Source organism: Streptomyces sp. NPDC041135 (genome assembly GCF_055592085.1).
The window spans coordinates 1-55,995 of sequence record NZ_JBVIYZ010000015.1 but is presented as its reverse complement, the minus strand read 5'-3'; the positions used below and the strand labels follow the sequence as shown (position 1 = coordinate 55,995).

Here is a 55,995-nt window from a genome sequence, read left to right as displayed (position 1 = left end):
GCGCAGGTCAAGTCCGCGGTGCGCACCGTGGAACTGCTGGAGTACTTCGCCGGGCGCCCCGGGATGCACTCCCTCGCGGCGGTGCAGGAGGCCGTCGGGTATCCCAAGTCGAGCCTCTACATGCTGCTGCGCACCCTGGTGGAGCTGGGCTGGGTGGAGACGGACGCCACGGGCACGCGGTACGGGATCGGGGTGCGGGCCCTGCTGGTGGGCACCTCCTACATCGACGGCGACGAGGTCGTGGCCGCGGCCCGGCCGACGCTGGACCGGCTCTCCGACGACACCACCGAGACCATCCACATGGCGCGTCTGGACGGCACCAACGTGGTGTACCTGGCCACCCGGCAGTCCCAGCACTACCTGCGCCCCTTCACCCGCGTCGGCCGCCGGCTGCCCGCCCACTCGACGTCCCTGGGCAAGGCGCTGCTGGCCACCCACACCGACGAGCAGGTGCGCAAGCTGCTGCCGGAGACGCTGCCCGCCCTCACCGAGCACACCCTCACCGACCGGGAGCGGCTCATCGAGGAGCTGCACCAGATCCGCGAGCAGGGCTTCGCCGTCGACCGCGAGGAGAACACCCTGGGGCTGCGCTGCTTCGGGGTGGCGATCCCCTACCGGACGCCCGCCCGCGACGCGATCAGCTGCTCGGTGCCGGTGGCCCGGCTGACCCCCGCGCACGAGCAGATGATCAAGGACGCCCTCTTCGACGCCCGGGACCGGCTGACCCTCGCCACGCGGAGGCTGTGAGCCCGGCGCCGCGTGACAGCGCCGGGCGGCCCGCGGCGCCCTACCGCACGCCCAGGACCTGCTCCACCGGGCCGATCGCGAAGTAGACCAGGAACAGCGCGGACACCGCCCACAGCAGCCAGTTGACCTCCCTCGCCCGGCCCACGACCGTCTTGACGGTGACGTAGGCGAGGAAGCCGGCGCCGATGCCGTCGGTGATGGAGTACGTGAACGGCATCACGGCGATGGTGAGGAAGGCCGGGACGGCGATCTCGTGGTCATCCCAGTCGATGTGCTTGACGTGCGTCATCATCAGGAAGCCGACCGCGATCAGCGCGGGCGCCGCCGCCTGGAGCGGCACGATGGTCAGCAGCGGGGTGAGGAACAGCGCGAGGCCGAACAGGCCGCCGGTGACCAGGTTGGCGAAGCCGGTGCGGGCACCCTCGCCGACGCCGGCCGCCGACTCCACGAAGGCGGTGTTGGAGGAGGCGGAGCCCGCGCCGCCGGCGACCGCCGCGGCGCCGTCGATGAACAGCACCCGGCCGATGCCCGGCACCCGCCCCCGCTCGTCCAGCAGTCCGGCCTCGGAGCTGATGCCCACGATGGTGCCCATGGCGTCGAAGAAGTCCGACAGCACGAGGGTGAAGACCAGCAGCACGGCGGTCAGCACCCCGGCCTCGGCGAAGCCGCCGAACAGGCTGAAGTGGCCGACGAGCCCGAAGTCCGGGGCGGCGGCGATGTCGTCGGGCACCCTGGGGGTGGTCAGGCCCCAGCTCTTGACGTCGGCGACGGCGTCGATGACGACGGCGAGGGCCGTCATGACGACGATGCTGATGAGGATGGCGCCCTTCACCTTGCGCACCAGCAGCGCGACGGTGAGCAGCACGCCGAGGCAGAACACCAGCACGGGCCAGCCGGTCAGCCGGCCGGTGGCGCCGAGCTGCACCGGCACGGTGGTTCCCGCCACGTCCGGGACGCGGCTGACGAAGCCGGAGTCGACGAAGCCGATGAAGGCGACGAACAGGCCGATGCCGACGCCGATGGCCTGCTTCAGCTGCTGCGGGATGGCGTTCATGATCGCCTCGCGCAGTCCGGTGACCACCAGGACGCAGATCAGGATGCCTTCGAGGACGACCAGGCCCATCGCGTCGGCCCAGCTCATCAGCGGCGCCAGCTGGAAGGCGACGACGGCGTTCAGGCCGAGCCCGGCGGCGACGGCGAGCGGGAGGTTGCCGCCGACCCCCATGACGACCGTCATCACACAGGCCACCAGGGCGGTGGCGGTGACCAGTTGGCCGGTGTCCAGGGTGTGACCGAACTTGTCCTTGGCGCTGCCCAGGATGATCGGGTTCAGCACGAGGATGTAGGCCATGGTGAAGAACGTCGCGAAACCGCCGCGTATCTCCCGGCCGAACGTCGAGCCCCGTGCGGAGATCCGGAAGAACCGGTCGACGCCGTTCCCGGCCGGTGGGGCGGTGCCCGGCCGGTCGTCCGCCTTCAGTGTCTCGGCCATGGTGGTTCTCCTCGTCGCCTGCTGATCGGTGTGCGGATGCTGGCTGGATTGTTCCTGCGCCGGACCCCGTTCAGGTTTTCCCCGTGTTACGGAAACCGGGTTCGGCGCCTCATACGGCGTTCGGCTCCCCGCACGGCCGGGCAGCCTCCACTGCTACGCTTCCGGGTCTCGCCGGGCCACGCCGGACGATCACATGTCATTTACATGACACACACAGAGAGGGTTCCCCGTGGGCACAGTCGTCGACGACGCCGCCTCCGTGGAGTTCCATGCCTTCTTCGAACGGCACTACGCCGAACTGGCCCGCCTGGCCCACCTGCTGACCGGTGAGGCGGACGCCGCCGACGACCTCGCCGCGGACGCCCTGCTGGCGCTGTGGCACCGCTGGGACCGCGTCCGGGCGGCCGACCGTCCCGTGGCGTACGCCCGGGGCGTCGTCGCCAACCTCGCCCGCACCCGCATCCGCAGCGCGGTGCGGGAGCGCCGCCGGATCGCGCTGTTCTGGCCGCACCGCGAGGACGGGACCGAGGGCCCGGACGTCGCGGGCGTGGTGGACGTGCAGGAGGCGCTGCGCAGGCTGCCGTTCCGCAAGCGGGCCTGTGTGGTGCTGCGGCACGCCTTCGACCTGTCGGAGAAGGACACCGCGCTGGCCCTGGGGGTGTCGGTGGGTACGGTGAAGAGCCAGACGTCCAAGGGCCTGGCCGAACTGCAGCGGCTGCTCGGCACCGAGGAGGTCCCGCGGCGGGTGCGGGCGGCGATGGCCCGCGGCGCGAGCGGAGGAAGGGACCGATGAGGCGGCAGGACGGGCACGACGAGCTGCGCGCCCGGCTGCGGGAGGCGGCCGCGGCCCACGAACCCGACCGGGCGCGCATCCTGGCCCGCCTGGAGCGGGGCATGGCCGGAGCCGGAAGCCCGGGCCGAGGGGCCGGTCATCAGCCGGAGCGATCACCGGCGTTCGGCTGGCTGCGGGTGGCGGGCGCCACCGCCGCGGTGGCCGGGGTCCTCGCGGCCGGCGGGTACGCGGTGGCGTCCGCGGTGCGCGACGCGCCCCCGGCCCGGCGGACCGTCGCGCTCTCGCCGACCCCGGCGCCGCCGTCCCCGGACGCCACGGCCCGGCCGCCGGCGCCCTCCGCCGACCCGGCGGCCGGCGGTCCCCCCGCCACCCGCTCCGCCCCCGCGAGCCCGGACCCGTCGCGGCCGCCGCGTGCCTCCGCCTCCGCGCGGCCGCCGGCCGCGCCGGCCGAACAGGACGGCCCGCTCTGGTCGGACGGCTCGGTGGACCCGCACAGCAACGACTTCTGGGCGCAGAGCGACCTGACCCTGAAGACGTCCGCGCGGCTGACCGCGCTCACCGTCCGGGTGCGCGTCGCGCAGACCGGCGGGGTGACCTCGACGGGCGCCTGGCGGTCGCTGCCCGAACGGGACTTCAGCCAGACGGTGCGGGAGCAGGACGGTTTCCTCGTCTACACCTGGGTGCTCAAGGAGGGCCGTACGGTGGCGGCCGGCCAGTGGGTCTTCGCCGGGCAGTACGACCACGAGCGCGGCGGCCGGGACGCGAAGGACGACAGCTACACCGTCACCGCCGCCTCGGGCGGCCACCGGTACGCGGTCCGGGGCGACTTCGCCGTGCACACGGGCATTGCGGACGGCGGGTCGTAGAAAGATGTGTGGTGGCTCGACGTCGGCGAGGACGCCGCCACCTTCAAGGGCACCTCCGCCTCGGCCGTCTACACCGTGTACGGCGGCGGCGCGAAGAACGCCGACGACAAGGTGCTCCAGTTCAACGGCGCGGGCAAGCTCGTGGTCACCAGGTTCCAGGTGGAGAACTTCGGCAAGCTGGTGCGCTCCTGCGGCAACTGCACGAAGCAGTACCGGCGGACCGTCGTCGTCGACGACGTGGACGTCACCGCGCCGGGCAAGGCGATCGTCGGCGTCAACGCCAACTTCGGGGACACCGCCACCCTGCGCGACGTGCGCGTCCACGGCGACACCAAGAAGAAGATCAGGACCTGCGTCCGCTTCCAGGGCAACAGCAGCGGCAAGGAGCCCGCCGAGCTGGGCACCGGCCCCGACGGCACGACGTGCCGGTTCACCGCCTCCGACGTCAGCTACCAGTGACCCGCTGACCGTCCCCGCGAGGCCCGCCCCTGGACGCCGGCGCCCCCGCCCGGATGCTCCGGGCGGGGGCGCGGCGGCCGCGTGCTGCGGGATCAGCGGGGATTTCAGCTGACGAAGTACGTCGGGTTCGGCAGCTTGTAGGTGCGGTCGGCGTGGCCGCCGTCGAGGTCGGAGTACTGGTCGCCGAAGTTGGCGACGATCTCGTACCCGAGGTCGTCCTCGATGTGCGCACGCGTGCCGGCCTTGTACTGCACGGTGGTGCAGTTCCAGGTGCCCGCGGTGGCGCAGTCGCCGAGGTAGGCGGGCGGGTTCGCCTTGTCCTTGAGGAACATGTGGCCGGCGTCCAGGTTCACGTCGGCGCCGACCTTCTTCAGGTTCTCCACGGCCGCGGACCGCTGGGCCTCGCTCAGACCGGAGTTGTAGAAGACCTCGACGCCCTTGGACTCGGCGTACCGGACCAGCTCGGGGCTGCCGAAGACGGCCGGGCGGTCGGCCCGGTTCACGTAGTCGGCCCAGGTGGTGCCGTTGTACGTGTAGTTGTAGCGCTTCTCGTAGTCGAGGCTGAGCAGCAGCGTGTCGTCGATGTCGAAGACGACCGCGGGCTTCTCGTGCCGGTGGTGGGCCTTGCGGGCCGCCTGGTCGATGTACGTCCGCGCGGCGGCGTCGATGCGCGCCAGGTCCTTGGCGTAGGGGCTGTCCGGGGACGCCTGGTAGACGCCGTCGGCGTCCGCCGTGGTGCCGTAGTAGGTGTCGATGTCCTTCACCAGGAGCCCGATGTTGTAGGGCTCGTGGGTGGAGTTGGCCGTGGACTGTCCGGCCGTGGCCGCACCCGCGCCGTAGAGAGCGGCGCCGGTGACGGCACACGCTGCGGCGATCGCCGCGATACGCAATGGCTTATGCATGACAGGTTTCTACGCGCGTCACCCCCGGCGGCGCGAGGCCCGTTGCCCGATCGATACCTCTGTCGCGGGCAAAAAACGGGTCAAGCACCCCGGATGGAGCGGTTCCGTTTCCTCGTCAGCGGCCCGGCCGCTCCCAGGGCGCCCACGCCCCGAGCCAGGCCTCGCGGGTGGCGGACACGGCCTGCCCGGGCGTGAGCTGGGGCCTGTTGTCCGGGACGGTGACCGCGGCGCCCGGACCGGTGTCGCGGTACTCGGCGAAGCGCTGGCTCTGCCACGGGTGGGCGGCCGACATGTTGGCGTAGGGCGCCACCGCGTCGATGCCGGGCCCGAGCCAGGTGTCGCGCACGGTCAGCATCGGGCGGGCGGTGGTGTCGGAACCGGGCACCCAGGGGCGGGCCAGCTTGTAGTGGGCGTCCGGGGCCGCGCTCGTCACCCGGCTCCGGGTCACCAGGTAGCCGCGCGGGTTGGCGGCCGCGGTGGAGGGCGCGAAGACGAAGCCGTAGGGGGGCGCCGGCAGGTCGGTGCGGTCCAGGGTGCGGAAGTGGCAGTGCTCGTAGACGGCCGTCGCCCGGCCGAAGACGAAGTCGACGTCGCCCTCGACGGAGCAGTGCGCGTAGTACTGGCGGGCGAAGACGCCGAGCGCCATGGAGTCGGCGTACAGGGTGTCCTGGTGGCCGAGGAAGCGGCAGTGCGTGAACGCGCTGCGGTCGCCCTGCACCTTGACGGCCACCGCCTGGGTGCCGGTGATGTCCGGGTCGGCGGCGCGCAGCCAGTCGTTGGCGAAGGTGATCCAGCGGGCGGTGAACCCGTCGCCCTGCACGGTGGTGGTGGCCGAGCCCGTGGTGCCGTAGGTGCCGCCGCCGGGGCGGGCGGTTCCGGCCGCGTTGTCGTACACGATCACGACGTCCCGGGGGTCGCGCGAGGCGCCGATCCAGGTGGCGTCGGTGCGGGCGGCGTCGAGGACGACCGTCTCCCGGTAGGTGCCCGGTGCGATGACCAGGGTCCAGCCGCTGCCGGCCGCGGCGGTCACGGCGGCCTGCACGGTGGTGAAGTCGCCCCGGCCGCCCGCGTCGACGTACAGCGTCCGGTCGGTGAGGCGGCGGGCGGGCGAGCCGTACCGGCCGAACGGGCGGGCGCCGCCGGCGGCCGAGGCGGGGACGGCCGCGAGGCCGAGGGTGGCACCCGCGGCGGCGCTCGCGGCGAGGAAACCCCGTCGGGACAAGGGCGGTCGGGGGTGGGGCGAGGGCATGCGGACGCTCCTTCGCGGTACGGCTGGTCGAGGGAGGGGCGGGGCCGGGGCCGACGGGCCCCGGCCGCCGCGGGCGGTACGGGAGGTGACGTGCGGTACTGCGCCTGCGCCGCCGGTACGTCAGCGCAGGCGGCCGGCGCCCGCTCGGTGGTCGACGAGGGCGGGCACGGCCCCGGCCGGGTCGACCCTCGTGCGCAGCGTGGGCGTCCAGCCGGCGCCGCTTCGGAGGATCTCGGTGGGCACCTGGGCGTTGTGCACGGCGATCAGGTCGGTGGGACGGCCGTTGACGTAGTTGTCGTCGGCGGTCAGCGGGGCCTCCTTCCACTTCTTCAGCACCGAACCGGCCCGGACGCCGTCGGCCAGCGTGAACGCGTTGTGCTCGGCGACCAGTTGTGACTCCATGCCGATGCCGAAGCTGTAGGAGTAGTCCTCCCCGGCGACGAAGTGGTTGTTGTAGGAGTCGACCTGCCCGAAGCGGACGCGCGGGGCGCGCTCGACCAGGCCGGCGAACAGGTTGTGGTGGAAGGTGACCTTGAGGTGGCCGCGGTCGACGGCGGCCGTGGCGGCGCTGTCGCTGTTGCCGATCAGGATCGTCTTGTCGTGCTCGGTGAAGACGTTCCAGGAGGCGGTGACGTGGTCGGCGCCCTTGACGATGTCCAGTTCGCCGTCGTGCTGCTGGTAGATCCGCCCGAAGTAGGACGGCAGGGTGCTGTCCGGGTGCTCGCCGTCGGTGAAGGTGTCGTGGTCCATCCAGACGTGCGTCGCGCCGTAGACGACGGCGCTGTCGTACTCGGAGTTCCAGTTGCCGTCGGCGGTGTCCGTCGGGTCCCACTGCGGGAAGCAGTCCAGGGGGCTCTCGAAGGTGAGGTTGCGGACGATGACGTTGTCGACGCCCTTGATCTGGAGGCTGGCACCCTTGAAGCCGGCGTCGCGGCCGATGCCGATGATGGTGGTGTCGGCGGGGACGGCCGCCTTGATGTAGGCGTCCTGGCGGGCGGCGGAGGCGCGGCGCAGGCCTTCGGGGCTGTCGTCGGGCTCGGCGTCCAGGGTGGTGGTCCGGCCCCAGACCGCCGGGTCGTAGGTCTTCAGGTAGGTGCCGAGGTCGTAGCCGGGCGCCGCGAAGGAGGCGCAGTCCGGCCCGTCGGCGTCGATGGTGCCCTTGACTCTGATGATCCGGGGCGCGCTGCCGCCGTCGGTGAGCGCGGCCTTGAAGGCGTCCCAGGTGGACACGGTGTAGACGTGCGCGGAGTCGGCGGCCGAGCCGCCGGTCGTCCCGCTGCCCTCGGCCGCCCATCCGTCGTGCGCCGCGAGGACCTGGCGGGCCGGGTCGGGGTGCCCGTGCCGGGGGGAGGCGGTGGCGGTGCCGGTGACGGCGAGTACGAGGGCCGTGCAGCCCAGGAGCGATGCTATGGCACGTCCATGACACTTCGGTGTACGCACTGTACGGGTCTCCTCGTCACGAGTTCGGTACGGCGGTGGCGGTGGGGCCGGGGGTCGCGCTGCCGGTGGCGGCGGGGGCGTCGGAGGCGGGGGGCCAGGTGATCCGGGAGGCGGGGACGTCCCGGTGCAGCCGGACCACGTCGTGCGGCGCGAGCACCCGCGTGCGCAGCAGCTCCCGGGCCACCAGCCGGGCCACGGCGATCGCGCCGGGCGGGTTGAAGTGGGTGTTGTCCTGCTCGGTGGCGGTCCAGTTGAAGTACGTCTTCGTCGCCTCCGTCCCGAGGCGCTGCCAGAGCGCGAGCGACAGCGCCTCGATGTCCAGCAGCGCCACCTGCTCCCGGCGGGCGAGGTCGCGCATCGCCGCCGGATAGTCGCCGTGGGTCGGCACGGCGTCGCCGTCCGCGTCGAACCTGCGGCGCTCCACCGGTGTGGCCAGCACGGGCCGGGCACCGCGCGCGCGGGCACCCTCGACGTACAGCCGCAGGTAGTCCTGGTAGGTGGTCCAGGGGTCGGTCCCGCGGGCGGGGTCGGTGGTCTTCTCGTCGTTGTGCGCGAACTGGACGAGGAGCAGGTCGCCGGGGCGGATCACGCAGAGGACGGCGTCGAGGCGGCCCTCGTCGGCGAAGCTCTTCGAACTGCGCCCGTTGACGGCGTGGTTCGCGACGTCCAGGCCTTGGCGGAGGAAGAAGGGGAGCGCCATTCCCCAGCCGGTCTCGGGGGCGGCGTCGGCGTACTTCTGGGCGGCGGTGGAGTCACCGGCGACGTACAGCGTGCGGCGGTGGGGGGCGGCCCGGGCGGTGCCGGTGGCCGCGAGGGCGAGGGGGACGGCGGCGGCCGCCGCCAGGCCGAGCTGTCTGCGCGTGAGGGACACGGGAGGGTGCCTTTCGCCACGGGGTGGAAGCGCACGGGGGCGGGGGGAGTGCTCCGGCGGGGCGGCCGTGCCGGGTGGGCGCGGCCCGCCGCGGCCGCGCCCGCCCCGGCACCGGGTTCAGTGGTTCTTCCTCCAGTCGGCCTGCGCCTCGTTCAGCTGGTCGGCCAGCGTGTGCAGGAAGTCCTTCGCGCTCATCCTGCCGAGCAGCACCTTCTGGAAGTTGGGCTCGTTGTCGGCCTTGGAGATGGTGTTCCAGTCGGGCAGGTAGTACGGCAGCTGCACGACCTTCGTGGCGTCCCCGTTCAGCGCCTCGGCGGCGAGCTTCGTCGGCTCCGACGACTGCACCCACGCGTCCTGCGCCGCCTGGAGGTTGGCCGGCACCTGCCCCGCCGACTCGTTCCACCTGCTGTTGGACTCGTGGGAGGCGGCGAACTCGATGAACTTCCACGCCGCGGCCTTGTTCTCGCCGGACTTGAACAGGGCCAGCCCGTCGACCGGGTTGGAGACCTGCACGCGCGTGCCGTCGTCCAGCGTGGGGTTGGGGATGCCGCGGAACTTGCCCTTCAGCGCCTTCTCGTGGTCAGCGAAGGACCCCAGGTTGTGGCTGAGCATGCCGATGGTGCCGGAGTCCCACTGGGCGACCATCTTGGTGAAGTCGTTGTTGACGTCGGCGGACGGGGTGTCCTTCTTGTAGAGGCCGGCGTACTTCTCCAGCGCGGCGACGTTCTTCGGGTCGTCGACGGTGGTCTTGTCGCCGTTCCAGAAGTCGGTGATCCCGCTCTGCCCGTAGATCGCGTCCAGCGCCTGCGCGATGGAGCCCTCGCCGCCGCGGATGGTGTACCCGAACCGGTTCTTGCCGGCGGCGGTGAGCTTGTCGGCGGCCCGGTAGAACTTCGTCCAGGTGGCCGGGGCCTCCAGGCCCGCCGAGCGGAACAGGTCGGTCCGGTACCACAGGGTGCCGTTGTTGGCGGACGTCGGCACGGTGTACGTCCTGCCGTCACCGCCGGCGGCCTTGACGCTGTCCAGGAACGTGACGTTGAGCTTGCCGTCCAGCGCGCTCCCGGCCAGCCGGTCGTCCAGCGGCTCCAGGGCGCCCTGCGCGGCGATCTCGGCGAGCATCGCGGTGCCGACGCCGCCGACGTCCGGCAGGCCGCCGCCCTGGATGGCGGTGTCGTACTTGGACTGGACGCTCGCGGCGGGCACCCCGACGTACTTGACGTGGATGTCCGGGTACTTCTTCTCGAAGTCGGCGATGATCTGCTTCCACACGTCGGTGCGGACGCCGCCGTTGTTGTCCCAGAAGGTGATCGTGCCCTTCCCGGAGCCCTCGGTGCCCTTGTCCCCCGCGCCGCCGCTGCCGTCGTCACCGCAGGCGGTGGCGGTCAGCGCGAGCACGGAGCCCAGGGCGACGGCGATGGCGGCGCGCCTGCTTCTGCGGATGCTGCTTCTCATGGGTCGGCTCTCTTCTTCCGGTCTTCCGGTCGGTGGTGGTGCCGGTCTGCTGGATGGAGCGGAGGTGCGGCGGGGCGAGGCGTGGGGGGAGGCCCGGGGCGCCGCGGGTGCGCCGCCGGGAGGCGTGTCAGGCGGGTGTGACGCGGAACCGGTTGAAGACGGCCGTTCCGGCGTGCCCCGCTCCCCCGGGCGCTGCGGCGAACAGCCCGAGAAGGGCGCCGGTCCAGCCCCAGGGCGTGGCGGTGAAGACGGGTCCGGAGGGGCGCGGGCCGTCCCCGGTGTCACCGGAGAACCGGCACCTGGCGCCCGCGCCGATCTCGATGCGCAGCCGGGCCCGCCCGTCCGGCGCCGGGCGGGACGGCCCGGCGTCCCGCTCCCGTGGCCGGTCCTCCGGTGCGCCGGGGGCGCCGGGCGCCGCCGCGCGGACCGGCTCGGCGAACCGGTGCACGAGGCGGACCGTCCCGTCGGCCCCGCGTTCCAGGCCGATCCAGGCGTAGGCGTCGCCGAGGACGGCCAGCCCGGCCCGCGCACCCGGTTCGGTGCCGGCCAGCCGCAGCTCGACCTCGGCCGTGCACGGCACGCCGGGCAGCCGCTGGGTCAGGACGTGGGACAGCCCGCGCAGGTCGGCGGCGCCGGCGCCGCGCACACAGGTCAGCCGGAGGCCGTCGGCGGAGTGCTGGGTGGCCCAGCCGTCGCGCGGGTTGGCCGTCCACTGCCACTGGCGGCCGAACCGTCCGCCGGGGAAGTCGTCGTCGGTGGCGGGCGCGGCGGGCGGCTGGGCCGGGAGGGCGGGCCGGCGGTGGACGGTGACGGGGGCGCCGTCGTCGCCGAGCACCGGCCAGCCGTCCCCGGGGTCCCAGCGCATCGGCTGGAGGTGGACCACCCGGCCGTACGCGCCGCGCTGCTGGAAGTGCAGGAACCAGTCCTCGCCGGCCGGGGTGCGCACCCAGCCGCCCTGGTGGGGCCCGTTGACGGCGGTGTCCTTCTGCTCCAGCACGATCCGCTCCGTGTACGGGCCGAAGAAGCCGCGCGAACGGAACGCGCCCTGCCAGCCGTTCGCCACTCCCCCGGCGGGCGCGAGGATCCAGAACCAGCCGTCGTGCCGGTACAGCTTGGGTCCCTCCAGCGTGAACCAGCCGGGGATGCGGTCGGCGTCGACGATCACCGTGCCCTCGTCCAGCAGCGAGGTGCCGTCGGGGTGCATGCGGTGGCCGGTGAGCCGGTTGCCGATCCCGGAGCGGGACCTGGCCCAGGCGTGCACCAGGTAGGCCTCGCCGGTCTCCTCGTCCCACAGCGGGCACGGGTCGATCAGGCCCCGGCCCGCCTCGACCAGGTGCGGGCAGGTCCAGGGGCCGCGGATCGAGGGTGCGTTGACCTGCTGGATGCCGTGGTCGGGGTCGCCCCAGAAGATCCAGAAGCGGTCGTCGTGGTACCGGATCGACGGCGCCCAGACCCCGCCGCCGGGCCGTGGCACGGCGAACTCCTCCGCCGGCTCCAGGCGTTGGAGGGCGTGGCCGACGAGGGTCCAGCCGACGAGGTCGCGGGAGTGGAGCAGCGGCAGGCCGGGGGCGCGGCCGAAGCTGGAGGCGGTGAGGTAGTAGTCGTCGCCGACGCGGACGACGTCCGGGTCGGACCAGTCGGCGCCGAGGACCGGGTTGCGGTAGGTCGCGGTGGTCACCGGCCCACCGCCCTGGCGATCAGCGCGGCGGCCTCGGCGCGGCCGGCCCGGCCGTCGGCGACCACGGTGACGATCCGGCGTACGACGGTCTCGCCGGGCCCGATCGGCAGCCGCCGGTCGTGCGCCAGCGACGACCCGACGCCCGGGTACTCGGCCGTGCGCACGAACCACGGGTCGCGGCGGGTGTCCTCGGTGGCCCCGGCGAAGACCAGCGTCCAGCCCGCCCCGCCGCCGCCGTCCGGGCGGGAGGGGCCGTGGCCGGTCAGGGCCAGCCAGTCGGCGCGGGTGCCATGCACCTCGCTCTCGCCGCGGCGGTCGGCGGTGAAGACGTCCGGCGCGGACGCCTCCTTGCGGGCCCGCCAGAAGAAGCCCCCGTAGGCGGCGCCGGGGCGTCCGTTGGTGGCGGGGCTGCCGAGGGACAGCGGCCCGGACGTGATGTTGGTGAGGGAGAAGGTGAGGTCCAGCGCCCAGGCGGTGTCGGTGAGCCGGGTCGCGGCGACGGTGCGGCGCTCGCGCAGCAGGGCACCGGCGGACGCCGTCCAGCGCAGCTCCGCCACGAAGCCGTCGGGGTCGCGCAGCTGGAAGGCGGTGTGCCGCTGGGTGCCGTGGTTGTCCAGCTCGGTCGGGCCCCGGCCGGCGACGAAGGTGCGGCCGCCCCAGAAGTTGTGCCCCTCGACGTCGGGAACGGCGACACCGACGCCGAGGTGGTGGGTGTGGTCGGCGGGGCCGGCCTCGGTGACCGCGGTACCGGCGAGGGTGGTGACGGGGTGCAGGTAGGGGCGCGGGGAGAGCCGGGCGGGCAGGGCGGGACGGGTGACGTAGCGGCCGACCGGGCGGCCCGCGACGCGCAGGACCAAAGTGTCGTCGGTGGTCGTCATCAGGTGCTCACCTCTTTCGGTTGCGCCCAGGGGGCGCCCAGCTCGGAGTAGAGGGCGAGGGTGTCCGCGGCGGCCGCGACCAGCTCGTCGATCCCGGTCACGACCCGGCGGTGCTCGGCCCGCAGCGGCCGCCAGGCGCCGGCGGGCAGCGGCGCGGGGTCGGCGGCCAGCCGGACCGCTTCGACGAGCCGCATGAAGGCGCCGGTGCGCTCCGGGGGGACCAGCAGGTCCGCGCCGGTGGTGAGGTGGGCGACGAGGTTCTCCAGCAGGTCGGTGCGGCCGTACTCGCTCTCCTGCGGGCCGTGGCCCGCCCGCTGGAGCAGCACGCGGTCCTGCTTGTACCAGAAGGTGATCCGGCCGCGGGTGCCGTGCACCACGACGTACGGCTCCCCCGGTGTGCGCGCGCACAGCGTCGCGGCGACGGTGACCGGACCGCGGGCGGTGCTCAGCCGGACGCAGGAGGTGTCGTCGGCCTCGATGTCGTTGGCGCGCAGCAGCTCCGTCTCGATGCCGGTGACGTCGTCGGCGCCGGTGGTGCCGAGCAGCGCGAGCGCGGTGGCGGCGATGTGCGCGAGCGGGTTGGTGAGGACGCCGTCGACCACGTCGACGCCGTCCAGGCGCCGTCTGCCCGCCCAGGGCGCCCGCCGGTAGTAGGCCTCGTCGCGGGCCCACGCACCGGCGCCGCCGACCCCGGTGACCTCCCCGATCGCGCCCTCGCCGATCAGCCGCCGGATCGCGGGCAGGGCGTGCGAACCCAGCGACTGGAAGCCGATCTGGCAGGCCACCCGGGCGGCGGCGACCCCGTCGGCGATGCGGCGGAACTCCGCGTAGGAGGGTGCGGGCGGCTTCTCCAGCAGCAGGTGCGCCCCCCGCCCGGCGGCGGTGAGGGCCAGGTCGGCGTGGGTGGGGATCGGGGTGCAGATCACGCAGATCCGGGCGCCGGTGGCGTCCAGCAGGGCGCCGAGGTCGGCCGACTGGGCCGGTGCGCCGAGGCCGTCCAGTTCCCGGCCGGTCAGCGGGGTCAGCTCGCAGACGCCGGCCAGCCGGACCACGCCCCGCTCCCGCAGGCGGCGGAGGTTGCCGAGGTGCCAGCGGCCGTGGCCGCGCGCCCCGGCCAGGACGACCGGCACGGCCCCGCCGTCCTCCGTCACCGCCGCGCCGCCCTCGGGTGCGGCCGGGCCGCTCATCCCTTCACCGCCCCGGCGCTGAAGCCCGTGATCAGCCACTTCTGGATGAACGCGAAGACGACGACCACCGGGACGGCGGCGACGATGCCGCCCGCGGCGAGCGCGCCGAGGTCGACGCTGTCCGAACTCATCAGCGTGTTGAGGCCGACCGGGATGGTCTGCTTGCCCGGGTCGGAGAGGAACATCAGCGCGAACAGGAAGTGGTTCCAGGCGTGCACGAAGGCGAACGAGCCGACGGCGATCAGCCCCGGTCGCAGCAGCGGCAGCACCACGATCCGGAAGGCGGTGAGCCGGCCGCAGCCGTCCACCCAGGCGGCCTCCTCCAGGGAGTACGGCACGTTCCGGATGAAGCCGCTGATCAGGATCATCGACAGCGGCAGCTGGAAGACGGTCTCGGCGACGACGACGCTGCCGAGCGAGTTGATCAGCTGGAGCCTGGCGAAGATCTGGAACAACGGCACCAGCAGCAGCGCGCCCGGCACGAACTGCGAGCACAGCAGGGCCAGCATGAACGCGCGTTTGACGCGGAAGGTGAAGCGGGCGAGCGCGTAGCCGCCGGCCAGCGCGACGACGGTGGTCAGCACCAGGGTGGCGAGGCCGACGTAGACGCTGTTGGTGAAGTAGGTGCCGAAGCCGCGCTCGGTCCACACCTTCTCGAAGTGCTCGCCGGTGACCGGCCACGGCAGCAGCGAGGTGGAGCCGGCCGGGCGCACGGCGAACAGCAGGATCCAGTAGAAGGGGATCAGGGTGAACAGCAGGTAGATGCCCAGGGGGAGGTAGATCTGCCAGCGGGGGACCTCGTCCCAGGCGCGGCGCCCGGCACGCGGGCCGGCGGGTTCGGCGGCGACGCGCTCGGGTGCGGGCGCCATCTCGGTGATCACTTCTCCTCACCGCCGAACTTGCTCAGGCGCAGGTAGACGATCGAGCAGAAGAGCAGGATCACGAAGGCCACCGTGGTCAGGGCGGACGCGTAACCGAAGTTGTGGGCGTCGACGCTGGTGTTGGCGATGTAGAGCGGCAGGGTCGTGGTCTCCCCGGCCGGGCCGCCGCCGGTGAGGGTGTAGAGCAGGTCCACGTTGTTGAACTCCCACACCGCGCGCAGCAGCGTGGACAGCACGATCGCGTCCTTCAGGTGCGGCAGGGTGATGTGCCAGAACTGCTTGAGCCGGCTCGCCCCGTCGACCTCGGCGGCCTCGTACAGGTCCTTGGAGACCGACTGGAGGTCGGCGAGGATGAGGATCGCGAAGAACGGCACCCCCCGCCACAGGTCGGCGACCACCGTGGCCGGGAACACCGTGGCGGTGTCCGACAGCCAGCTGGTGCCGTAGGAGCCGACGCCCAGGTCGGCGAGGTAACGGGTGACGCCGGTCTGGGAGTTGTACAGCAGCACCCAGATCGCCGAGGTCAGGACGCCGGAGACGGCCCACGGCGAGAACACCAGGGCGCGGCCCACCGCCCGCCCGGCGAAGGTCTGGTTGACGATGAGGGCGAGGGCCAGGCCGAGCAGCAGCTGCAACGCCACCTCGGTCACCACCCACTTCGCGCTGAAGGTGAGCGTGTCCCAGAACTGCGGGTCGTCGGTGAAGGCGTGCACGAAGTTGCCGAAGCCCGCGTAGCCGTTCCGCCACGGCTTGGTGGGGTTGTAGTTCTGCAGGCTGTAGTAGAAGACGCTGATGACCGGGTAGGCGATGAAGCCCAGCATCAGCAGCGCCGCCGGGGCGATCAGCAGGTACGGCAGCCTGCGCGGCGTCGCGGAGGCACGGCGCCGCCGGGGTGGCGCGGGCGGTTTCGCCACGGCTGCGGCTTGGGCCATGACTGTTCTCCGTTCGCAGTGGGGCGGGTGCAGCGGGCAAAGAGGTTGAGAAAGCGCTTGCTACGTACACATGGGTGTGCCCGGCCCCCGGGAGCGCCCCGGGGGTTCGGTCAGCCCGCGTAGGGGTCCGGCACCTTCCCCGGCCGGGCCAGGAAGGCGAAGTCGCAGCCGGTGTCGGCCTGGGTGATCTGCTCGTTGTACAGCGCTCCGTAACCGCGCTCGTAACGGGCGGGCGGCGGCGTCCACCGCGCCCTGCGCCGCCGCAGCTCCTCGTCGGACACCTCCAGCCGCAGCGTGCGGGCCTCGACGTCCAGGGTGATCCGGTCCCCGGTGCGCACCAGCGCCAGCGGCCCGCCGACGTACGACTCCGGTGCCACGTGCAGCACGCAGGCGCCGTAACTGGTCCCGCTCATGCGGGCGTCGGAGATCCGCACCATGTCCCGCACGCCCTGCTTGAGCAGGTGGTCCGGGATGGGCAGCATGCCGTACTCGGGCATGCCGGGGCCGCCCTTGGGCCCGGCGTTGCGCAGCACCAGCACGCTGTCGGCGGTGATGCCGAGCGAGGGGTCGTTGATGGTGCGCTGCATCTCCTTGTAGTCGTCGAAGACGACGGCGGGACCGGTGTGCCGCAGCAGGTGGGGCTCGGCGGCGATGTGCTTGATGACCGCGCCGTCCGGGCAGAGGTTGCCGCGCAGCACCGCGACGCCGCCCTCGGCCGCGACCGGGTTGCCGCGGGGCCGGATGACGTCGTCGTCGTGCACCCGGGCGCCGGCGAGCTGTTCGCGCAGGGTGTCGTGGCTCACCGTCGGCCGGTCCAGGTGGAGGAGGTCCGTGATCCGGGAGAGGAAGCCGGGCAGGCCGCCCGCGAAGTGGAAGTCCTCCATCAGGTAACGCTGCCCGCCGGGGCGGACGTTGGCGAGCACCGGGACCGTGCGTGCGGTGCGGTCGAAGTCGTCCAGGGTCAGGGTGACCCCGGCCCGGCCGGCCATGGCGATCAGGTGGATCACGGCGTTGGTGGAGCCGCCGAGGCCCAGCACCGTCGTCACCGCGTCCGCGAAGGCGTCGGCGGTGAGGATGTCGCGCACCGTGCGGCCCCGGTGGACGAGGTCGACCACGGCCAGTCCCGCGCGGGCGGCCATCCGCTCGTGCCCGGAGTCGACGGCGGGGATGCTGGACGCGCCCGGCACGGTCACGCCGAGCGCCTCGGCGGCGGCGGTCAGCGTGGACGCCGTACCCATGGTCATGCAGTGGCCGGGCGAGCGGGCCAGGCCGCTCTCCAGCTCGGTCAGCTCGCAGTCGCCGATGAGCCCGGCGCGCTTGTCGTCCCAGTACTTCCACATGTCGGTGCCGGAGCCGAGGACCTCGCCCCGCCAGTGACCGGGCAGCATGGGCCCGGCGGGCACGAAGACGGCGGGCAGGCCGGCGGAGGCGGCGCCCATCAGGAGGGCGGGCGTGGTCTTGTCGCAGCCGCCCAGCAGCACCGCACCGTCCACCGGGTAGGACCGCAGCAGCTCCTCGGTCTCCATGGCGAGGAGGTTGCGGTAGAGCATCGGGGTCGGCTTCTGGAAGGTCTCGCTGAGCGTGGCGACCGGGAACTCCAGCGGGAACCCGCCCGCCTGCCACACGCCCCGCTTGACGGCCTGGGCGCGCTCGCGCAGGTGCACGTGGCAGGGGTTGATGTCCGACCAGGTGTTGAGGACGGCGACGACCGGCTTGCCGAGGTGCTCCTCGGGCAGGTAGCCGAGCTGGCGGGTGCGGGCGCGGTGGCTGAAGGAGCGCAGCCCGTCGGTGCCGTACCACTGGTGGCTGCGCAGCTCCTCCGGGCGCTTGCGCGGGGCGCTCATATCGGCCACCCCGCGGCGATGGCGGCGACCTCCGCGCGCCGGTCCCCGGGCAACTGCCTGCTGGGCGGGCGGACGTCGCGGCGGCACAGGCCCAGCGAGGCGAGGGCCTCCTTCACGACGCTGACGTTGTCGGCGGAGCCGTTGGCGGCCCGCAGCTCCTCGAAGCGGCGGATCCGCTCCCACACCTTCATGGCGGCCGGGTAGTCGCCGCCGCGCAGCGCCTCCAGCATGGCCAGCGACACGGCCGGGGCGACGTTCACCAGCCCCGAGGTGAAGCCGGTGGCCCCGGCGGAGAAGTAGGAGGGCGCGTACGGCTCGGCCAGTCCGGCGACCCACACGAAGCGGTCGACGCCCGCGTCCCGGGCGAAGGCGGCGAAGCGGGCCGCGTCCGGGACGGCGTACTTGACACCGATCACGTTCGGGCAGGCGTCGGCGAGTTCGGCGAGCCGGGCGCCGAGCAGCTGGCCGTTGCGGACGTAGGGCACCACGCCCAGCTCGGGGACGGCCTCGGCGATGGCCCGGTGGTAGTCGACCCAGCCGCGCTGCGAGACGTAGGGGTGGACGGGCTGGTGCACCATCACCATGCCGGCGCCCAGGTCGCGGGCGTGCCGGGCGGAGGCGACGGCGGTGGGCAGGTCGTGGCCGACGCCGGCCAGGAGCGCCGCGCGGCCACCGGCCTCCTCGGCGGTCAGCTCGCACACCAGGCGCCGCTCCTCGGGGGTGAGGGCGTAGAACTCGCCGGTGTTGCCGTTGGGGGTGAGGGTGCGGATGCCGCCGTCCAGCAGCCGTCGCACCAGGGCCCGGTAGGTGCCGGCGTCGACCGTGCCGTCCTCGGCGAAGGGGGTCACCGGGATCGCCACCACGTCGGCCAGCGCGGCCCGCTGGATCTCGAACGCCACGCCGCTCATGCCTGCCCTTCCGGTTCACGGGGGTCGCCGGGGACCTCGGCACGGATCCCGGCGGGGATGTCGGCGCCCGCGCCCGCGGAGGTCTCGGTGCCTGCCCCGGTGGCGATGCCGGGGGCGGTCCCGGGGAAGGCGCGGGCGACGAACAGCGCGATGTGCTCGTGCAGGGCGCGCGCCGCGCCGTCCGCGTCGCCCGTCAGCGCGAGCCGCAGGATCTCCCGGTGCTCGGTGGCCTCCCGCTCCCAGGAGGGGTCGGCGGCCCAGGCGACGGCGGAGACCAGGGCGGCCTGGTCGCGGACCTCGTCGAGCATCCGGCCGAGCAGCGGGTTGCCGCAGGGCAGGTACAGGGCGCGGTGGAACTCCCGGTTGGCCAGGGAGCGTTCGGCGGTGTCGGTGGCCGCGTCGGCCCGGGTGAGCGCGGACCGGGCGGCGTCGAGGGAGGCCCCCCGGCGCACCGCCCGCCGCAGCGCCTCCGGCTCCAGCAGCAGCCGCACGTCGTAGACCTCGCGCGCCATGTCCGCGTCCACCATGCGCACCGTGACGCCCTTGTACTGGCTCATCACCACCAGCCCGGTCCCGGCGAGGGTCTTGAGCGCCTCCCGCACCGGGGTCTTGGACACCCCGAACTGCGCCGCCAGCTCGGTCTCCACCAGGGCCTGGCCGGGGGTCAGCCGGCCGGTCAGGATGCGGTGTTTGATCGCGTCCAGCACGTACTGCGTGCGGGACGGGATCGGCATGGGCACAGAGGTCATGCGCGCCTCTCGGGGATGTCGCGAGCCAGGTGCATGCGTCATGTATCTGATCTCGCGTATCGCGTCTCATATATGACGTACGAAGTACGACGCGTTGACGGTAGGAGTGGCGCGGTGTTTCGTCAATGCTTCCGGCAGAGGAGGACGAGGTTGCCCGTCCGGGTGGGCCGGACGATTCCGGCAGAGTCCGGCGGATGCCGTCAGACGGTCCTGGTGGCGCCCTCTACGGCCGCGTGGGCGGGCCGCCCGAAGACCGCGCCGGCGCGGGCGGCCGCGGCCTGCGGGTCTTGCACGGGCCCGGTGTGGGTCACCAGCAGCTCCCGCGCCCGCGCCTCCCGGGCGATGCGGCCCGCGTCCTCGGGCGTGAGGTGCACCTGTTCGCCTTCGCGATGCTCCGCGAGGTCGGCCTCGCACAGGAACAGGTCGGCGCGGGCGGCGAGTTCCGTCAGCGCCGGGCACGGGCCGCTGTCTCCCGAGTACGCCAGGACGCTGCCCTGGCTCTCGGCGCGCAGCCCGTAGGCCTCGGTGCCGTGGGCGACGGCGCGGCTGGTCAGGCGGAGGTTCCAGTGCCGCACGTCATGGCCGTCGTACAGCGGCCGGAAGTCCAGGATGCCGCTGAGGAAGTCCACGTCCGGCTTGCCGAGGAACCCGGCGAGCCGCCGCGCGCAGTCTTGCGGGGCGTACACCGGTATCGGCGCGGGCGGCACGGCCCCGCCGAACGCGAACGCGTAGGCGGCGGCGAGCAGATCGGCGGCGTGGTCCGCGTGCAGGTGCGAGATCCAGATCGCGGTCAGCCGGGTCGGGTCCGTGTGCCGCTGCAACTCCGCGAACGTGCCGCTGCCCGCGTCCACCCACACCTCGGCGCCCCCGCCGCGCAGCAGGTACCCGGAGCAGGGCCGCCCGGGACGGGGGTGGGGGGAGGCGGTTCCGAGGACGGTGAGGCTGAGCGGCATACCGGGGAGCGTACGGGGCGGGCGGGCGGGCCGCGCGCGGTTCGGGTCGGCCCGCGCACCGGGCGCGCGGTGGCCGGGGGCGGTCAGGGGTCAGGGGTCAGGTCACGGTTTCCACTGCGGGTCGCGGCCGCTCAGGCCCACCGCGCGCTCCAGCAGGGGCGCCGTGCCCGGGACCGGGACGGCCGGGGCGAAGATGCCGCTGCCGCCGGAGTCCGCGGTGAGGGCCTGAAGGATGCCGTAGGAGGCCTGGAGGGCGGCCGGGTCGGGCTCGTAGGGCTGCCCGGTGGCGCGGGCCAGGTCCCAGCCGTGGATCACGAGTTCGTCGGCCGCGACGGCGCCCGCGGCCGCGCCGGGCAGGTCCACACCGCCGGCCCGGGTCATGCCGGTCCACGCCTCCGGGTCGCGCCAGGCCTCGGCGAGGTCGGCGAGCACCTCGGGCAGTTCCGCGCGCCAGCCGGGCGCGAGGTCGGGGACGGCGGCGTCCGGGCTGGTGTCGGTGGTGGCGCCCAGGTCCTTGCGGGCGGCGTCCCGGAAGGCGGCGGACAGCCCGATCAGATGGCCGAGCAGGGCGCCGACCGGGTAGTCCGGGCACGGGGTGGCGGCCGTGAGCTGCTCGTCGGTCACGGCCTCGGCGAGCCGCGCGATCACGCGGGTCTGCGGGCCGAGGTCGAGGAGGGTGTCGGTCATGCCGTGCTCCCTGGGGTCGAGATACCGGTTACGCCAGGGTGGACCGGCGCCGGCGCCCGGACTCATCGGCGCACGGCGCACTTTCCCACTGGATCAGCTTCCGGCGAGCGCCCGGCCGGCCGCCGCCAGGTCCGCGTCCGAGGCGAGTCCGGCGTGGTAGAGCCGCAGCTGCGTCGCGCCGAGGTCGCGCGCGCGTGCCGCGTCCGCCGCCAGGGTGGCGGGGCTGCCGCCCATGCCGGAGACGACGGTGAGGTTGGCGGCGAGGACGGAGCTGCGCCCGGCGTGTGCGGCGAAGGGCGCCAGCAGGGCCGGACCGCCCGCGCAGGGCACCACCACCCCGTCGGCGACGGAGAGGATGTGCGCGGGGTCCACGCCCGCGTTGGCGCCGCAGTGGTAGGAGACCGGGTCGGCGTGCAGCAGCACCTGGAAGCCCTCGGGCGCGGCGGCGCGGACCGCGGCGACGGCGTCCCGCTGGAGCGTGCGGGCGGTGGCGTCGCGCCACGCGCGCGTGGCCGCCGCCCGCTCCTGGCCGAGGAGCTTCTCCACCCCGGCCCATCCCCCGTCGTCCGGCGCGCCCCGCCACAGCGGCTCCAGGGCGGCCCGTACGGCGGCCGCCAGCGCGTCGGCGTCGAGGCCGTGCGCGCCGTACCCGGTGCGGCAGTCGGGGCAGAAGCACAGCGACATCAGGTACTGCCCCGCCTCGCCGAGGCCGACGCCGCCGGTCTTGTCGTGGGCGTGCAGGTGCGCGAGCCCGTACCAGCCCAGGGACTCCAGTTCGGTGCCGCTCGCGCCCGGGCGGACGGCGGCCTCGGCGGCCAGGGCGACCAGGTACGCGCGCATGGCGGGCTGGGCGATGCAGGGCGCCCACGGGTAGCGGTCGCCGTAGGCGTTGACGACGCAGGTGCCGGGGTGCTCGGCGCCGAGGCGGGAGTTGTGGGCGAGGACGACCCAGCTGTGCACCTCCAGGCCGGCCGCCGTGAGCGCCTCGGCGGCCTCGCCGAAGGAGTCGCCGGGCGACCAGTCCCCGGCCGGGTACGGACGCAGCGGCCGGTCCGTCCAGCGGCCGTCCGGCGGGTAGTACACGGCCGCGTGCCCGGCGGTGACGATGCGGTGGCGGGGGTGGCGGGGGGTGAGGGCGCGGGTGGAGTGGTAGGCGGAGGCGAGGGTCGCCCCGGCCACGCCGAGCGCGGCGATCCGCGCGGGGGCCCCGGGGTCGCCGTTGACGTCCCAGGGGTAGACGAACGCCGAGGCCCTCACGCGTCCTCCTCCAGCAGCGCGTACCCGTGCTCGATCAGCTGGGCGAGCTGCTTGACGTGGTCCTCGGACGGCTCGTGCAGGGGCGGGCGCACCTCCCCCACGTCCAGGCCGCGCAGCCGTACGCCCGCCTTGACCAGGGAGACGGCGTAGCCGCGGTCCTGGGCGCGCAGGTCGGCGAAGGGGCGGTAGAAGCCGTCGAGCAGGCGCCTGACCAGGTGCTCGTCGCCCTCCCGCAGCGCCCGGTGGAAGGCGAGGGCGATCTCCGGCGCGAAGCAGAACACCGCCGAGGAGTACAGGGTGATGCCGAGGGCGCGGTAGGCGAGCTGGGTCTGCTCGGCGGTCGGCAGGCCGTTGAAGTACAGGAAGTCGCCGGGGGCCTCGGTGCGTACGGCGCTGACGATCCGCTGCATGAGTTCCAGGTCGCCGAGGCCGTCCTTGAAGCCGATGATCCCCTCGGTGCGGGCCAGCGCGACGACCGTCTCCGGGGTGAACACGGCGTTGTCGCGCTGGTAGACGATCACCGGCAGGCCGCCGGCCGCCGCCAGCTCCCGGTAGTGGCGCAGCAGCCCGGCCTGCCCGGCCCGGACCAGGTACGGCGGCATGGCGAGCAGCCCGTCGGCTCCGGCGTCCCGGGCGAGGCGGGCGTAGCGGACGGCGAGCGCGGTGCCGTACCCGGCGCCCGCGACGACCGGGACGCGTCCCCCGGCGGCCGTCACGGCCGCGCGCACGCACGCCTCGAACTCCTCGGGCAGCAGCGCGTGGAACTCGCCGGTGCCGCAGCAGGCGAACACCGCGGCCGCGCCCGCCGCGACACCCCGGCGCACATGGGCGCCGCAGACCTCCGGGTCGACCGTGCCACCGGGGCCGTAGGGCGTCACGGGGAAGAACAGCGGCCCGCGCGGGTCGCTGAGCCGGGCGGCGAGCGGGGCTGGCGTCACGGGCGCTCTCCCTGAGTCCAGGCGGTGCATGAATCTGACCGGTGTCCATATGTCTGAACGACTGCACGCTACGGTCCCGACTCGCGGCCGGTCAAGCGGTCACCGGCGCAATACGGGAGCGGATTCCCCCACCCCACGCACACTTGACGAGCCGGACCACCCTCCCTAGCGTGTCCATGCATGTGAATGCCGTGCACGGATAAGGCCGACGCCAAGGAGACCGAGGATGCCCGCTCCCCGCACCGTTCTGCTCACCGGCGCCGCCGGCGGACTCGGCACCCTGATGCGTGACCTGCTCCCTGAGTACGGCTACACGCTGCGCCTGTTCGACGTGCGGCCGGTCGAGGGCGAGCCGGACGCGATCACCGCCGACCTGCGCGACCGGGACGCGCTGCGCGAGGCGGTCCGGGGCGTCGACGCGGTCCTGCACCTCGCGGGCATCTCCCTGGAGGCGCCCTTCGAGAAGATCCTGGCGTCGAACATCGAGGGCACCTACCACCTCTACGAGGCCGCCCGCCTCGAAGGCGTGCCGCGCGTCGTCTTCGCCTCCTCCAACCACGCCGTCGGCTACACCCCGGCCCCCCTCGACGGCGGCGCGCCGATCCCCGTCGACACCCCGCGCCGCCCCGACACCTTCTACGGCCTGTCGAAGTCCTTCGGTGAGGACCTGGCCCAGCTGTACTGGGACAAGCACGGCCTGGAGACCGTCTCCGTCCGCATCGGCTCCTGCTTCCCGGAGCCCACCAGCCTGCGGATGCTGTCGCTCTGGATGAGCCCCGCCGACGGCGCCCGGCTGTTCCACGCGGCCCTGACCGCCGAGGGCGTCGGGCACACCGTGGTCTACGGCTCCTCCGCCAACACCCGCCTGTGGTGGGACCTGACCAGCGCGCGGGCGCTGGGCTACGAGCCGCAGGACGACTCCGAGCCGTACGCCGAGAAGCTCCTCGCCGAGCAGGGCGAGCCGGACCCGCGGGACCCGGCCCACAGCCTGCTGGGCGGGCACTTCGTCACCGACCCGCCGATGTGGCCGTACTGAGCACCGGCGGCCGGGCGGGGGCGGCCGTGACCGGGCGGGAGCGGCGGCCGGCGGAAACGGCGGCCGGGTAAGGGAACGGTAAAGCGGCCTCGCTCGTTCATCTGGCATGACAGCTATGACCCCTGGCTCGAACATCCCTCTGCCGGTCGCCCGTGTGACGGTGGACGTCGCCGCGCCCGTGCGGCTCGACGTGTCGGGCCTGCTGCTCACCGCCGACGGCAAGGTGCGCTCCGACGACGACTTCATCTTCTACAACCAGCCCAGCGGGCCGGGCGTGACCTACCGGCCGGGCGGCGGCGCGGCCCCCGACGCGATCAGCGTCGACACCGCCGCCGTGCCGCCCGGCATCGAGAAGATCGTCGTCACGGCGAGCCCGGACGCCGCCGGCCGCACCTTCGAGGGCATCGAGCCCACGGCCACCATCCGCAACGCGGACGACGGCTCGGTCCTGGCCACGTTCACCCCGCCGCGGCTCGGCAGCGAGACGGCCCTGGTGATCGTCGAGGTCTATCTGCGCGGTGGCGCGTGGAAGGCCCGCGCGGTCGGCCAGGGGTACGCGAACGGGCTGGCGGGCATCGCCACCGACTTCGGCGTGACGGTGGAGGAACCCGCCCCGGCCCCGGCCCCGGCCCGAACCCCGGCTCCGCCGCCCGCCCCGGCACCGGCCGCGCGGCCCGTCGCCCCGGCGCCCGCCGCGCCCGTCATGCCCGCCGCCCCGGCCGCTCCCCCGGCCCCGGCCGCTCCCGCCCCCGGCGCCGGGAAGGTCAACCTGGACAAGGGCCGGGTCAGCCTCCAGAAGAACCAGACGGTGTCGCTGATGAAGGGCGGCCGCCCGCTGCTCGCGCGCGTCAAGATGGGCCTCGGCTGGGAACCGGCGTTCCGGGGCAGGGACATCGACCTGGACGCCTCGGTCATCGCCTACGGCCCCCAGCGCGACCACGTCGACAGCTGCTACTTCGGCAAGCTGACCATCCTGGAGGGCGCCGTCAAGCACTCCGGTGACAACCTCACCGGCGAGGGCGGCGGCGACGACGAGGTGATCGTGGTCGACCTCGGCCGGCTCCCGCAGCAGGTCACCGGCCTGGTCTTCACCGTGAACTCCTTCTCCGGTCAGAAGTTCACCGAGGTCGCGAAGGCCTACTGCCGCCTGCTGGACGCCACGACCGACGAGGAGCTGGTCCGCTTCGACCTCACCGGCGCCGAACCGCAGACCGGCGTGCTGATGGCCAAGCTGGTCCGCCAGTTCTCCGGCGAGTGGGACATGACCGCCCTCGGCAGCTTCGTCAAGGCCCGCACGGTCCGCAACATGGTCAAGCCGGGCGCCCAGGCGCTGTAACCGGGCGTACGGGCCTGCCCCGCCCCCCGCCGGTGACGGGGGGCGGGGCAGCCGGCCTCACAGGTGCGCGGCGCGCGGCGGCGAATGTGCTCTGCCGAGGAATCGGCGCCCTGACATCAGCCGCGCTTCTGCCGCTTCCAGGGGCCGGTGATGGCGAGCATGATGCCCGGCTCCTGGATGTTGGCGAACAGGGTCCGGCCGTCGGGCGAGAAGGTGACGCCGGTGAACTCGCTGTATTCCGGCTCCTGCTCGGTGCCCTGGTTCAGCTCGTTGCGGGCGATGGGGTAGGTGCGGCCGCTCTCGGTCGCGCCGAACAGGTGCTGGACGCCCTCGCCGTCCTCGGCGATGACGAGACCGCCGTAGGGGGAGACGGTGATGTTGTCGGGGCCGTCGAAGGCGCCGTCGGCGGACGGGTCGGGGTTGACGCCCAGGAGCACCTTCAGGGTGAGGGTGCGGCGCTTGGGGTCGTAGAACCAGACCTGGCCGTCGTGCTGGACGGGGCTCTCCTCGCGGGCGAAGGAGGAGACGATGTAGGCGCCGCCGTCGGCCCACCACATGCCCTCCAGCTTGCGGGCGCGGGTGACCTGGCCGGTGGTGAACTGCTTGCGGACGGACACCGTCGCCGCGTCGCGGTCCGGGACGTCCACCCAGTCCACGCCGTACACCGTGCCGGTGCGGGTGGCGCGGGAGAGGTCGTCGACGAACTGGCCGCCGGAGTCGAAGCACTTGAACGCCTGGAGCACGCCCGCGTCGTCGGCGAGGGTGCGCAGCCGGCCGCGGCCGTGGTGGAAGCCGGCGGGCGGGGTCCAGCGGTACAGCAGGCCGTTGGGGCCGGCGGCGTCCTCGGTGAGGTAGAGGTGGCCGCGCCGGGGGTCGACGACGACCGCCTCGTGGGCGTAACGGCCCAGCGCCTTGACGGGCTTGGGGCCGCGGTTGGCCCGGCGGTCCTCGGGGTCGACCTCGAAGACGTAGCCGTGGTCCTTGGTCATGCCGTTCTGGCCGGCCTTGTCCTCGGTCTCCTCGCAGGTCAGCCAGGTTCCCCAGGGGGTGCTGCCACCCGCGCAGTTGGTGGACGTACCGGCGATGCCGACCCACTCGGCGACATGGCCGCCGCGGCGGACCTCGACGACCGTGCAGCCGCCGGCGGCGGCGGGGTCGTAGACGAGGCCCTCGGTGAGCGGCACCGGGTGCGGCCAGTTGGCGCGCGGGCCCTTCAGCTCGTGGTTGTTGACGAGCAGGGTGGTGCCGCGCGGGCCGTCGAAGGCGGCGGTCCCGTCGTGGTTGGAGGGAGTGGGCTCACCCGACTCCAGCGTGGTCCGGCCGCTGTAGGTGACGATGCGGTACGAGAACCCGGCGGGAAGCGCGAGGATGCCGTCGGGGTCGGGGACCAGCGGCCCGTAGCCGACTCCGCCGTGCGCGGCGTCCGCCTGTCCCGGGGCGCCCTCGGTCTCCGTGGCGGCGAGGGCGTTCGGGGCGGTGGCGAGGGCGCCGACGCTGCCCGCCAGTGCGACACCGGCACCGGTGAGCGCGGATGTCCTGGCGAAGTCCCTGCGGGTGAGCGACATGGTGTCTCCTGTGACGGGGGGTGAGCCGTGGAGGGTGGCGGACCTCGGTTGCGGCGAAACGCTCCCGCCCACCGCTGAACGGGAGTTGAACGCCGGGCGACCTCCTGGTCCCCGCTTCCATGAATCCGTGTCCGCCGCGCCGGGGGAACCCCCGCGGACCGCACCGCCGCGACTACGGCCGGATCCGCCCCCTGCCCCACCCCCGGGGTGCCGGGACCGACCGGGCTCCCGAGCCCGCGGGACCCGGAACCCTGCTCGGCCCGGGTGTCACTCCCCGCGCTGCGACCTCGCCTTGAAGGCCGCCTTGCGGGCCTCCTTGGCGACCTTCTTGTCCGGGTGCAGGCGGCCCATCGCCTCCAGCACGTCCGCCGTCGCGGGGTGGTCCACCCGCCAGGCGGTGGCGAAGAAACCGCTGTGCTGCCGGGCGAGACCCTCGACCAGGGCCTGCAGCTCCTCGGAGTTGCCCTCGGCGGCCAGCTGCGCGGCCAGGGTGTCGACGGTCAGCCAGAACACCAGCTCCTGCGAGGGCGCCGGCACCCCGGAGGCGCCCCGCTCGCTCAGCCAGACCCGGGCCAGCCCGCCCAGCTCCGGGTCGTCGAGGACCTCGCGGAGCGCCGGTTCCGCCTCCGGGCCGACCATCGCCAGGGCCTGCTGGCAGCGCAGCCGGCGCAGCGGAGCCCCGGCGTCGCCGCCCCGGGCCGCCGCCAGCAGCTCCCGTGCCGCGTCCAGGCTCTCGCGGCGGGCGAGCCACTGCTCGGTCTCGGCGCGGGCGGCCGCCGCCGGGAAGGCGGAGGTGCCGTCGAGCAGCGCGTCCGCGCCCTTGTCCGCGAGCGCGCCGACCGCCGGCGCCGTGAGCCCGGCCTCCAGCAGCCGCGCCCGCAGCCCGTACAGGCCGAGCGGGGTGAGCCGGACCATGCCGTAGCGGGAGACGTCGGTCTCGTCGACCGGCGCGGCGGCCTCCTCGTCGGCGTCGGTCAGCAGCGCCTCGTCGACCGGCCGGTACTCCACCAGTCCGATCGGCTCCAGCATCCGGAACTGCTCGTCCAGGCGCACCATCGCGTCGGACACCTGCTGCAACACGTCGTCGGTGGGCTGTCCCATGTCGCCGGGCACCAGCATCGAGGCGGCCAGGGCGGGCAGCGGCACCATGCTCGCGCCGGGGCCGCTCTCCGTCACGGTCAGCAGGTAGAGGTTGCCGAGGACGCCGTCGAGGAACTCCGTCTCGGCCTGCGGGTCCCAGTCGAGTGACGAGAAATCGACCTCGCCGCCCGCGTCCAGGGCGTCCATCAGCCCGTCCAGGTCGGGCACGGTCGCGTCGGCGATCACGGTCTCCAGGGCGGCGAGCCACACCGTCAGGACGTCGTGCGGGGAGCCGCCGGTGAGCAGCGCCAGCTCGGCGCCCGCCGTCACCGTCCCGCTCTCCCCGCCGGGGGCCTCGCTCCCGCCGTCGCCGGTGACCTCGACCAGTCCGGCGTCCACGGCCACCCGCCACGCCTCGCCGACCTGGGCGGCGGCGTCGTCCCCGCTCAGCCCGAGCAGTCCGGCCGCGGCCGGCATCTGCTCCTCGGCCAGTCCGCCCCCGGCGTCCACCCGCGTGTGCGGTCCGGCCCAGCGGGCCAGCCGGGCGGCACGGGAGAGCAACGGCGTGGACAGCGCGGCACGCGCCAGCTCCGCTTCGGGGTGCAGGCGCACCGGCGGCAGGGGGGAGCTGTCTGACATCGGCTGCTTCTCCTCGGACCGTGAAAGGACTCAGCCGCTCAGCCTAGACGGATTTCCACCCATGCCACCCGGTTCATCTCCCGGCCGGCCCGCGTACATGGCCGAAACCTTGACAACTGACAGCGCCACACAGGAGATTGACGCGCGTAGAAACCGGGAGGACAAGTGTTCACCGTCGCATCGGGCGTCACACGACTCCTCATCTGTCATGCACGTTCCATGTCCCACCCTCGTCCCGGCGCTCACGTACGTCCCCGGAGGGATCCCTTGCCGAGCAGGTCTTCCGCGCGCCTCGCCGCGCTCACCGTCGCCGCCGTCTGCAGCGCGGCGTCCGCCGTCGTCCTCACCTCCCCCGCGCACGCGGACTCGGTGCGCGTCCACGACATCCAGGGCGCCACGCGCCTGTCGCCGTACGCGGGCCAGAAGGTGACGGACGTTCCCGGCATCGTCACCGCCACCCGCACCTACGGCTCCTCCCGTGGCTTCTGGCTCCAGGACCCGACCCCGGACGCCGACCCGGCCACCAGCGAGGGCGTGTTCGTCTTCACCAGCTCCGCCCCGAAGGTCGCCGTCGGCGACTCGGTGACGGTGACCGGCACGGTCTCCGAGTACGTTCCCGGCGGCGCCTCCAGCGGCAACCAGTCGGTCACCGAGATCACCAAGCCGGTGGTCACCACGGTGTCCGCCGGCAACCCGGTCCCGGCCCCCATAGTCGTCGACGCCGCTTCGGTGCCGGACGCCTACGCCCCGGCCGGCGACGCCGCCGCGGGCGGCTCGGTTAACGCGCTGCCCCTGCGCCCGGCGGACTACGCCCTGGACTACTACGAGTCCCTGGAGGGCATGACCGTCCAGGTGGCCGACGTCCGCGTGGTCACCGCCACCGACCCCTACGCCGAGCTGTGGGTCACCGTGAAGCCGCACGAGCACCGCAGCCGCCGCGGCGGCACGGTCTACGGCTCCTACGACTCCCAGAACACCGGCCGGCTGCAGATCCAGTCGCTGGGCGCCACCGCCGACTTCCCGAAGGCGAACGTCGGCGACACCCTCCAGGGCACCACGGCCGGCCCGCTGGACTACAACCAGTTCGGCGGCTACACGCTCGTCGCGGGTCAGCTGGGCACCCTGCACAGCGCGGGCCTGGAGCGGGAGACGACCCGCAGGCAGTCGGACCACGAGCTGGCGGTGGCCACCTACAACGTCGAGAACCTCGACCCGGGCGACGCCACCTTCGAGGAGCACGCCTCCGCGATCGTGAACAACCTGCGCTCGCCCGACATCATCTCCCTCGAGGAGGTGCAGGACAACAACGGCGCCACGGACGACGGCACGGTCGCCGCGGACGTCACGGTGAACAAGCTGATCGACGCCATCGTCGCGGCGGGCGGCCCGCGGTACGACTGGCGCTCCATCACGCCGGCCAACGACACCGACGGCGGCGAGCCGGGCGGCAACATCCGGCAGGTCTTCCTGTTCAACCCGGGCCGGGTCTCCTTCACCGACCGCCCGGGCGGCGACGCCACCACGGCCGTCGGGGTCACCAAGGTGCACGGCAAGGCGGCCCTGACGGCCTCCCCCGGCCGTGTCGCCCCCGCCGACGACGCCTGGAAGACCAGCCGCAAGCCGCTGGCCGGCGAGTTCGTCTTCCGCGGCAAGACGGTCTTCGTGATCGCCAACCACTTCAACTCCAAGGGCGGCGACCAGGGGCTGACCGCGCAGTACCAGCCGCCGGTGCGCAGCTCGGAGATCCAGCGCCACCAGCAGGCGGCCCTGGTCAACGGCTTCGTCAAGAACATCCTGGACACGCAGAAGAACGCGGACGTCATCGCGCTCGGTGACATCAACGACTTCGAGTTCTCCGACACCGCGAAGATCCTCGAGGGTGACGGCGAGCTGTGGTCGGCGATCAAGTCGCTGCCCAGGAGCGAGCGTTACACCTACGACTACCAGGGCAACCAGCAGGTCCTGGACCAGATCCTGATCAGCCCGTCGATCCGCCGCGGCTGCGACGTCGACTACGACTCCGTGCACGTCAACTCGGAGTTCAACGACCAGATCAGCGACCACGACCCGCAGGTGCTGCGCTTCCGCCCGTAGCACCGCGCGCGGCAGGGCCGACGCCGCGCCGGTTCGCGGCGCCGGCGTCGGCCCTGCCGTCGGTCCGCCGGTCCGTCGGCCCCGTGTCCTCAGCGGCGCCGGCCCGGCCGGCCGCCGCGCAGCACGCCCGCCGTCACGGCGGCTCCGCCGACCGCGCCGACGAGCATGGCGAGGACCGGGCGGCGCAGGACGGCGGTGACGAGGAAGCCCACCGGTGCCGGCACGTGCCGTACGACCGCCTGTCCGGCGTGCGCGGCCGTGCTCTGGACGCCGTGTCCGGCGTGGCTCGCGGTGCCCTGGACACCGTGTCCGACCCGGCTCGCCCGGCCCTGGACCGTGTGCCCGGCCCGCGCCGCCCTGCTCTGCACCGCCTGGCCGGCCCGGGTCGCGCGGTGCTGCACGCCGTGTCCCGCGTGCGCGGCGCTCGCGCGCAGCTGCACGGTCATGGCGCCGGCCTTGTCCTTGAGGTCGGCCGCCCGGGTCAGCGCCCGGCCCTTGAGGTCGGCCTTCGCCGCGAGCTGCTCGACGGTGCTGCCGAGCTGGCTCCTGGTCTGCTCGATCTGCGCCCGCAACTCGGTCGGGCCCTTGGCGCCTCTGCCCTGCGGGGTCCTGTCCGTCATCGGTGTGCCCTTCCCTGATCTCGTCGTCATCGGCCCTGACGCTGCCGAGCGGTTCCTCGGGTCTGGGTAGGTCCGGGTACCCGGGGCGAAGACCGTTAGCCCTGCGCCCCGCTCACGGCACCGCTTCCGCCCGACCTCGGTGAAGCATTGCTTACCGGTACGCCGTAGCGGATTTAAGTGGAGCTTCACGGTCGGAGCCTCGACACTGTCGGTATGACGACAACGACGACTCCCCGCACGGATCCGGCGCCCCGCCCGCCCGCGCCCTTCGGCCGGGCGCTCTGCGCGATGGTCACCCCCTTCACCGCGTCCGGCGCGCTCGACCTCGACGGCGCCCAGCACCTCGCCGACCGGCTGGTGCGCGAGGGCTGCGACGGACTGGTGCTCTCCGGCACGACGGGCGAGTCGCCGACCACGTCGGACGCCGAGAAGACGGACCTCGTCGCGGCGGTGCGGGAGGCGGTGGCGGACCGGGCCACGATCGTCGCCGGGGTCGGCACCTCCGACACCCGGCACACGCTGACGCTGGCCCGGGCCGCCGAGAAGGCGGGCGCCGACGGCCTGCTGGTGGTCAGCCCGTACTACAGCAGGCCCCCGCAGGACGCGCTGGAGGCCCACTTCCGCGAGGTGGCCGACGGCTGCGGGCTGCCGGTCGTGCTGTACGACATCCCGGGCCGCACCGGCACCCGCATCGAACCGGACACCATGATCCGCCTCGCCGACCATCCCCGGATCGTGGCGGTGAAGGACTGCTCCTACGACTTCCTCGGCACCCAGAAGGTGCTCGCCCGCACCGGGCTGGCGTACTACGCGGGCTGTGACGAACACATCCTCGCCCTGTACGCGGTGGGCGCGGCCGGGTACGTCAGCACCGTCGCCAACGTCGCCCCGGCCGGGCTGCGGGCGGTCCTCGACGCGTTCGAGGCGGGCGACACCCCCGTGTCCGCCCGCCTCCAGCAACGCGCCACGCCGCTCATCGAGCTGATGATGGCGTCCGGCCTGCCCGGCACGGTCACCGCCAAGGCCCTGCTCGGCGCGCTGGGCCTGCCCGCCGGCCCGGTCCGCGCCCCGCTGCGCCCGGCCGGCCCGGAGACGACCGCCCGGCTGCTCGCGGCCTACGCGGAGTTCACCGCCCACGGGCCGTCCGCGGCCTCCGGTGACCGGGCGAGCACCGCGGCGCCGGCGGCCCACTGACCCGCCTGTCCGGCCGGGCGGCCGGGACCTGTCAGGGCTGGGCGAAGACCGGCTCCCAGCGGCCCGCGTCCCCGTCGCTGCCCTTGGGGAAGCCGCTGAGCGGAACGACCTTGCCGCACACCCTGTGCCCCTTGAGACGCGGACGGCCGTCCCCCGCTATGCCTGCCCGGCGCACCGGTATTTCCGCACGCGCGAGCGCCCTCCCGACGGCCGTCGCGGACCGCGGGAGGGCGCTCGGTGGGGACCGGCGGTGACCGGTACCCGGGCGGGTCAGTTGTGGCTGTGCAGGATGTCGTTCAGGCCGCCCCAGACCGCGTTGTTCGGGCGGGCCTCGACGGCGCCGGTGACCGAGTTGCGGCGGAAGAGGATGTTGGAGGCACCGCTCAGCTCGCGGGCCTTGACGATCTGGCCGTCCGGCATGGTGACCCGGGTGCCCGCGGTGACGTACAGGCCCGCCTCCACCACGCACTCGTCGCCCAGGGCGATGCCCACGCCCGCCTCGGCGCCGATGAGGCAGCGCTCGCCGATGGAGATGATGACGTTGCCGCCGCCGGACAGCGTGCCCATGGTGGACGCGCCGCCACCGATGTCGGAGCCGTCCCCGACCACGACACCGGCCGAGATCCGGCCCTCCACCATCGACGTGCCCAGGGTGCCGGCGTTGAAGTTGACGAACCCCTCGTGCATGACCGTCGTGCCCGCGGCGAGGTGCGCGCCCAGCCGGACCCGGTCGGCGTCGGCGATGCGGACGCCCTTGGGCACGACGTAGTCCGTCATGCGCGGGAACTTGTCGATCGAGGTCACCTGGAGGTGCAGGCCCTCGGCGCGGGCGTTGAGCCGCACCTTCTCCACGTCGTCCACGGCGACCGGGCCGAGCGAGGTCCACGCGACGTTGGCGAGGTGGCCGAACAGGCCGTCCAGGCTCTGCCCGTGCGGCTGGACCAGGCGGTGCGAGAGCAGGTGCAGGCGCAGGTAGACGTCGTGCGCGTCGATCGGCTTGTCGTCCAGCGAGGCGATGACCGTACGGACCGCCACCACCTCGACACCCCGGCGGGCGTCCGGCCCGGCCGCCGCGGTCGCGCCGCCGCCCAGCAGCCGCGCGGCCTGCTCGGCCGACAGCCGCTCCGTGCCGGAGGGGCCCGGCTCCGCGACCAGCTCGGGGGCGGGGAACCAGGTGTCGAGGACGGTGCCGTCGGCGGCGACGGTGGCGAGGCCGGCGGCGACGGCGCCGGTGGTGCGTGCGGTGTTCTCGGTCATGCAGGAAACCTAACGTGGACCGGGCCGGGCGGGCGAACCGCGTCTCACCTGCCGGGCCACGCGTCGCGCCCCGGGTACGGGGGTGGGGGTGGCGGGGGTCATGGGGAACAGCTGACCGCCATGCGCCAGGACGTGGCGGGCATCCGGATGCTTGCGGACGCGGCGAATCCGGAAACTGCCGACAGGCGGCCGGTGTCGGGCCGGGGGCGCGCACCACGCGGCGTGCGCCCCTGGACGCGGCCCGCCCCGCTCGCCACCGCTCCGAGGCAGCCGCTCGGTCCAACACGGCTGCCACCAGGCATATCTGATCACACGTCAGCCCGCGCCACGGCCGCCCGACCCCGAGGCGGCCGGGGCGGCGCGAGTGTGCCGGTGCCACGTTCGGGACGCGGGTGTCACGTGGGGGGGAACCAGTCACCGAAACGCCCCTCGCGCCCCAGCGGCTCCACTAGTGTGTGCACCCCGGTGCCACCAGCGCACGGGTTCTCCTTCGTTTCTTCACTCCACCTTCACACCCGGCCGCCGCCAGCGCGCCGCTGGAGGAACAGCGCATGCCAGAAAACGACCCACGCCCCCCGCGCAGCCTGCCCCGGGAGGACGGCTGGGCCCCCGACCGCCCCCGGCCCGCCGGCCACCGAAGGCTCTGGCTGGCGGGCGGCCTGACCGTGGCCACCGTCGCGGCGTGCGTGACGGTGGTCGCCGTCCAGCACGAACCGGCGTCGGGCAGCGCCCCCGCCGCCGCCGAGAAGGCGCCCGCGACCGCGACCGGCTCCCCCGCCCCCCGGGGTCACGGCGCGCGGGGCGGCGAGACACCCCACGCCGCCACGTCCTCACCCGCGCGCAAGCCCACCGGGGCGGGCTCCGGCTCCGGCTCGCACTCCACTCCGGGCTCGGGCTCGGGATCCGGCTCCGGCTCGGAGTCGGATCCGGTTCGCTCCGGTCCCGGCTGGAAGTCCGTCCGCCCGGTCAACGACGCCGGCCGGTCCTGGCACCTCAGCGGCGGCTCCGTGCGGCTCGGTCCCGTTTCCGCGGCCGGCCGCCACGACGCCGCCTTCAAACTGGTGAAGGGGCTGGCCAACACCGCCTGCTACTCCTTCGCCACCGCCGACGGCGGCTATCTGCGCCACCGCGACCATGTGCTGCGCTCCGGCCGGGACGACGGCTCGGCGCTGTTCGAGCAGGACGCCACCTTCTGCCCCCGCACCTCGTCGTTCCGCGGCGCGGTCATGCTGGAGTCGGTGAACCACCCCGGCCGCTTCCTGCGGCACCAGGACGACCGGCTGCGGCTGGACCTGTACCGGGACACCGCTCCCTACCGGGCGGACGCGGCGTTCCGGCTGGTGGACCTGCCCGCCTGAGCCGCGTGAAACGGAAACCGGAACGGGAACGGGAAACGGCGAGGTCCGGGCGGACCTCGCCGTTTTCTCGTGCCGTGACCCGACACCCCGGGACGGGAGCGTCAGACGTTGAACCCCAGCGCCCGCAGCTGCTCGCGCCCGTCATCGGTGATCTTGTCCGGACCCCACGGCGGCATCCACACCCAGTTGATGCGCAGCTCGTTGACGAGGCCGTCCGTGGCGGACTTGGCCTGGTCCTCGATGACGTCCGTCAGCGGGCAGGCCGCCGAGGTCAGGGTCATGTCGATGGTCGCGATGTTGGCGTCGTCGACATGGATGCCGTAGATCAGGCCCAGGTTGACGACGTCGATGCCCAGCTCGGGGTCGACGACGTCCATCAGGGCCTCGCGGAGTTCTTCCTCCGAGGCCGGCTTCATCTCAGCGGTGTCGGTCATGCCGTCTTCCTTTCGGCGTCGGCGTCGGCGCCACCCAGCGCCTGGGCCGTCGCGTCCTTCCACGCCATCCAGCTCAGGAGGGCGCACTTGACCCGCGCGGGGTACTTCGACACCCCGGCGAACGCGACCGCGTCCTCCAGGACCTCCTCCATCGCGTCGTCCGGCTCGATCCTGCCCTTGGACTGCATCAGCTCCAGGAAGGTCTCCTGGATCTTCTGCGCGTCGGGCAGGTCCTTGCCGACCAGCAGCTCGTTGAGGACGGAGGCGCTGGCCTGGCTGATGGAACAGCCCTGGCCCTCGTAACTGACGTCCTCGACCGTCGTGCCGTCGTACTTCACCCGGAGGGTGATCTCGTCACCGCACGTCGGGTTCACATGGTGCACCTCGGCGTCGCCGTCCCGCAGACCACGCCCGTGCGGGTTCTTGTAGTGGTCGAGGATGACTTCCTGGTACATGGAGTCAAGCTTCACGGTTTCAGCACGCCCCTCAGCCGAAGAAGTTCCGTACGTGCTCCAGTCCGTCGACCAGAGCGTCGATCTCGGCCGGCGTGGAGTACAGGTAGAACGACGCTCGCGTGGTCGCGGGAATTCCGTAGCGCAGGCAGACCGGACGCGCGCAGTGGTGGCCGACGCGGACGGCGATGCCCTGCTCGTCGAGCACCTGGCCCACGTCGTGGGGGTGGATGTCACCGAGTGTGAAGGAGATCGCGGCGCCGCGGTCCTCGGCCGTCGTGGGGCCGATGATCCGCAGGCCGGGGACCTCCGCCAGCCGGCGGACGGCGTACTCCGTCAGCGCGTGCTCGTGGGCGAGGATCTTGTCCATGCCGATCGAGTTCAGGTAGTCGATCGCCGCGCCGAGACCGACCGCCTGGGCGATCGGCGGGGTGCCCGCCTCGAACTTGTGGGGCGCCGGGGCGTACGTCGACGAGTGCATCGACACCGTCTCGATCATCTCGCCGCCGCCGAGGAACGGGGGCAGGTCCTCCAGCAGCTCCTGGCGGCCCCACAGGACGCCGATGCCGGTCGGGCCGCACATCTTGTGGCCGGTGAAGGCTACGAAGTCGGCCTGCAGGGCCTGCACGTCCAGCGGCATGTGCGGCGCGGCCTGGGAGGCGTCGATGCAAACCAGCGCGCCGACCTCCTGGGCGCGGCGCACTATCGCCTCGACCGGGTTGACCGTGCCCAGGATGTTGGAGACCAGCACGAAGGAGACGATCTTCGTCTTCTCGGTGATGACCTCGTTGATGTTGGACAGGTCGAGGCGGCCGTCGTCGTCGAGGCCGAACCACTTCAGCTTCGCGCCGGTGCGCTGCGCCAGCAGCTGCCACGGCACGATGTTGGAGTGGTGCTCCATCTCCGTGATGACGATCTCGGTCTCGTGGTCGACGCGGTAGGGCTCGTCGGCCCAGCCGAGCATGTTGGCCACGAGGTTGAGCGACTCGGAGGCGTTCTTGGTGAAGATCACCTCGTCGCGGCTCGGAGCGTTGATGAAGGCGGCGACCTTGTCGCGCGCCCCCTCGTACAGCGCCGTGGCCTCCTCGGCGAGCACATGCACACCGCGGTGGACGTTGGCGTTGTAGCGCTCGTAGTACTCGCTCAGGGCGTCCAGCACCTGGCGCGGCTTCTGCGAGGTCGCCGCGTTGTCCAGGTAGACGAGCTTCCGGTCGTCGTGGACCAGACGGTCCAGGATGGGGAAGTCCTTGCGGATCGCCTCGGTGTCGAGGAGGCCCGGCAGCTGTGTCACGCGACGTCCTCCTGTGAGTTCGCTCCGCTCACGGAGCCGCCCTTCGTGTAGGCCTCGTAGCCCTCGTTCTCCAGCTTGTCGGCGAGTTCGGCGCCGCCGGACTCCACGATCCGGCCCGCGGAGAAGACGTGGACGTAGTCGGGCTTGATGTAGCGCAGGATGCGGGTGTAGTGGGTGATCAGCAGGGTGCCGACCTCGCCGGTCTCGCGGACGCGGTTGACGCCCTCCGACACGATCCGCAGGGCGTCGACGTCGAGGCCGGAGTCGGTCTCGTCGAGGATCGCGACCTTCGGCTTGAGCAGTTCGAGCTGGAGGATCTCGTGGCGCTTCTTCTCACCGCCGGAGAAGCCCTCGTTGACGTTGCGCTCGGCGAAGGCCGGGTCCATGTGCAGGCGCTCCATGGCTCCCTTGACCTCCTTCACCCAGGTGCGCAGCTTGGGGGCCTCGCCGCGGATGGCGGTGGCGGAGGTGCGCAGGAAGTTGGAGACCGAGACGCCGGGCACCTCGACCGGGTACTGCATCGCGAGGAACAGGCCGGCGCGGGCGCGCTCGTCGACGGACATCTCCAGGACGTCCTCGCCGTCGAGGGTGACGGTGCCGCCGGTGATCGTGTACTTCGGGTGACCCGCGAGCGAGTAGGCGAGAGTCGACTTGCCGGAGCCGTTGGGGCCCATGATGGCGTGCGTCTCGCCCTGCTTCACGGTGAGGTCGACGCCCTTGAGGATCTCCTTCGTGGCGTTGTCGGCCTCGACGGTGACGTGCAGGTCTCGGATTTCAAGCGTTGCCATGGGTGCCTCAGGACTCCTGGGTGAGGGAGACGAGCACGTCGTCCCCTTCGATCTTTACGGGGTATACGGGGACGGGGCGCGTCGCGGGGAGGCCGGACGGCTTGCCGGTGCGCAGGTCGAAGGCGGAGCCGTGCAGCCAGCACTCGATCTGGCAGTCCTCCACCTCGCCCTCGGAGAGCGAGACGTTCGCGTGCGAGCAGATGTCGTGGATCGCGAACACCTCCCCCTCGGTCTGCACCACCGAGACCGGCGTGCCGTCGAGTTCCACCCGCTTCGGGGTGTCCTCCTCCAGCTCGCTCAGCCCACAGGCGCGTACGAACGTCATCAGACCGACGCCTCCAGCTCCTCGTCGATCCGTACGAGGAGGCGCTCCTGGATGTCCGCGACGCCGATCTGCTGGACCAGCTCGGCGAAGAACCCGCGGACCACCAGGCGGCGGGCCTCGTCGGCCGGGATGCCGCGGGCCATCAGGTAGAACAGCTGCTCGTCGTCGAAGCGGCCGGTGGCGGAGGCGTGGCCGGCGCCGACGATCTCGCCGGTCTCGATCTCCAGGTTGGGCACCGAGTCGACCCGGGCGCCGTCCGTGAGGACCAGGTTGCGGTTCATCTCGTAGGTGTCGGTGCCCTCGGCCTTGGCCTCGATGAGCACGTCACCGATCCACACGGCGTGCGCGCCCTCGCCCTGGAGCGCGCCCTTGTAGGCCACGTTCGACGTGCAGTGCGGGGTGTTGTGGTCGACGAGGAGGCGGTGCTCCTGGTGCTGGCCGGAGTCGGTGAAGTACAGCCCGAACAGCTCGGCCTCGCCGCCGGTGCCGGCGTAGGCGACGCGCGGGTGCAGCCGGACCAGGTCGCCGCCGAAGGTGACCACGAAGGACTTGAAGGTGGCGTCCCGGCCGATCAGCGCGTTGTGCTGGCCGACGTGGACGGCCTTGTCGTCCCAGTCCTGCACGGAGACGACGGTCAGCTTGGCGCCGTCGCCCAGGATGTAGTCGACGTTGGCGGCGAGGACCGCGTCACCGGTGTGGTCGATGACGACGACGGCCTCGGCGAAGGCTCCCAGCTCCACGACCTGGTGGCCGTAGGCGACCCCGCCCTGGCCGCGCACGGCGATCCGGATCGGCTCGGTGAGCACCGTCTCCTTGGGGACGGTGACCACGCCGGCCTTCTCGAACGCCGAGTACGCCTGGGCGGCGACGCGGTCCACGGGGGTGCCGGCCCGGCCGATGCGGGCGTCGTCGCGGCCGACGGTCTCCACGGTGACGCCCGCGGGGGCCTGCACGTCCACCTGCACGCCGTCGCCGGTGGCGACCGCGGTGCCGTCGTGCAGCCCGCGCAGCCGCTCCAGCGGGGTGAAGCGCCACTCCTCCTCGCGGCCGTGGGGGACGGGGAAGTCCGCCACGTCGAAGGACGGGGGTGCGCTCATGCGCGTGGCGACGGTCGACTCGGCGGCCACCGCGATCTGGCCGGCGGTCGTGCTGCCCACCGGGTTGTTCTGAGCCTCAGCCATGGCTGTCGGTCTGCTCTCTTCCTACGTCAACGATTGGGCGACTGCGGGGGGCGGCGGGTCTCAGCCGACCGCGCCTTCCATCTGCAGCTCGATCAGCCGGTTGAGTTCCAGGGCGTACTCCATGGGCAGCTCCTTGGCGATCGGCTCGACGAAGCCGCGCACGATCATCGCCATGGCCTCGAACTCGCTCAGTCCGCGGCTCATCAGGTAGAAGAGCTGGTCCTCGGAGACCTTGGAGACGGTCGCCTCGTGGCCCATGGACACGTCGTCCTCGCGGACGTCCACGTAGGGGTACGTGTCGGAGCGGGAGATCGTGTCGACGAGCAGCGCGTCGCACAGCACGTTCGACTTCGAGCCGTGCGCGCCCTCGCCGATCTCGACCAGACCGCGGTAGGAGGTACGGCCGCCGCCGCGCGCCACCGACTTGGAGACGATGTTGGAGGACGTGTTCGGCGCCATGTGGACCATCTTGGAGCCGGCGTCCTGGTGCTGGCCCTCGCCGGCGAAGGCGATGGAGAGGGTCTCGCCCTTGGCGTGCTCGCCCATCAGGTAGACGGCCGGGTACTTCATCGTCACCTTGGAGCCGATGTTGCCGTCGATCCACTCCATGGTCGCGCCCTCGTAGGCCACGGCGCGCTTGGTGACCAGGTTGTAGACGTTGTTCGACCAGTTCTGGATGGTCGTGTAACGGCAGCGGGCGTTCTTCTTGACGATGATCTCGACCACGGCGCTGTGCAGCGAGTCCGACTTGTAGATCGGCGCCGTGCAGCCCTCGACGTAGTGCACGTAGGCACCCTCGTCGACGATGATCAGGGTCCGCTCGAACTGGCCCATGTTCTCCGTGTTGATACGGAAGTAGGCCTGGAGCGGGATCTCGACGTGCACGCCCTTCGGCACGTAGATGAAGGAGCCGCCCGACCACACGGCGGTGTTCAGCGAGGCGAACTTGTTGTCACCGACCGGGATGACGGTCCCGAAGTACTCCCTGAAGAGCTCCGGGTGCTCCTTCAGCGCGGTGTCGGTGTCCAGGAAGATGACGCCCTGCTCCTCCAGGTCCTCGCGGATCTGGTGGTAGACGACCTCGGACTCGTACTGGGCCGCGACACCGGCGACGAGGCGCTGCTTCTCCGCCTCGGGGATGCCGAGCTTGTCGTACGTGTTCTTGATGTCCTCGGGCAGGTCCTCCCAGGACTCCGCCTGCTTCTCCGTGGAGCGCACGAAGTACTTGATGTTGTCGAAGTCGATGCCGGAGAGGTCGGAGCCCCAGTTCGGCATGGGCTTCTTCTCGAACAGGCGCAGGCCCTTGAGGCGGAGCTTGGTCATCCACTCCGGCTCGCTCTTCTTCGAGGAGATGTCACGGACGACCTCCTCGCTCAGACCGCGCTTCGCCGACGCACCGGCCTCGTCGCGGTCGGCCCAGCCGTATTCGTACTTGCCCAGGCCCTCGAGTTCGGGGTGGGCAGTCTCCGTGGGGAGCGTCATGCGGGGTTCCTCCCGGCCGTGCTTGCAGGTGCGTCAGGGGACTTCTTGGGAATGAACGTCGTGCAGACCCCGTCGCCGTGGGCGATGGTCGCCAGTCGCTGGACGTGCGTTCCGAGCAGCTCGGCGAAGATCTCCGTCTCCGCCTCGCACAGCTGGGGGAACTGTTCCGCGACGTGGGCCACCGGGCAGTGGTGCTGGCAGAGCTGCTCGCCGACCGGTGCCGTACGGGCCGTAGCAGCGTACCCGTCCGCGCTCAGGGCCCTGGCCAGCGCCTCGGTGCGCCGCTCGGGGCCGGCGCTCTCGATCGCCTCGCGGTAGGCACCGGCCTGTGCGGCGATCCGGGCGCGGGCGAAGGCGGCGATGGCGTCCTGGCCGCCCTCGCGCTCGGCGATCCAGCGCAGGGCGTCCGCGGCGAGCTTGTCGTAGGACTGGTCGAAGGCGTCGCGGCCACAGTCGGTGAGCGCGAAGACCTTGGCGGGGCGGCCCCGGGTGCGCGTGCCGTACACGCGCTGCTCGCGGGCCTCGACCACGTCGTCCGCGACCAGCGCGTCCAGGTGGCGCCGCACGGCGGCCTGGGTGAGCCCCAGGCGTCCGGCCAGCTCGGCGACGGTCGACGGCCCGTGGTCCAGGATGGATCGCGCGACGCGGTTGCGCGTGGAGCGCTCACCGGTCGCGAGGTCCTCCTGAGGGGCCCCCGAGAGGGTCTCCCGAGCCTCGCCGACGTTTTTCACAACGCCATTGTTGCGTAATTCGTGAGCGCCTGACAACCCGCGTCCGGATCACCGGCCGGTGCCCTGCGTCACTTAGGCACACCTAACGCGACCTGCGGGAACGATCTTCGACGGACTGGGCGGGCGGCAATCCGGTGGCGCCGCGCCGCCCGCCGCGCGACACTTCTCGACCATGCCCACACCCCCTCCGAGCGGCCCTCTCGTCACCCGCGACAGCATCGCCGCGCAGCTGCGGGCCCTCGGCGTCGAGTCCGGTGAGACCCTCCTCGTGCACTCCTCGCTGAGTTCGCTCGGCTGGGTCAACGGAGGGCCCGTCGCCGTCGTCCAGGGACTCCTCGACGCCCTGGGCGCGTACGGCACCCTCGTGGTCCCCACCCAGTCGGGTGACCTGTCCGACCCGGCCCTGTGGCAGAACCCGCCGGTGCCGCGGGAGTGGTGGGACCGCATCCGCGCCACGATGCCCGGCTTCGACCCCCGCACCACCCCGAGCCGCGGGGTCGGGATCGTCCCGGAGACCGTGCGGACGTGGCCGGGCGCCTTGCGCAGCGCCCACCCGCAGACCTCCTTCGCCGCCGTCGGCCCGCGCGCGGCGGAGATCACCGACGGCCACGCCCCGGACTGCCGGCTCGGCGAGCGCAGCCCGCTGGCACGGCTGGAGAAGCGCGGCGCGCGCGTCCTGCTGCTCGGCTCGGGCTACGCCACCTGCACCGCCTTCCACCTCGCCGAGTACCGCATCCCGGCTCCGCTCGTCGAGGTGGGCCGGCCCGCGCCCGGCGGAGGCTGGGAGACGGTGCGGGAGGTGTCGATCAGCTCCGAGCGGTTCGACGAGCTGGGCCACGACTTCGAGCGCGACCGGCCGGTGCGGCGCGCGAAGGTCGGCGCGGCCGACGCCCGGCTCTTCCCGCTGCCGGACGCGGTGGCCTACGCCGAACGCTGGCTCGCGCTGCACCGGCCGCGCGAGGACGCGTTCGGCGCGCCGCCCGGGTGAGGCCGCGGCGCGCACCCGCCCGTCCGGTACGGGCGGCGCGTCCCTAGACTCTGGACCCATGCGAAGTGAGCCCGCCCCGCCGTCTCCCGGCCCCCGCCCCGACCGCGCGGGCCGCGCGCCCGACCCGGTCATCGAGGTACGGGGCCTGGTGCAGCGCTACGGCGCGAAGACCGCGGTGGACGGCCTGGACCTGGTGGCCCGGGCCGGGGTGACCGCCGTGCTCGGACCCAACGGGGCGGGCAAGACGACCACCGTCGAGACCTGCGAGGGCTACCGCAGACCCGGCGCCGGCACCGTCCGCGTCCTCGGGCTCGACCCGGTGCGCCAGTCCGCGGAGCTGCGGCCCCGGGTCGGGGTCATGCTCCAGTCCGGCGGCGTCTACCCGGGTGCGCGGGCGGCGGAGATGCTGCGGCACACGGCCCGGCTGCACGCCGACCCGCTGGACGTGGACGCGCTGATCGAGCGGCTGGGGCTCCAGGGGTGCGGCCGCACCTCCTACCGCCGGCTGTCCGGCGGCCAGCAGCAGCGGCTGGCGCTCGCCATGGCCGTGGTGGGCCGCCCGGAGCTGGTGTTCCTGGACGAGCCGACCGCGGGCCTCGACCCGCAGGCCCGGCGGGCCACCTGGGACCTGGTGCGCGACCTGCGCGCCGACGGCGTCTCGGTGATCCTCACCACGCACCACATGGACGAGGCCGAGCAGCTCGCCGACGACGTGGCGATCATCGACGCGGGCAAGGTCATCGCGCAGGGCTCCCCGGAGGAGCTGTGCCGCGGCGGCGCCGAGAACACCCTGCGCTTCTCCGGCCGTCCCGGGCTCGACGTCGCCTCCCTGCTGAAGGCGCTGCCGGCCGACTGCACGGCCGAGGAGCTGACCCCGGGTTCCTACCGGGTGGGCGGCAAGGTCGACCCGCAGCTGCTCGCGACGGTGACCTCGTGGTGCGCGCAGCACGGGGTGATGCCGGACCGGATCTCGGTGGAGCGGCACACCCTCGAGGACGTCTTCCTGGAACTGACCGGCAAGGAGCTGCGCCCGTGACCGCCACCGGCACCTACACCCCCAGGCCGGGCGCGGCCCCCCTGCCCCGCATGATCGCGGCCCAGGCGGCGCTGGAGACGCGGATGCTGCTGCGCAACGGGGAGCAGCTGCTGCTGACGGTCGTGATCCCCACCCTGCTGCTGGTCCTGTTCAGCACGGTCGACGTCGTCGACACCGGGGCGGGCGCGGCCGTGGACTTCCTGACGCCCGGCATCCTGGCGCTGGCCGTGCTGTCGACGGCGTTCACCGGGCAGGCGATCGGCACCGGCTTCGAGCGCCGCTACGGCGTCCTGAAGCGGCTCGCCGCCTCCCCGCTGCCGCGCTGGGCGCTGATGACCGCCAAGACGGCGTCCGTGCTGGTCACCGAGATCCTCCAGGTGGTCCTGCTGACGGTGATCGCCCTCGCGCTGGGCTGGTCCCCGCACGGCAGCCCGTTCGCCGTGCTGCTGCTGCTGGTGCTGGGCACCGCGGCCTTCTCCGGGCTGGGGCTGCTGATGGCGGGCACCCTGAAGGCCGAGGCGACGCTGGCCGCCGCCAACCTGGTCTTCCTGCTGCTGCTGGTCGGCGGCGGGGTGATCGTGCCGCTGGAGAAGTTCGGCTCCGGCGCCCAGCACGTGCTCGCCCTGCTGCCGATCGCCGCCCTGTCGGACGGCCTGCGGGACGTGCTCCAGCACGGGGCCGGGGTGCCGTGGGGCGATGTGGGCGTCCTCGCCGGGTGGGCCGTCGTCGCGCTGGCGGCCGCGGCGCGCTTCTTCCGCTGGGAGTGACCCCGTGGCCGGGCGCCGGTGACCCGCCGGGCGGCACCCTCGTGAACGAGTGCACAAGCGGGCGGCCTACCATGGTGCACGTGCCAAAGCAGACCCCCACCGACGCCGCAGCGGCCCCGTCCGGCCCGCTGGCCCTCATCGCCGCGCGCTGGACGCCCGGTCCCCGCACGGTCCGCCGGGCGGCCCTCGCCGCCCTCGTGATGTCCGTGGTCATCGTGGTCACCGGCGGCGCCGTACGGCTGACCGGCTCCGGTCTCGGCTGCCCGACCTGGCCGACCTGCACCGACGACTCGCTGACCACCACGCGGGCGATGGGCGTCCACGGTGTCATCGAGTTCGGCAACCGGATGCTGACCTACGTGCTGTGCGCGGCCGTCGGCTGGGCGATCGTGGCCGCGCGGGCCGAGAAGCCGTGGCGGCGCTCCCTGACCCGGCTGGGCTGGGCCCAGTTCTGGGTGGTCATGGGCAACGCGGTGCTCGGCGGCGTCGTGGTCCTGGTCGGCCTCAACCCGTACACGGTGGCCGCGCACTTCCTGCTCTCCTGCTCGCTCATCGCCGTGGCCACGGTGATGTGGCAGCGCACCCGCGAGGGCGACGGGGCCCCGCGGCCGCTGGTCGGCGCCGCGGTGCGGCAGCTGGTGTGGGTGCTGGTGACGGCGTCCGCCCTGCTGATCGCGGTCGGCACGGTGGTGACCGGCGCCGGGCCGCACGCGGGTGACTCCAGCGAGGTGACCCGCATTCCCCTCGACTGGGAGACCGTCGCCAAGCTGCACGCGGTGCTCGCCTGGATCGTGGTGACGCTGGCCTTCGCGCTGTGGTTCGTGCTCAAGGCCGTGGACGCCCCGCAGGGGCCGCTGCACCGCACCCGCGAGCTGTTCCTGATCCTCCTCGGCCAGGGCGTCATCGGTTACGTGCAGTACTTCACGCACCTGCCCGAGGCGCTGGTGGCGGCCCACATGCTCGGCTCCTGCGTGATGTGGATCTGGGTGCTGCGGGTGCTGCTGTCGCTGCGCGAGCGGCCCGGGACGGCGACGGAACCGGCCGCCGCCGAGGGCTCCGCGGCCGAGGTCTCGGTCGCCGCGCCCGCGTAGCGTGCCCGCCCCCGGCCGGGATTCTCACTCCTCCAGCCCGTAGACCCGCCGGGCGTTCTCCGCCGCGAGGAGCCGCGCCACCCGCTGCGCGTCCCCCAGGGACCAGGCGTCCTCGGCGACCCAGGTGCCCAGCACCCGGCCGAGCGCCTCACGGAACAGCCGGGCGCCGACGACGTGCAGTTCGGGCAGGCCGTGGGCGCCGCTGGAGAAGAGGATCTTGCCGAAGGGGGCGATCTCCAGGGTTTCGGCGAGGACCGTGGCGGCCCGGGCGCCGGTGCGCACCAGCGCGGCACCGGAGTCGGCGTACACGTGCGGGAAGACGCCGGCCAGGTGGGCGGCGTGGCGGTGGTGCGGGTAGCCGTGCAGCAGGACCAGGTCGGTGCCGAGGCCCGCGGTGGCCCGCGCGAACGCGGTCAGCGCCGCGGGGTCCGCCCGCTCGGGGCGCGTCCCGGGCTCCCCCGGCCCCGCGTGCAGCTGGAGCGGCAGCCCCGAGGCGACCGCCGTCCACAGCAGGTGGCGCAGCAGCACCGGGTCGCTCAGCTCGCCGCCGACCCGCCGCCGGCCCAGCCAGCGGCCCGCGGCGCCGCGCACCTCGCCCGGTCCGGGCGGTTCCGGGGCGAGGGCCAGGCCGTGCCGCAGCCCCGCGACCGAGGTGAAGGCGACGGCGTGCGCGGCGGCCCCGTGCACCGACTCGGCGAGGTTGGCGAGGAACGACTCCACGGTCCCGGAGGTGTCGGCGACCTGCTCGGCGAGCAGTTCCAGCCGGACGACCTCGCGGGCCTCGGCGCCGCCCGCGGTGGCCATCTCGGCGGGCCCGGTGAGGTCGCCGGGCAGGCCGGTGTCGACGAGGTAGGTGGTGATGCCGCTGCCCCGCAGCAGCCGGCGTCCGGCCTCGAACACGCCCAGCTCCCGGCGCCGGGCCAGATACCGGGCGGGCGGGCAGTGCGGCTCCAGGCCGAGCAGGGGCGGGCACCAGCGGCGTACGGCGAAGCCGGTCTGGGTGTCGAAGAGGGTGGTGCCCGCGGCGGGCGGTCCCTCGGTCCGGGCGAGCTGGGCCTCGAAGGTGCCGAGGCCCAGTTCGGTCCGCAGTACGCCGTGGCAGTACTGGTCCACGAGGGACGGCGTGTCGATCATCGGGCTCCCCGTGGGACGCGGTCTTGCCCGTCCTAACGGGTGAACGGGGCCCGAGGTCGCGGCCCCGCCCGGTCAGGCACTCCTGTCGGCCGAGCCGCCGACCTGGATTCCGGCCATCCGCTTCCACTCGTACGGCCCCGTCCGCACCTTCGCCGCGAAGTCGCCGTCGAAGGATTCGTGGACCGTGATGCCGGCCTTGCGCACCGCCTGCTCGGCGATGGCGACGCTGGGCGCCACCAGGTCGCCCCAGCCGCCGTCCTCGCCCACCAGGACGATGCGGGCGCCGCGCTGCCCAAGGTACGCGATCTGTCCCTCGGCCCCGCCGTGCGCCTGGGAGAAGGAGCCGATCCGCCGGGCGAGCCGGCTCACCGTGCGCTCGGCCTTGGTGTCAACCTGCTGCGTGTCTGCCATGGCCAGGATGCTACCGACGGGTAGATCGAACGGCGACGGGAGGGGTGCGTGGCCTTGGCCACGCACCCCTCCCGTCGGCGGATCAAAGGTGCGGAGGGTGAGGGGGGTGAGGGGGGTGAGGGGGACTACCGCAGGAAGGGGTCCACCGCGACGGCGACGAAGAGGATCGACACATAGGTGATCGACCAGTGGAACAGCCGCATCTCCTTGAGCTTCCCGCCGGTGACCTCGGCCTTCGCCCGGTTCTGCAGCCCGTGGGCCTCCCAGAGCCAGAACCCGCCGGCCGCGAGGGCCACCGCCGTGTAGAACCAGCCGGTGTAGCCGAGCGGCGTCAGCAGCAGCGAGACGGCGACCATCACCCAGCTGTAGATCACGATCTGCCGGGCCACCACCTTGTTGGAGGCGACCACCGGGAGCATCGGCACGCCCACGCGCGCGTAGTCCTCGCGCACCTTCATCGACAGCGGCCAGTAGTGCGGCGGCGTCCAGAAGAACATGACCAGGAAGAGGATGACCGGCGCCCAGGACATGGAGTTCGTGACCGAGGACCAGCCGATCAGCACCGGCAGGCAGCCCGCGATGCCGCCCCAGACGATGTTCTGCGAGGTGCGCCGCTTGAGGATCATCGTGTAGACGACGACGTAGAAGAGGAGCGCCCCGAGCGACAGCCACGCGGACAGCCAGTTGACGGTGAGCCCGAACAGCAGCGTCGAGACGACGGCGAGGGTGATGCCGAAGGCGAGGCATTCGCGCGGGCTGACCATGCCGGTGACCAGCGGGCGCTGGGAGGTGCGGTCCATCAGGGCGTCGATGTCCCGGTCGATGTACATGTTCAGCGCGTTGGCGCCGCCGGCCGAGAGGTAGCCGCCGACACAGGTGAGCAGGACCAGCCACAGGTCCGGCACGCCCTGCTGCGCCAGGAACATCACCGGGACGGTGGTGATGAGCAGCAGCTCGATGATCCGCGGCTTGGTCAGCGCCACGAACGCCTTGACACGGGCCCCGAACGGCCGGTGAACCGGGCCCCGGCTCGCACCGAGCACCCCCGCTGGACGGGATTCGACGGCCGTCACGCACACCCCTGACAGAGACATCCCAGCGAGCCTTCCCGTATGAGACAGCGGTGAAGGCTCGCGCGTACCACGCCACTTTAGACGTTGCCCAGACCCCGCCTCCTCGCGGGGGTGGGTCGTGTTGTCGGGGTCTCGTCCGAGCCCTTCCACGGCTCGGTTGAGCAGTCAGATGAGCGGCTCCGTATTCATGTGCCGAATGGGCTGTAGGCCAGTCGGGAGGCGGATCGCACGCGGGCCCGGCAGTCTGGAATGGCTCGCAAAAACGCACGTCCTTACGGGGGTAGGCTCGACAACGGCCGGTGGGCACCCAGTGCACCGGCAGCCGGTGGGGCGCGCGCCTTTCGACCGGCGACCGACATGTGGAGAGGAGCCCTGACTCAGGGTGAGCACCAAGCCGACCACCACAGACCTTGAGTGGACCGAGCTGGACCAGCGGGCTGTGGACACCGCCCGGGTCCTGGCCGCCGACGCCGTACAGAAGGTCGGCAACGGCCATCCCGGTACGGCGATGAGCCTGGCGCCGGCCGCGTACACCCTCTTCCAGAAGGTGATGCGGCACGACCCGGCCGACCCCGAGTGGGTCGGCCGTGACCGCTTCGTCCTGTCCGCCGGCCATTCGTCCCTGACCCTCTACACGCAGCTCTACCTGGCCGGTTTCGGCCTGGAGCTGGACGACCTGAAGTCCTTCCGCACCTGGGGCTCCAAGACCCCGGGCCACCCGGAGTACGGGCACACCAGGGGCGTCGAGACCACGACCGGCCCGCTCGGCCAGGGTGTCGCCAACGCCGTCGGCATGGCCATGGCGGCCCGCTACGAGCGCGGTCTGTTCGACCCCGAGGCGCCGCAGGGCGAGTCGCCCTTCGACCACTTCGTCTACTGCATCGCCGGTGACGGCTGCCTCCAGGAGGGCATCTCCGCCGAGGCGTCCTCGCTGGCCGGGCACCAGAAGCTCGGCAACCTGGTCCTGCTGTGGGACGACAACCACATCTCGATCGAGGGCGACACCGCGACCGCCGTCTCCGAGGAGACCGTCAAGCGCTACGAGGCCTACGGCTGGCACGTGCAGCGCGTCGCCCCCAAGCCCGACGGCGACCTCGACCCGCACGCCCTCTACGACGCCATCGAGGCGGCCAAGGCGGTCACCGACCGGCCGTCGTTCATCGCGATGCGCTCGATCATCGCCTGGCCGGCTCCGAACGCGCAGAACACCGAGGCCGCCCACGGCTCCGCGCTGGGCGAGGACGAGGTCGCGGCCACCAAGCGCGTCCTCGGCTTCGACCCGAAGAAGACCTTCGAGGTCGCCGACGAGGTGCTCGCCCACACCCGCCAGGCCCTGGACCGCGGCCGCGACGCCAAGGCGGAGTGGGAGAAGTCCTTCCAGCAGTGGCGCGGCGACAACGCCGAGCGCGCCGCCGACTTCGACCGGATCAGCAAGGGCGAGCTGCCCACCGGCTGGGAGGAGAAGCTCCCGGTCTTCGAGCCCGGCAAGGCCGTCGCCACCCGCGCCGCGTCCGGCAAGGTGCTCCAGGCGCTCGGCGCGGTCGTCCCCGAGCTGTGGGGCGGCTCGGCCGACCTGGCCGGCTCGAACAACACCACGATCGACAAGAACAGCTCGTTCCTTCCGGTCGGCAACCCGCTGCCCGAGGCCGACCCGTACGGCCGGACGATCCACTTCGGCATCCGCGAGCACTCCATGGCCGCGGAGATGAACGGCATCGCCCTGCACGGCAACACCCGGATCTACGGCGGCACGTTCCTCGTCTTCTCCGACTACATGCGCAACGCCGTGCGGCTGTCGGCGCTGATGCACCTGCCGGTGACGTACGTGTGGACGCACGACTCCATCGGCCTGGGCGAGGACGGCCCCACCCACCAGCCGGTCGAGCACCTGGCCTCGCTGCGCGCCATCCCCGGGCTGAACGTCGTGCGCCCGGCCGACGCCAACGAGACCGCGATCGCCTGGCGCGAGATCCTGCGCCGCTGGACCAAGGAGTTCGGCAAGGGCGCCCCGCACGGCCTCGCGCTGACCCGCCAGGGCGTGCCGGCGTACGAGCCGAACGACGACGCCGCGCGCGGCGGGTACGTCCTGTTCGAGGCGGAGGGCCCCGACGGGCAGCAGGCCGACGCCCAGGTCGTCCTGATCGCCACCGGTTCCGAGGTGCACGTGGCCGTCGAGGCGCGTGAGCGGCTCCAGGCCGAGGGCGTGCCGGCCCGGGTGGTCTCGATGCCGTGCGTGGAGTGGTTCGAGCAGCAGGACCAGGGGTACCGGGACAGCGTCCTGCCCCCGTCCCTGAAGGCTCGCGTCGCGGTGGAGGCCGGTATCGGTCTCACCTGGCACAAGTACGTCGGAGACGCCGGCCGCATCGTCTCCCTGGAGCACTTCGGTGCTTCCGCCGACGGCAAGGTGCTCTTCAAGGAGTTCGGCTTCACCGCCGAGAACGTGGCCGACAAGGCCCGGGAATCCATCGCCGCCGCCCAGCGCTGACGCCCGTACACGACACGTAGGAGATGTAATTCCATGACAGACGCACTGAAGCGCCTCTCCGAGGAGGGCGTCGCGATCTGGCTGGACGACCTGTCGCGCAAGCGGATCACGTCCGGCAACCTCGCCGAGCTGATCGACCAGCAGCACGTCGTGGGCGTCACCACCAATCCGACGATCTTCCAGAAGGCGATCTCCCAGGGCGACGGCTACGACCAGCAGCTGTCGGACCTGGCGGCCCGCGAGGTGACCGTCGAAGAGGCCATCCGCATGATCACCACGGCGGACGTCCGGGACGCCGCCGACATCCTGCGCCCGGTGTTCGACGCCACCGGTGGCCAGGACGGCCGGGTCTCCATCGAGGTGGACCCGCGCCTGGCGCACAACGAGAAGGCCACCGTCGCCGAGGCCAGGCAGCTCGCCTGGCTGGTCGACCGCCCGAACGCGCTCATCAAGATCCCGGCCACCATGGCGGGCGTCCCCGCGATCCGCGACACCATCGGCAACGGCATCAGCGTCAACGTCACGCTGATCTTCTCGCTGGAGCGCTACCGGGCCGTCATGGACGCCTACCTCTCCGGCCTGGAGAGGGCCAAGGAGCGCGGCCTGGACCTGTCCGAGATCCACTCCGTGGCGTCCTTCTTCGTGTCCCGCGTGGACTCCGAGATCGACAAGCGGCTCGACGCGCTCGGCACCGACGAGGCCAAGGCGCTGCGCGGCAAGGCCGCCCTCGCCAACGCGCGCCTCGCCTACCAGGCGTACGAGGAGATCTTCTCCTCCGACCGCTGGGCGGCGCTGGAGCGGGCGGGCGCGAACAAGCAGCGTCCGCTGTGGGCGTCGACCGGGGTGAAGGACCCGGCGTACCAGGACACCATGTACGTCACCGAGCTGGTCGCGCCGAACACGGTGAACACCATGCCGGAGGCCACGCTGGAGGCCGTCGAGGACCACGGCGAGATCACCGGGGACACCGTCTCCGGCACCTACGAGCAGGCCCGCGCCGACCTCGACGCGCTGGAGAAGCTCGGGATCGCCTACGACGACGTCGTCCGGGTCCTGGAGGAGGAGGGCGTCGAGAAGTTCGAGGCGTCCTGGGACGACCTGCTCAAGTCGACCGAGGCGGAGCTGAAGCGCCTCGCCCCTTCGGAGGGCTGAAGAGTTGCCGCCCCTTTCCGGTTCCGGAGCGAACCCGCTTCGTGACCCCGCCGACCGACGGCTCCCGCGCATCGCGGGGCCGTCGGGCCTGGTGATCTTCGGCGTCACGGGCGACCTGTCCCGCAAGAAGCTGATGCCCGCGGTGTACGACCTCGCCAACCGTGGTCTGCTGCCGCCGGGCTTCGCGCTGGTCGGCTTCGCCCGGCGCGAGTGGGAGCACGAGGACTTCGCGGCCGAGGTGCACGACGCCGTCAAGGCGCATGCCCGTACGCCGTTCCGCGAGGAGGTCTGGCAGCAGCTCATCCAGGGGATGCGCTTCGTCCAGGGCACCTTCGACGACGACGCCGCCTTCGAGCGGCTGCGCGGCACCATCGAGGAGCTGGACAAGGCACAGGGCACGGGCGGCAACTTCGCCTTCTACCTGTCGGTGCCGCCGAAGTCCTTCCCCGTGGTGATCCAGCAGCTGAAGAAGCACGGCCTCGCCGACCAGCAGGGCGGTTCCTGGCGGCGCGCGGTCATCGAGAAGCCGTTCGGCCACGACCTGCGCTCGGCCGAGGAGCTGAACGCGATCGTGCACGAGGTGTTCGAGCCGGACCAGGTGTTCCGGATCGACCACTACCTCGGCAAGGAGACCGTCCAGAACATCCTGGCGCTCCGCTTCGCCAACACCATGTTCGAGCCGGTCTGGAACCGCTCCTTCGTGGACCACGTGCAGATCACCATGGCGGAGGACATCGGCATCGGCGGCCGCGCCGGGTACTACGACGGCATCGGCGCCGCCCGTGACGTCATCCAGAACCACCTGCTCCAGCTGATGGCCCTGACCGCGATGGAGGAGCCCGCCTCCTTCGACGCGGACGCGCTGGCCGCGGAGAAGACCAAGGTGCTCGGCGCGGTCCGGCTGCCGAAGGACCTGGGCCGCAGCACCGTCCGCGGGCAGTACGCGGCGGGCTGGCAGGGCGGCGCCAAGGTCATCGGCTACCTGGAGGAGGACGGTATCGACCCCCAGTCGAAGACCGACACCTTCGCCGCGATCAAGCTGGAGATCGACAACCGCCGCTGGGCGGGTGTGCCGTTCTACCTGCGCACCGGCAAGCGTCTTGGCCGCCGGGTCACCGAGATCGCGGTGGTCTTCCAGCGGGCGCCGCACTCCCCCTTCGACCACACGGCGACGGAGGAGCTGGGCTCGAACGCGGTCGTCATCCGCGTCCAGCCCGACGAGGGCATCACGGTCCGCTTCGGCTCCAAGGTGCCGGGCACCTCGATGGAGATCCGGGACGTGTCCATGGACTTCGCCTACGGCGAGTCGTTCACGGAGTCCAGCCCGGAGGCCTACGAGCGGCTCATCCTCGACGTGCTGCTGGGCGACGCCAACCTCTTCCCGCGCACGGAGGAGGTCGAGCTGTCCTGGGAGATCCTCGACCCGATCGAGCAGTACTGGGACCGGCACGGCAAGCCCGCGCAGTACCGCTCGGGCACCTGGGGGCCCGCCGAGGCCGACGAGATGCTCGCACGAGACGGACGGAGCTGGCGGCGGCCATGAAGATAGACCTGACCGACACCACGGCCAGCAAGATCAACAAGGCGTTGGTGCAAGGCCGCCGCGCCATCGGCACACCGGCCGTCGGCATGGTGCTCACCCTGGTCATCGTCACCGACGAGGAGAACGCCTACGACGCCCTGAAGGCCGCCAACGACGCCTCGCGCGAGCACCCCTCGCGCACGCTCGTGGTCATCAAGCGCGTCTCCCGCTCCCCGCGCGCCCGCACGTCCTCCCGGCTCGACGCCGAGGTGCGGGTGGGCGCGGACGCGGGCACCGGCGAGACGGTGGTGCTGCGGCTGTACGGCGAGGTCTCCGACCACGCCGACTCGGTGGTGCTGCCGCTGCTGCTGCCGGACGCCCCGGTGGTCGTGTGGTGGCCGGTGACCGCCCCGCTGGACCCGGCCAACGATCCGCTGGGCGCGCTCGCCCAGCGCCGGGTCACCGACACCTACGCGGCCGAGCACCCGGTGCGGGAGCTGTCCGCCCGCGCCGCCGCCTACACCCCCGGCGACACCGACCTGGCCTGGACCCGGATCACGCCCTGGCGCTCGATGCTGGCGGCGGCCCTGGACCAGGTCCCGTGCGACGTCGAGGCGGTCGAGGTGGAGGGCGAGGAGTTCAACCCCAGCTGCGAGCTGCTCGCGATGTGGCTCGCGGACCGGCTGGACGTGCCCGTCAAGCGCTCCCCCTCCGCGGGCCCGGGCCTGACGGCGGTGCGCATGGACACCTCGTGCGGCCCGGTCGTGCTGGACCGTGCCGACGGCTCGCTGGCCACCCTGTCCATCAAGGGCCAGCCGGCCCGTGCGGTGGCGCTCAAGCGCCGCGACACGGCCGAGCTGATCGCGGAGGAGCTGCGCCGGCTCGACCCGGACGACACCTACGCCTCGGCGCTGCGCTACGGCGTGGAGCGGCTGGCCGTCCCGTCCCAGGACTCCGCCGCGCCGGAGCCGGACGCGTCGGAGCCGGTCGCGGTGCCGGAGCCGGAGGAGGCCGCCGCGAAGGCGCCCGCGAAGAAGGCGGCCGCCAGGAAGGCCACGCCGGCGACGAGGAAGGCGACGGCGAAGTGAGCACCCCGCAGCTGGTCGTGCACCGCGACAAGGAGCTGATGGCGCAGGCCGCCGCGGCCCGCCTGATCACGAAGATCGTGGACGCGCAGGCCTCCCGGGGCTCGGCGTCCGTGGTCCTCACCGGCGGCCGCAACGGCAACGGCCTGCTCGCCGCGCTGGCCGCCGCACCGGCCCGGGACGCCGTGGACTGGGCGCGCCTGGACCTGTGGTGGGGCGACGAGCGCTTCCTGCCCGAGGGCGACCCCGAGCGCAATGTCACCCAGGCCCGCGAGGCCCTGCTGGACGCCGTACCGCTGGCCCCGGAGCGCGTGCACGCCATGCCCGCCTCCGACGGCCCGTACGGCACCGACGTGGACGCCGCCGCGGAGGCGTACGCGGCGGAGCTGGCGAAGGCGGCCGGGCCGGAGAACCACGGCTCGGTGCCCACCTTCGACGTCCTGATGCTGGGCGTCGGACCGGACACCCACGTGGCGTCGCTCTTCCCGGAGCTGCCCGCCGTCCGGGAGACCGAGCGCACGGTCGTCGGCGTGCACGGCGCGCCCAAGCCGCCGCCGACCCGGGTCACCCTCACGCTGCCGGCGATCCGCTCGGCGCGCGAGGTCTGGCTGCTGGCGGCCGGCGAGGACAAGGCGAACGCCGCGGCCATCGCCCTGTCGGGCGCGGGCGAGATCCAGGCCCCGGCCGCGGGCGCGTACGGCAGGCAGCGCACCCTGTGGCTGCTGGACTCCGCGGCCGCGTCCCAGCTGCCGCGGTCCCTGTATCCGCCGGCCTCGGCGTAACGGGCGCCGCCCGCACGGCAGTCGACGCCGGGCTCCTCCCCTACGGGAGGGGCCCGGCGTCGGCGTGTGTGCGTCGGCGTGCGTCCGTCGGTGTGTGCCTAGCCGAGCCGCGCCCATGGTTCATGTGTTCCTCATGTCTCGTCAGGTTCGGCGCGACCTCAGAGCATGGGCACAGCACGGCGCACAGGTGTTCGCGCCGGGGTCCGGGCGGGCCGCGGCTACCGTCGCCCGCGCAGCTCCCGGTACGTGGTGACCAGGGCCTTCGTCGACGCGTCCAGGCCGGGCACGTCCGCGCCCTCGGTGAGGGCGGGTTCGATGCGCTTGGCGAGGACCTTGCCCAGTTCCACTCCCCACTGGTCGAAGGAGTCGATGTTCCACACCGCGCCCTGCACGAACACCTTGTGCTCGTAGAGGGCGACGAGCTGGCCGAGGACCGACGGGGT

General features: G+C 73.0%; 50 protein-coding genes and 2 pseudogenes (1 of these 52 only partly in view). 18 read left to right on the top strand and 34 right to left on the bottom strand.

Features of this window, described 5'->3' with window-relative positions; translation table 11 throughout:
- A protein-coding gene (locus ACZ6CZ_RS27800) for an IclR family transcriptional regulator (RefSeq protein WP_469026417.1) crosses the window boundary here: on the top strand, positions 1-747 show its 3' portion. Its footprint begins 27 nt before the window's first position; the window shows 747 of its 774 coding nt (coding positions 28-774); its start codon lies beyond the left edge, outside the window; the stop codon is at positions 745-747.
- A gap of 40 nt (positions 748-787) precedes the next feature.
- Here the strand turns inward: ACZ6CZ_RS27800 and ACZ6CZ_RS27795 are convergent, their stop codons facing one another.
- Positions 788-2,239 carry an NCS2 family permease gene (locus ACZ6CZ_RS27795; RefSeq protein ID WP_469026415.1) on the bottom strand — a complete coding sequence of 484 codons (1,452 nt, stop codon included), beginning with the start codon at positions 2,237-2,239 and terminating at the stop codon, positions 788-790.
- Positions 2,240-2,468: 229 nt separating this feature from the next.
- Between ACZ6CZ_RS27795 and ACZ6CZ_RS27790 the strand changes: the two genes are divergently transcribed.
- The 3 genes and pseudogenes from ACZ6CZ_RS27790 to ACZ6CZ_RS27780 form a co-directional block, all read left to right on the top strand.
- The gene (locus ACZ6CZ_RS27790; RefSeq protein WP_469026413.1) at positions 2,469-3,032 is read left to right on the top strand and encodes a SigE family RNA polymerase sigma factor; all 564 of its coding nucleotides are present in this window, start codon (positions 2,469-2,471) and stop codon (positions 3,030-3,032) included.
- Positions 3,029-3,898 (top strand): hypothetical protein, encoded by an 870-nt coding sequence (locus ACZ6CZ_RS27785; RefSeq protein ID WP_469026411.1) that lies wholly within the window; start codon positions 3,029-3,031, stop codon positions 3,896-3,898. The genes ACZ6CZ_RS27790 and ACZ6CZ_RS27785 overlap by 4 nt, the downstream gene beginning before the upstream one ends.
- A pseudogene (locus ACZ6CZ_RS27780) lies at positions 3,899-4,357 on the top strand (pectate lyase); the annotation flags it as partial.
- 104 nt (positions 4,358-4,461) lie between these two features.
- Here ACZ6CZ_RS27780 and ACZ6CZ_RS27775 read toward each other — a convergent pair.
- From ACZ6CZ_RS27775 to ACZ6CZ_RS27695, 17 genes are all read right to left on the bottom strand, one after another.
- A complete protein-coding gene (locus ACZ6CZ_RS27775) occupies positions 4,462-5,259 on the bottom strand; it encodes an HAD family acid phosphatase (RefSeq protein WP_469026409.1) in 798 nt (265 codons plus the stop codon).
- 115 nt (positions 5,260-5,374) lie between these two features.
- A complete protein-coding gene (locus ACZ6CZ_RS27770) occupies positions 5,375-6,508 on the bottom strand; it encodes a pectinesterase family protein (protein ID WP_469026406.1) in 1,134 nt (377 codons plus the stop codon).
- 120 nt (positions 6,509-6,628) lie between these two features.
- The gene (locus tag ACZ6CZ_RS27765; protein ID WP_469026404.1) at positions 6,629-7,948 is read right to left on the bottom strand and encodes a pectate lyase family protein; all 1,320 of its coding nucleotides are present in this window, start codon (positions 7,946-7,948) and stop codon (positions 6,629-6,631) included.
- A 16-nt stretch (positions 7,949-7,964) separates the two neighbouring features.
- Positions 7,965-8,819: a rhamnogalacturonan acetylesterase gene (locus ACZ6CZ_RS27760; protein ID WP_469026402.1), complete on the bottom strand. Its 855-nt coding sequence runs from the start codon at positions 8,817-8,819 to the stop codon at positions 7,965-7,967.
- A gap of 117 nt (positions 8,820-8,936) precedes the next feature.
- Positions 8,937-10,271, bottom strand: coding sequence for an ABC transporter substrate-binding protein (locus ACZ6CZ_RS27755; RefSeq protein WP_469026400.1), 1,335 nt, complete (start codon positions 10,269-10,271; stop codon positions 8,937-8,939).
- Between the two features lie 127 nt (positions 10,272-10,398).
- Positions 10,399-11,949, bottom strand: a complete 1,551-nt coding sequence (locus ACZ6CZ_RS27750) for a glycoside hydrolase family 43 protein (protein ID WP_469026398.1) — start codon at positions 11,947-11,949, stop codon at positions 10,399-10,401.
- Positions 11,946-12,827, bottom strand: a complete 882-nt coding sequence (locus ACZ6CZ_RS27745) for a DUF6807 domain-containing protein (protein WP_469026394.1) — start codon at positions 12,825-12,827, stop codon at positions 11,946-11,948. The genes ACZ6CZ_RS27750 and ACZ6CZ_RS27745 overlap by 4 nt, the downstream gene beginning before the upstream one ends.
- On the bottom strand, positions 12,827-14,014 hold the full coding sequence (locus ACZ6CZ_RS27740; protein WP_469026392.1) for a Gfo/Idh/MocA family protein: 1,188 nt from the start codon (positions 14,012-14,014) through the stop codon (positions 12,827-12,829). The genes ACZ6CZ_RS27745 and ACZ6CZ_RS27740 overlap by 1 nt, the downstream gene beginning before the upstream one ends.
- Entirely contained in the window at positions 14,011-14,883 is an 873-nt protein-coding gene (locus tag ACZ6CZ_RS27735) for a carbohydrate ABC transporter permease (RefSeq protein WP_469026625.1), read from the bottom strand. The genes ACZ6CZ_RS27740 and ACZ6CZ_RS27735 overlap by 4 nt, the downstream gene beginning before the upstream one ends.
- 8 nt (positions 14,884-14,891) lie before the next feature.
- The gene (locus tag ACZ6CZ_RS27730) at positions 14,892-15,827 is read right to left on the bottom strand and encodes a carbohydrate ABC transporter permease (RefSeq protein ID WP_469026389.1); all 936 of its coding nucleotides are present in this window, start codon (positions 15,825-15,827) and stop codon (positions 14,892-14,894) included.
- A gap of 110 nt (positions 15,828-15,937) precedes the next feature.
- The gene (araD, locus tag ACZ6CZ_RS27725; protein WP_469026387.1) at positions 15,938-17,671 is read right to left on the bottom strand and encodes an L-arabinonate dehydratase; all 1,734 of its coding nucleotides are present in this window, start codon (positions 17,669-17,671) and stop codon (positions 15,938-15,940) included.
- On the bottom strand, positions 17,668-18,579 hold the full coding sequence (locus ACZ6CZ_RS27720; protein WP_469026385.1) for a dihydrodipicolinate synthase family protein: 912 nt from the start codon (positions 18,577-18,579) through the stop codon (positions 17,668-17,670). The genes araD and ACZ6CZ_RS27720 overlap by 4 nt, the downstream gene beginning before the upstream one ends.
- Complete coding sequence (locus ACZ6CZ_RS27715) at positions 18,576-19,328, bottom strand: GntR family transcriptional regulator (protein ID WP_469026382.1); 753 nt, start codon at positions 19,326-19,328, stop codon at positions 18,576-18,578. Before ACZ6CZ_RS27715 ends, ACZ6CZ_RS27720 begins: the two co-directional genes overlap by 4 nt.
- A gap of 200 nt (positions 19,329-19,528) precedes the next feature.
- On the bottom strand, positions 19,529-20,281 hold the full coding sequence (locus tag ACZ6CZ_RS27710; protein ID WP_469026379.1) for an MBL fold metallo-hydrolase: 753 nt from the start codon (positions 20,279-20,281) through the stop codon (positions 19,529-19,531).
- Between the two features lie 102 nt (positions 20,282-20,383).
- The gene (locus tag ACZ6CZ_RS27705; RefSeq protein WP_469026377.1) at positions 20,384-20,968 is read right to left on the bottom strand and encodes a TIGR03086 family metal-binding protein; all 585 of its coding nucleotides are present in this window, start codon (positions 20,966-20,968) and stop codon (positions 20,384-20,386) included.
- A gap of 93 nt (positions 20,969-21,061) precedes the next feature.
- Complete coding sequence (locus ACZ6CZ_RS27700; RefSeq protein WP_469026375.1) at positions 21,062-22,225, bottom strand: hypothetical protein; 1,164 nt, start codon at positions 22,223-22,225, stop codon at positions 21,062-21,064.
- Complete coding sequence (locus tag ACZ6CZ_RS27695) at positions 22,222-23,163, bottom strand: 5-dehydro-4-deoxyglucarate dehydratase (protein WP_469026373.1); 942 nt, start codon at positions 23,161-23,163, stop codon at positions 22,222-22,224. Before ACZ6CZ_RS27695 ends, ACZ6CZ_RS27700 begins: the two co-directional genes overlap by 4 nt.
- Before the next feature lie 226 nt (positions 23,164-23,389).
- Here ACZ6CZ_RS27695 and ACZ6CZ_RS27690 point away from each other — a divergent pair, with 226 nt between their 5' ends.
- Positions 23,390-24,199 (top strand): NAD-dependent epimerase/dehydratase family protein, encoded by an 810-nt coding sequence (locus tag ACZ6CZ_RS27690; protein ID WP_469026371.1) that lies wholly within the window; start codon positions 23,390-23,392, stop codon positions 24,197-24,199.
- A gap of 115 nt (positions 24,200-24,314) precedes the next feature.
- On the top strand, positions 24,315-25,535 hold the full coding sequence (locus ACZ6CZ_RS27685; protein ID WP_469026369.1) for a TerD family protein: 1,221 nt from the start codon (positions 24,315-24,317) through the stop codon (positions 25,533-25,535).
- 116 nt (positions 25,536-25,651) lie between these two features.
- Here ACZ6CZ_RS27685 and ACZ6CZ_RS27680 read toward each other — a convergent pair whose 3' ends face one another.
- Together ACZ6CZ_RS27680 and ACZ6CZ_RS27675 are read right to left on the bottom strand one after the other, a co-directional pair.
- Positions 25,652-27,100 carry an alkaline phosphatase PhoX gene (locus ACZ6CZ_RS27680; protein WP_469026367.1) on the bottom strand — a complete coding sequence of 483 codons (1,449 nt, stop codon included), beginning with the start codon at positions 27,098-27,100 and terminating at the stop codon, positions 25,652-25,654.
- A gap of 267 nt (positions 27,101-27,367) precedes the next feature.
- Positions 27,368-28,819, bottom strand: a complete 1,452-nt coding sequence (locus ACZ6CZ_RS27675; protein WP_469026366.1) for a hypothetical protein — start codon at positions 28,817-28,819, stop codon at positions 27,368-27,370.
- A 267-nt stretch (positions 28,820-29,086) separates the two neighbouring features.
- Between ACZ6CZ_RS27675 and ACZ6CZ_RS27670 the strand changes: the two genes are divergently transcribed.
- Entirely contained in the window at positions 29,087-30,913 is a 1,827-nt protein-coding gene (locus ACZ6CZ_RS27670; protein ID WP_469026363.1) for an endonuclease/exonuclease/phosphatase family protein, read from the top strand.
- 89 nt (positions 30,914-31,002) lie between these two features.
- Here the strand turns inward: ACZ6CZ_RS27670 and ACZ6CZ_RS27665 are convergent, their stop codons facing one another.
- Positions 31,003-31,533 carry a DUF3618 domain-containing protein gene (locus ACZ6CZ_RS27665; RefSeq protein ID WP_469026361.1) on the bottom strand — a complete coding sequence of 177 codons (531 nt, stop codon included), beginning with the start codon at positions 31,531-31,533 and terminating at the stop codon, positions 31,003-31,005.
- A 213-nt stretch (positions 31,534-31,746) separates the two neighbouring features.
- Here ACZ6CZ_RS27665 and dapA point away from each other — a divergent pair, with 213 nt between their 5' ends.
- Positions 31,747-32,727, top strand: a complete 981-nt coding sequence (gene dapA, locus ACZ6CZ_RS27660; RefSeq protein WP_469026358.1) for a 4-hydroxy-tetrahydrodipicolinate synthase — start codon at positions 31,747-31,749, stop codon at positions 32,725-32,727.
- 270 nt (positions 32,728-32,997) lie between these two features.
- Here the strand turns inward: dapA and dapD are convergent, their stop codons facing one another.
- Positions 32,998-33,984 (bottom strand): 2,3,4,5-tetrahydropyridine-2,6-dicarboxylate N-succinyltransferase, encoded by a 987-nt coding sequence (gene dapD / locus ACZ6CZ_RS27655; RefSeq protein ID WP_469026356.1) that lies wholly within the window; start codon positions 33,982-33,984, stop codon positions 32,998-33,000.
- Between the two features lie 551 nt (positions 33,985-34,535).
- On the opposite strand from dapD, the gene ACZ6CZ_RS27650 reads away from it, so the two are divergent.
- Positions 34,536-35,342: an AbfB domain-containing protein gene (locus ACZ6CZ_RS27650; protein WP_469026354.1), complete on the top strand. Its 807-nt coding sequence runs from the start codon at positions 34,536-34,538 to the stop codon at positions 35,340-35,342.
- A gap of 101 nt (positions 35,343-35,443) precedes the next feature.
- On the opposite strand, the gene ACZ6CZ_RS27645 is transcribed toward ACZ6CZ_RS27650, so the two are convergent.
- Genes ACZ6CZ_RS27645 through ACZ6CZ_RS27610 form a run of 8 tightly spaced genes read right to left on the bottom strand, consistent with a single transcriptional unit; the run spans position 35,444 to position 42,026 of the window.
- Positions 35,444-35,776 carry a metal-sulfur cluster assembly factor gene (locus tag ACZ6CZ_RS27645; protein ID WP_402566712.1) on the bottom strand — a complete coding sequence of 111 codons (333 nt, stop codon included), beginning with the start codon at positions 35,774-35,776 and terminating at the stop codon, positions 35,444-35,446.
- On the bottom strand, positions 35,773-36,246 hold the full coding sequence (gene sufU / locus ACZ6CZ_RS27640) for a Fe-S cluster assembly sulfur transfer protein SufU (protein ID WP_469026351.1): 474 nt from the start codon (positions 36,244-36,246) through the stop codon (positions 35,773-35,775). Before sufU ends, ACZ6CZ_RS27645 begins: the two co-directional genes overlap by 4 nt.
- Positions 36,247-36,262: 16 nt before the next feature.
- Positions 36,263-37,519 carry a cysteine desulfurase gene (locus ACZ6CZ_RS27635; RefSeq protein WP_469026349.1) on the bottom strand — a complete coding sequence of 419 codons (1,257 nt, stop codon included), beginning with the start codon at positions 37,517-37,519 and terminating at the stop codon, positions 36,263-36,265.
- Positions 37,516-38,307: a Fe-S cluster assembly ATPase SufC gene (sufC, locus tag ACZ6CZ_RS27630; RefSeq protein ID WP_469026346.1), complete on the bottom strand. Its 792-nt coding sequence runs from the start codon at positions 38,305-38,307 to the stop codon at positions 37,516-37,518. The genes ACZ6CZ_RS27635 and sufC overlap by 4 nt, the downstream gene beginning before the upstream one ends.
- A 7-nt stretch (positions 38,308-38,314) precedes the next feature.
- Positions 38,315-38,632 (bottom strand): non-heme iron oxygenase ferredoxin subunit, encoded by a 318-nt coding sequence (locus ACZ6CZ_RS27625; RefSeq protein WP_152167939.1) that lies wholly within the window; start codon positions 38,630-38,632, stop codon positions 38,315-38,317.
- Positions 38,632-39,813, bottom strand: a complete 1,182-nt coding sequence (gene sufD, locus ACZ6CZ_RS27620; RefSeq protein WP_469026343.1) for a Fe-S cluster assembly protein SufD — start codon at positions 39,811-39,813, stop codon at positions 38,632-38,634. Before sufD ends, ACZ6CZ_RS27625 begins: the two co-directional genes overlap by 1 nt.
- Positions 39,814-39,873: 60 nt before the next feature.
- Positions 39,874-41,295: a Fe-S cluster assembly protein SufB gene (sufB, locus tag ACZ6CZ_RS27615; protein WP_469026341.1), complete on the bottom strand. Its 1,422-nt coding sequence runs from the start codon at positions 41,293-41,295 to the stop codon at positions 39,874-39,876.
- Complete coding sequence (locus ACZ6CZ_RS27610) at positions 41,292-42,026, bottom strand: helix-turn-helix transcriptional regulator (protein WP_469026339.1); 735 nt, start codon at positions 42,024-42,026, stop codon at positions 41,292-41,294. The genes sufB and ACZ6CZ_RS27610 overlap by 4 nt, the downstream gene beginning before the upstream one ends.
- Positions 42,027-42,198: 172 nt before the next feature.
- Here ACZ6CZ_RS27610 and ACZ6CZ_RS27605 point away from each other — a divergent pair, with 172 nt between their 5' ends.
- From ACZ6CZ_RS27605 to ACZ6CZ_RS27590, 4 genes are all read left to right on the top strand, one after another.
- On the top strand, positions 42,199-43,014 hold the full coding sequence (locus ACZ6CZ_RS27605; protein ID WP_469026336.1) for an AAC(3) family N-acetyltransferase: 816 nt from the start codon (positions 42,199-42,201) through the stop codon (positions 43,012-43,014).
- A gap of 58 nt (positions 43,015-43,072) precedes the next feature.
- Positions 43,073-44,050, top strand: coding sequence for an ABC transporter ATP-binding protein (locus tag ACZ6CZ_RS27600; protein ID WP_469026334.1), 978 nt, complete (start codon positions 43,073-43,075; stop codon positions 44,048-44,050).
- 50 nt (positions 44,051-44,100) lie between these two features.
- Complete coding sequence (locus ACZ6CZ_RS27595) at positions 44,101-44,817, top strand: ABC transporter permease (protein ID WP_469026622.1); 717 nt, start codon at positions 44,101-44,103, stop codon at positions 44,815-44,817.
- Between the two features lie 71 nt (positions 44,818-44,888).
- On the top strand, positions 44,889-45,908 hold the full coding sequence (locus ACZ6CZ_RS27590; RefSeq protein ID WP_469026332.1) for a COX15/CtaA family protein: 1,020 nt from the start codon (positions 44,889-44,891) through the stop codon (positions 45,906-45,908).
- A 24-nt stretch (positions 45,909-45,932) separates the two neighbouring features.
- Here ACZ6CZ_RS27590 and ACZ6CZ_RS27585 read toward each other — a convergent pair whose 3' ends face one another.
- From ACZ6CZ_RS27585 to ACZ6CZ_RS27575, 3 genes are all read right to left on the bottom strand, one after another.
- Positions 45,933-47,042, bottom strand: coding sequence for an amidohydrolase family protein (locus ACZ6CZ_RS27585; protein WP_469026329.1), 1,110 nt, complete (start codon positions 47,040-47,042; stop codon positions 45,933-45,935).
- A gap of 72 nt (positions 47,043-47,114) precedes the next feature.
- Entirely contained in the window at positions 47,115-47,453 is a 339-nt protein-coding gene (locus ACZ6CZ_RS27580) for a hypothetical protein (protein WP_469026328.1), read from the bottom strand.
- Positions 47,454-47,578: 125 nt separating this feature from the next.
- Positions 47,579-48,532 (bottom strand): heme o synthase, encoded by a 954-nt coding sequence (locus ACZ6CZ_RS27575; RefSeq protein WP_469026619.1) that lies wholly within the window; start codon positions 48,530-48,532, stop codon positions 47,579-47,581.
- 376 nt (positions 48,533-48,908) lie between these two features.
- Between ACZ6CZ_RS27575 and tkt the strand changes: the two genes are divergently transcribed.
- Genes tkt through pgl form a run of 5 tightly spaced genes read left to right on the top strand, consistent with a single transcriptional unit; the run spans position 48,909 to position 55,552 of the window.
- Positions 48,909-51,011 carry a transketolase gene (tkt, locus tag ACZ6CZ_RS27570; RefSeq protein WP_469026326.1) on the top strand — a complete coding sequence of 701 codons (2,103 nt, stop codon included), beginning with the start codon at positions 48,909-48,911 and terminating at the stop codon, positions 51,009-51,011.
- A gap of 33 nt (positions 51,012-51,044) precedes the next feature.
- On the top strand, positions 51,045-52,163 hold the full coding sequence (gene tal, locus ACZ6CZ_RS27565; RefSeq protein WP_469026323.1) for a transaldolase: 1,119 nt from the start codon (positions 51,045-51,047) through the stop codon (positions 52,161-52,163).
- 4 nt (positions 52,164-52,167) lie between these two features.
- Entirely contained in the window at positions 52,168-53,706 is a 1,539-nt protein-coding gene (gene zwf, locus ACZ6CZ_RS27560; protein ID WP_469026321.1) for a glucose-6-phosphate dehydrogenase, read from the top strand.
- Entirely contained in the window at positions 53,703-54,773 is a 1,071-nt protein-coding gene (opcA, locus tag ACZ6CZ_RS27555) for a glucose-6-phosphate dehydrogenase assembly protein OpcA (protein WP_469026319.1), read from the top strand. Before zwf ends, opcA begins: the two co-directional genes overlap by 4 nt.
- Complete coding sequence (pgl, locus tag ACZ6CZ_RS27550; protein WP_469026316.1) at positions 54,770-55,552, top strand: 6-phosphogluconolactonase; 783 nt, start codon at positions 54,770-54,772, stop codon at positions 55,550-55,552. Before opcA ends, pgl begins: the two co-directional genes overlap by 4 nt.
- Before the next feature lie 218 nt (positions 55,553-55,770).
- Here the strand turns inward: pgl and ACZ6CZ_RS27545 are convergent.
- A pseudogene (locus ACZ6CZ_RS27545) lies at positions 55,771-55,995 on the bottom strand (glucose-6-phosphate isomerase); the annotation flags it as partial.

Bases quoted from the DNA above. Each gene is read 5' to 3' on its own strand.
- ACZ6CZ_RS27795 (WP_469026415.1), bottom strand. From the start codon at position 2,239: ATGGCCGAGACACTGAAGGCGGACGACCGGCCGGGCACCGCCCCACCG.
- ACZ6CZ_RS27785 (WP_469026411.1), top strand. From the start codon at position 3,029: ATGAGGCGGCAGGACGGGCACGACGAGCTGCGCGCCCGGCTGCGGGAG.
- ACZ6CZ_RS27775 (WP_469026409.1), bottom strand. From the start codon at position 5,259: ATGCATAAGCCATTGCGTATCGCGGCGATCGCCGCAGCGTGTGCCGTC.
- ACZ6CZ_RS27770 (WP_469026406.1), bottom strand. From the start codon at position 6,508: ATGCCCTCGCCCCACCCCCGACCGCCCTTGTCCCGACGGGGTTTCCTC.
- ACZ6CZ_RS27755 (WP_469026400.1), bottom strand. From the start codon at position 10,271: ATGAGAAGCAGCATCCGCAGAAGCAGGCGCGCCGCCATCGCCGTCGCC.
- ACZ6CZ_RS27745 (WP_469026394.1), bottom strand. From the start codon at position 12,827: ATGACGACCACCGACGACACTTTGGTCCTGCGCGTCGCGGGCCGCCCG.
- ACZ6CZ_RS27740 (WP_469026392.1), bottom strand. From the start codon at position 14,014: ATGAGCGGCCCGGCCGCACCCGAGGGCGGCGCGGCGGTGACGGAGGAC.
- ACZ6CZ_RS27735 (WP_469026625.1), bottom strand. From the start codon at position 14,883: ATGGCGCCCGCACCCGAGCGCGTCGCCGCCGAACCCGCCGGCCCGCGT.
- ACZ6CZ_RS27730 (WP_469026389.1), bottom strand. From the start codon at position 15,827: ATGGCCCAAGCCGCAGCCGTGGCGAAACCGCCCGCGCCACCCCGGCGG.
- araD (WP_469026387.1), bottom strand. From the start codon at position 17,671: ATGAGCGCCCCGCGCAAGCGCCCGGAGGAGCTGCGCAGCCACCAGTGG.
- ACZ6CZ_RS27720 (WP_469026385.1), bottom strand. From the start codon at position 18,579: ATGAGCGGCGTGGCGTTCGAGATCCAGCGGGCCGCGCTGGCCGACGTG.
- ACZ6CZ_RS27715 (WP_469026382.1), bottom strand. From the start codon at position 19,328: ATGACCTCTGTGCCCATGCCGATCCCGTCCCGCACGCAGTACGTGCTG.
- ACZ6CZ_RS27710 (WP_469026379.1), bottom strand. From the start codon at position 20,281: ATGCCGCTCAGCCTCACCGTCCTCGGAACCGCCTCCCCCCACCCCCGT.
- ACZ6CZ_RS27705 (WP_469026377.1), bottom strand. From the start codon at position 20,968: ATGACCGACACCCTCCTCGACCTCGGCCCGCAGACCCGCGTGATCGCG.
- ACZ6CZ_RS27690 (WP_469026371.1), top strand. From the start codon at position 23,390: ATGCCCGCTCCCCGCACCGTTCTGCTCACCGGCGCCGCCGGCGGACTC.
- ACZ6CZ_RS27685 (WP_469026369.1), top strand. From the start codon at position 24,315: ATGACCCCTGGCTCGAACATCCCTCTGCCGGTCGCCCGTGTGACGGTG.
- ACZ6CZ_RS27680 (WP_469026367.1), bottom strand. From the start codon at position 27,100: ATGTCGCTCACCCGCAGGGACTTCGCCAGGACATCCGCGCTCACCGGT.
- ACZ6CZ_RS27675 (WP_469026366.1), bottom strand. From the start codon at position 28,819: ATGTCAGACAGCTCCCCCCTGCCGCCGGTGCGCCTGCACCCCGAAGCG.
- ACZ6CZ_RS27665 (WP_469026361.1), bottom strand. From the start codon at position 31,533: ATGACGGACAGGACCCCGCAGGGCAGAGGCGCCAAGGGCCCGACCGAG.
- dapA (WP_469026358.1), top strand. From the start codon at position 31,747: ATGACGACAACGACGACTCCCCGCACGGATCCGGCGCCCCGCCCGCCC.
- dapD (WP_469026356.1), bottom strand. From the start codon at position 33,984: ATGACCGAGAACACCGCACGCACCACCGGCGCCGTCGCCGCCGGCCTC.
- ACZ6CZ_RS27650 (WP_469026354.1), top strand. From the start codon at position 34,536: ATGCCAGAAAACGACCCACGCCCCCCGCGCAGCCTGCCCCGGGAGGAC.
- ACZ6CZ_RS27645 (WP_402566712.1), bottom strand. From the start codon at position 35,776: ATGACCGACACCGCTGAGATGAAGCCGGCCTCGGAGGAAGAACTCCGC.
- sufC (WP_469026346.1), bottom strand. From the start codon at position 38,307: ATGGCAACGCTTGAAATCCGAGACCTGCACGTCACCGTCGAGGCCGAC.
- ACZ6CZ_RS27625 (WP_152167939.1), bottom strand. From the start codon at position 38,632: ATGACGTTCGTACGCGCCTGTGGGCTGAGCGAGCTGGAGGAGGACACC.
- sufD (WP_469026343.1), bottom strand. From the start codon at position 39,813: ATGGCTGAGGCTCAGAACAACCCGGTGGGCAGCACGACCGCCGGCCAG.
- sufB (WP_469026341.1), bottom strand. From the start codon at position 41,295: ATGACGCTCCCCACGGAGACTGCCCACCCCGAACTCGAGGGCCTGGGC.
- ACZ6CZ_RS27605 (WP_469026336.1), top strand. From the start codon at position 42,199: ATGCCCACACCCCCTCCGAGCGGCCCTCTCGTCACCCGCGACAGCATC.
- ACZ6CZ_RS27600 (WP_469026334.1), top strand. From the start codon at position 43,073: ATGCGAAGTGAGCCCGCCCCGCCGTCTCCCGGCCCCCGCCCCGACCGC.
- ACZ6CZ_RS27595 (WP_469026622.1), top strand. From the start codon at position 44,101: ATGATCGCGGCCCAGGCGGCGCTGGAGACGCGGATGCTGCTGCGCAAC.
- ACZ6CZ_RS27590 (WP_469026332.1), top strand. From the start codon at position 44,889: ATGGTGCACGTGCCAAAGCAGACCCCCACCGACGCCGCAGCGGCCCCG.
- ACZ6CZ_RS27585 (WP_469026329.1), bottom strand. From the start codon at position 47,042: ATGATCGACACGCCGTCCCTCGTGGACCAGTACTGCCACGGCGTACTG.
- ACZ6CZ_RS27580 (WP_469026328.1), bottom strand. From the start codon at position 47,453: ATGGCAGACACGCAGCAGGTTGACACCAAGGCCGAGCGCACGGTGAGC.
- tal (WP_469026323.1), top strand. From the start codon at position 51,045: ATGACAGACGCACTGAAGCGCCTCTCCGAGGAGGGCGTCGCGATCTGG.
- opcA (WP_469026319.1), top strand. From the start codon at position 53,703: ATGAAGATAGACCTGACCGACACCACGGCCAGCAAGATCAACAAGGCG.